Genomic DNA, 57,671 nt, shown 5'->3' with positions numbered 1-57,671 from the left:
CACATTACTAACAATTTTATTGCCCAAATTGGCCCTGGCGTTGAATTTCACGGCAGCCATAAAATGGAAGTAGCTCGGTTAGGCTTTTTATATGAGTTTGAAGTGTCAGGTTTTACCATCTCGCCACAGCTTCATTACGACTATCATCGAAACCACAAAAGTGCAGTTGTTGCTGGGTTAGCAATTGGAGTGTCGTTTTAAACCACCTGCCCAGCTGCCCAACCGCTGCTCCAAGCCCACTGAAAGTTAAAGCCGCCGAGCCAACCGGTAACGTCAACCACTTCACCTATGAAGTAAAGGCCTTCGACGTTCTTGGCCATCATGGTTTTTGACGAAAGTTCGTTGGTATCTACGCCGCCAATGGTGACTTCCGCTGTTCGGTAGCCTTCAGTGCCGTTTGGCTTTATTTGCCAATTTTCGAGCGTGTCAGCAATAGCATCACATTCGCCGTGGGTGAGCTGTTTTACCGGAACATTGCGCCAGTTATGATATTCGATAAAGCTTTGCACCATCCGCTTAGGGAATACTTTATTTAAACACGTAGCAAGTAAGGCATCGGGGGTTTCAGCGCGCGCTGTTTGCAAAAGCGCCGTAGCGTCGTCATTGGGTAGCGTATTAATGCTTAAACTGTCACCTGACTCCCAATAACTTGAGATTTGCAGCATAGCAGGGCCGCTCAAACCACGGTGGGTAAAAAGCATCGCTTCTTTAAACGTGGTGTCGTTACAACTAGCATATACATCAACTGCGATACCGCTAAGCTCTGCCAGTGTGTCTTTGTCTTTATCGTGTAAGGTAAAGGGCACAAGTGCGGCGCGTGTGGGTAACACGTTCAGGCCGAATTGCTCGGCAATTTTGTAACCAAATGGCGTCGCCCCCAGCTTTGGCATACTTAAACCACCGGTCGCGATAACTAAAGACTCACAGCTATATTCGCCGTTCGAAGTAGTTAGTAAGTACCCTCCTTCAACCTTTTCTACGCTTGTAATTTCACAGCGAGTAGTAATGGTAACGGCTGATTTTTTACATTCGTTAAGCAATAAATCGACGATATCTTTGGCGCTGTCGTCACAAAACAATTGGCCCAAAGTTTTTTCATGGTAGGCAATACCATGCTCGGCAACCAAGCCAATAAAATCCCATTGGGTATAGCGACTTAGTGCCGACTTACAAAAGTGAGGGTTTTGCGATAAGAAATTGGCGGGTTCTGCGTACATATTGGTAAAATTGCAGCGCCCACCCCCTGACATAAGAATCTTGCGGCCTACTTTTTTGGCATGATCGAGCACTTCTACGCTGCGACCTCGCGCGCCTGCCTGTGCCGCGCAGAACAGCCCTGCTGCACCTGCTCCAATAACAATAACATCGCGCTTAATCACTCTGTATCCACCTTACATCAAGCCAAAAAACTCACGCGCATCGTAGCGCAGGTTAAGAGTTCGGGATTATACGTAATAAGCCATGCTGCACAACGCAAAGCCGAATCTTACTGCAAATTTAATCTAGTTCTTTAGTAGAAAATTATGGATTTTAATACTTTTTAACAATACTAAAGAAATTTTAATTCCTCTATAAATACGCCCCAGGATTGAGGTGCAACTCAATTTGAACGAATAAACAAACGAACAAAACATCGCAGCTACTTCACAAATTACAGAGGATTGTATCCATGGAAGAGTTCTTAGCGTCACTTGATATTAACCAATACCTGCCAGCCGCCCTGGCGTGGGCCACGAACATATTACTTGCTTTGGCAATTTTAATAGTTGGCCTGTGGGTAGCGAGCAAGGTGTATAGCGCTATTGTCGCTATTGCTAATAGCCACCCTCAACTGGATGACACCCTTTTTAAGTTCTTTGGTAGCGTAGCGCGCTATACCATTCTTGCTTTTGTTGGCATAGCGGTACTAAATCGCTTTGGCGTTCAAACCGCGTCTATTATTGCGCTGTTAGGTGCTGCCGGTCTTGCTATTGGTTTAGCACTTCAAGGCACACTTTCTAACCTAGCTGCGGGTGTAATGCTGCTTATCTTCCGCCCCTATAAAGTTAATGACTTTGTCGATGCCGCGGGCAAGTTCGGTAAAGTAACTGAAATCGACTTGTTCACCACTATTTTGCAAACCTTCGATAATAAGCAAATCATCATTCCAAATAGCCAAATTTGGGGTGAGCAAATTGTTAACCACTCTCACCATGAAATTCGCGGTGTAGATATGACTTTTGGTATTGCCTACAACGAAAACATTGATGCCGCTCGCGCTGTTATCGATAAAGTGTTGGCAGACCACCCGCACGTACTTAAAGACCCAGCGCCATTTGTTGAGGTATCTACCCTTAACGATAGCTCGGTAGACTTTATTGTGCGTCCATTCTGTCATGGTGAGCACTACTTCGACATTCTGTTCTCAGTGCCAGAACAGGTGAAGAAAGCGCTAGATGAAGCGAATATCGAGATTCCATTCCCGCACCGCAAAGTGATTGTGGTAAACGAGAACGCGTAGTCTTATAGTGCGCGGGTAAAAATAACGTCCTAGTAAGCAAAAGGGCAGCCGATAGGCTGCCCTTTTTATTTTATATTTTCAGTCAGTTATGAAACCATTTACGCTTTAGTTTTTTCTGGGAAACACTGCCAAAGGGTGCGTAGTAATTAACTGAACGAACGCACGAGTATGTGGCTTAATGGCGTTTTCATGGCTTACGCGTACTTTTAGCTCATCACCGCTGTCTAGCATAACTGCATAAAGCCGACTTTCGCCTTCGTAGCGTACCCATTCAACCGTACAGTTCGTTTCACTAAGTGTAGCATCTAAGCTTAAATCGTCAGGGCGTACCAACAAGTCTACGTTGCCGCTTGCACCTTGAAGCGGTGTGCCTGGCACATTACCAATATCAGTAACCACTGTTTTGTCTGTATTTGCTGCGCTGCTATCGAATGTGGCACTTAAGAAGCTCGCCTCGCCCATAAAACGCGCCACAAAACGGCTGGCAGGAGAAGAGTAACAGGCTTCAGGTGTGTCTAATTGCTCAAGCACACCTTTATTAAGTATACCCACTCTATCGCCAACACTTAGCGCCTCTTCTTGATCGTGCGTTACCCAAATAGCAGGCACACCTGCTCTTTTTAAGGCATCGCGAATTTCCCAGCGCAAGCTGTCTTTTAGCGCAGCATCAAGGTTTGAAAGGGGTTCGTCTAGCAATACAAAGGACGGCTCGTGAGCTAGCGTTCTTGCTAGCGCAACGCGCTGCTTTTGACCGCCAGAAAGACGTGCAGGTTTTGCATCGCGGAAGTTATCTAAGCCTAATAATTGAAGCCAATGATCGGCAAGCTTAGTGTCTTTTAAACGAAAGCAAACGTTCTGCTGAACGGTAAGATGAGGAAACAACGCAAAGTCTTGAAACACCATACCCACGTTACGCTTTTCAGGCGGAACATGTTTGTTTGCTGTACTTTCCCATTCACCTAGGCTCATAGCACCTTCTGAAATAGGAATAAGCCCAGCCAACGCTTGCAAAATGGTGGTTTTACCGCAGCCGGTTGGCCCCACCAGCATCAGGATTTCGTCTTGTCCAAGCTCAAGATTTAACTTGTCGACAACGCGGGTAGACCCATAATTCACAGACAAATTATTTACACTAAGCATTACGAACGATCATCCTCGGTAACGGTAAACTGGGCTTTTCTTTCGCCCGACAGCATGAGAATTAACCCCACACCTGATAATAAAACAAGTAAAAGCCCTGGCACGGCTGCGCGGCCAAAGTAACCTGCTTCGTAAACTCGCCACATATAGGTAGCTAAGGTTTCAAATCCTGTAGGTCCTAACATAAGCGTTGCAGGTAGTTCGCGCATGGCTTCTAAGAACACAAGCGCTGCACCCGCAATCATACCACGAAGGGTTAACGGCAGCGTAATTCGCATAAATGCCTCACGCGGGCTAGCGCCCAGCACGCGAGCAGCTTTTACCAGACCTGAATCAATATTCTCAGCCGTACTTCTTACACTTCCCACAGCAAGTGGGATAAAGCGCAGTACATAAGCCATCACAAGCAGACTTAACGTTTGATAGAGCGCGGGCAACTGCAGGCCAACATAAACAAGGGCTGTCCCCATTACGATACCCGGAACCCCAAAGCCAAAATAAGTAATGCGCTCCATAAAGCGTCCAGCTTTTCCGGCAATAGCGGCGTGAGCTACCGGAATGGCGAGTAATACAGCAACAATCGCTGCAATAAATGACGCATGAGCTGAGTTCCACGCATAGCTAAATTCAAAACCGCCGGCGCCTTCTCGCACTAACCACAGCGTAAAAATAGCAAGGGGAAGCACAATAGCCATAAATACCACCGGCATAGTAGCCAGCAACATTAGGTTTCGCTGCCAGCGAGCAGGAAACAACGATAAATGCTTACCTGGGCGCTCTTGAGCGCCACTAATACGACTTTCTATAAATAGAATAAGCCCAACAATAACCATTAGCTGAAGGCTCAGCATGGCGGCTTGACTAAGACCGAAGGCGTTATACTCAACAAAGATAACGCGGGTAAAGGTGTCGAAGCCCATTATTGCAGGCGTACCAAAATCGGATAACGCATAAAGTGCAGCAAGGAGTGCCCCTGCGGCAACGCTATTCACAACACGCGGTAAAACCACTCGCCATAAGCTTGCGCCTAAGGTTAACCCTAGCGTGCGCGCCGCGTTAACCAAGCTTGCATCTAAACTCAGTAAGCTTGAACGGGTTGTCATCATTACAAAGGGATAAGTATAAAGGCTCATGACCAGCGCAGAGCCCCAAAGGCCGCTTATAGGTGGAGTGCTAATTCCCAGTACGTTTTCAATTTCGCCACCTGTGCCAAATGAAAAGTACATCGCAAATGCGCCAATGTAGCTGGGTAGTGCCAATGGCGCAGCAAGCAAAATAAGCCAGAACCGCTTAAACGGCATTTGCACATAGGCGGTTAAAAAGGCAAGCGGTACACCTATAAACACCGAGCCAATGATAGTCAGTACAACAAGCGAAATTGTGTTGCCTAAAACGCGGAGGTTATGGGTATCGAAAAGCTGCGCACTATCTTGAGCTAAAGAAAACAAAACGCCGACGGGCAATAAAGCCATCAGCGCAATAAGTAGTGCCAGTGGATACGACTTTGGCCAGTTTGTCACAGTACGCCAACTTCCCTCATCAGGTTAAGTGTTGGGCGTAAATCAGCCAGTTTACGAAGGTCCATTTCTGGTGGCGAAAGCGTACTTAAATCCGCTAAGCCTTGTGGTGGTTCAACTCCTTGAACCAGAGGGATTTCGTAGGCTTCGCGAGCAAGATAAGACTGTACTTCGTGCGACAGCAGATATCGGATAAAGTTAACCGGCAAATCACCGTCGCTCAACGCAACAATACCTGATGCGTTCACTAAACAGCCCGCATCGCCTTTGCTGTAAGCAAGGGCCACATTCGCGTTCGGTTTACCCGATTTAAGGCGCAGGGTGTAGTAGTGATTCGCAAAGCCGATATCGACTTCACCACGTTCAACGCCCATCACTACACCAAGTTCACCTGCGTACTTTTTCGAGTGCTTATTAATGCCTTTAAGCCATGATTTAGTGGCTTTATCGCCCTCTAAAATGCGCATTGCAGTGACAAAAGACTGAAATGATGAGTAGGCTGGCGCCCAGCCAATTTTTAAATCGCTGTCGGCTAATGCCATCACGCTTTCAGGGATTTGCTCCGGTTTAACACGCTCAGTGTTATAAGGCAGTGTACGCACACGACCTGTTACCGGTGACCAGCTCGGATACTGAAAATCTTCACGCAGCTGCGCAGTAAGGTCGTCTGGCAACGGCTTAGCCGCGCCAGCATCAGTAACCATGCCAATCGAGCCCGTGTCTACGGCCCAGAAAAGGTCGGCGCGTTTAACGCCTGCCTTAGTCTCAGCTACGATGGTGTTGGCCAATGCCGCAGAGCCGCCGCGTCTTATTTTAAGATTAAGCTTTGGATTGCGCTTTTCGATGGCCTTAAGAACATTCTCGTACAAGCCGCCTTCACCACGACCTAAGTAAAGTGTGAGATCACCTTCTAATTTAGGCAGTGACTCAACTGACACACTGCCTGTTTGTGTCATAGCGTGAGCAAAACTAAACGGCAAACCAGATAATGCACCGGCCGCTGCTAAGCCTTGTAAGAATGTTCTACGTTGCATACACCTTCCTTAAAATACGTCTTTACGACTTTGTTCTACTTCAACCAAAAGTACGCGAGCGCGGTCAAGTTTGGTCTGCATAGACTCTACGACCTTACGAACTGAATCAACGCCAGTGTCTTTTGAGATAGCTTGTGGAAGCGTTACGTTAAAGTCTTTCTCCAAGTCTTCAACCAAAGCTGCGTTTTTCGCAATCAAGTCACCTTCCACACCTTCAAATCGTTGAAGGTAAGTATCGTGAACGAGTGTAGTTGCTACTTCGTGAAGCTGTTCCGCGTACTTAGCAACTACACGATCAAGACGTGTTTTAATATCGTCGATAACTTCAGGGCCTGTGGTAGGTTCTTTTTCGGTAGTTTGAACCTTGTTCACTAAGCCTTTCTTTTGATACTGGGACGCAAGTTTAACTGCGCCTAACGCCTGCCACAAGGCATGATTTAGCTTCTCTTGCTCTACGCGCACGTCTGCAACAGGCTTGCCTTCATCAATGGCGACTTTCACACCATAAATACCTTGCCAAATAGAGGCGTAAATAGGCACATACTGGGTTTCAATAGCAGAGTGAAAATCCACCTCTTCCCAATACTCAATCAGTGCATCGGTCTTAAGCGATTTATCTTTTGCTTCATACGCATCAACAACACTGCCAAACTTGCTTTCTAACCAATGTACCTCTTCCGTATATTCGCCGATGTGCGCGTGAAGATTGTTCACGTGATCGCCAATGGCACCGTTAGCAAGCGCCTGAGAAGATAGCATCGAGAAAGTGACCGCAGAAGCCAGTACCAAAGCACTCATTTTTTTCAGTGTTGTTGTCATAATTATTCCTAAAACGTTTGTCTTTTCACGCAAATGATACTTATTATCATTAAGCAAGTAAAGGTAACTGAACGAGCCCACATGCTAAGTAACGTAGTGTGTTAGCCCTTATTTTTTCTGCACTTTCGACAAAGAATACTACATGTTAGTTCATTAACCTTCACTGAACGTACTGATATTCAACGCTATTTACAGAGCGCCAGATCATACATAGGTTACATTTTAATGAAAATGGCAACCAAGTATACGCTTAACTAAAGAATACCAAGCTGCATAGATAGTTGCCCACTCAGAAGCTTGCCAGACCTTCTCGAAGGGCGAGTAATTAACTATGCGGACTGGTATGAACGAACCTTCACAAACATCTAAACGAAAAGAGCCCGCAACCTTAGTTGCGGGCTCTTGAGATTATTAACGCCGTAGTTTCGGTCTTACAGGCTATCTAGCATGGTTTGCGCATCGCTAACGTCGAAACGACCTGGGTCTTCAACGTTTAGCTTTTTCACTTCGCCATCTTCCACAAGCATGGAATAGCGTAACGAACGCAAGCCGCCGAAATTGCCCGTGCTCATGTCTAAGCCAATTTGCTTGGTAAAGAAACCATTGCCGTCTGCCAGCATTATGATCTCTTCAGCGTTGCTCGCTTTGCCCCATGCATCCATAACAAATGCATCGTTCACGCTTAAGCAAATAATACTATCAATACCTTTGGCTTTAAGCTTATCGGCAAGCGCTACATAGCCCGGTAAGTGGGCTTGAGAACAGGTCGGTGTAAATGCACCGGGTACCGCAAACAATACAACGCGTTTATCCGAAAACAGTTCGTTCGTTCCTGGGTTGGTTATTTCGCCGTTTTCTAAAAGGCTAAAATCTACTTCAGGCAAAGTGCCCCCAACTTGTATCATGCTACTCTCCTAGATTTTTTTGACACAAATACACATCAAATCTGTGCTTTTTGCTTTCAATAGCCATTGATGCTTTTATTCCTGCCAGCACGTCTGCACTGTTTGGGCGTTTCACCACTACCCGGTGCGTGGCTAGCTCTAGTGCTGGCGGTAACAGCGCATCTGCATCTGGGTCATGACCAAGCAGTTGCTGAAACAGCCGCATTTCCTTTTTCACCAAGGCTGACTTCTTTTTGTGTGGGAACATGGGGTCTAAGTAAATAGCGTTCACATTCTCACCAGTGAAGTATTGCATTACCTCAGCACTATTTCCATGTTGAAGCGACATTTTAGCTGCAAGTTCCGGAAAACTAAGCGCTAATCTGCGAATACCATCTTCAAGCAAGGCGGCAACCACGGGCGATCGCTCTATCATAGTGACCTTGCAGCCAACGCTTACCAATACAAAGGCATCACGACCTAGCCCAGGCGTTGCATCCACTACGTGCCATGCTTCATTGCCTTTAAGACCAATGGCCTTAACAATGGGCTCTTTGCGCCCACCGCCGTGCTGCTTGCGATACAAACTAGCCGGCGAAGCAAAATCAACCTCTACCGGATTCACTTTTTTCTCACCTGCGTCGGCAAGCCCTAGCACGCCGTTTTGTACCTGCAAATACAAGCCCTCGCTAGGCTTTTCACTGCTGCTAACAACAGGAAAACCCCACTTTTTGCTGATTGCACTAATTAATGCAGCGTCATCCCTATTGGTGTCATCACAAATAATTAAAGGCACATGATTAAGCATGACCGTACTGCTCCTTATGCCCTATCCATCTATTAATGATGGCTTGAGCGTGAGAGGGGTATTTGTCCCAAAGGGTATAGGCAATTTCCTGAACCTTAGGGATAAGAGCGGCGTCGCGTACTAGGTCTGCTATTTTAAGCTCGGCCATTCCCGTTTGCTTAGTACCCATAAATTCACCCGGGCCACGAATTTCCAAATCGCGCTGGGCAATATAAAACCCGTCGTTAGATTCGCGCAATACGCCAAGGCGCTGAGTAGCGGTTTTCGATAGTGGGCTCTGGTACATAAGTACACACTGACTTTCTACCGCACCACGCCCTACTCGGCCTCTAAGCTGGTGAAGCTGCGCTAAACCCAATCGTTCAGCGTTTTCAATGATCATGATGCTGGCATTAGGCACATCTACGCCTACTTCAATAACGGTAGTCGCTACCAATAAATCCAGCTTTCCGTCTTTAAAGTCGGCCATAACCTGCGCTTTTTCTGCAGGCTTTAAACGCCCGTGTACCAAACCAACGTGTAAGTCTGGCAGCGCGGTACGAAGGGTAACCGCAGCGTCTTCTGCTGCCTGACACTCCAACACTTCCGACTCATCAATTAGCGTACACACCCAGTAAGCTTGGCGGCCGTTTTCTTTACAGGCCTGACGTACGCGCTCTATCACATCGGCGCGGCGTGTATCGGGTAATACCACGGTTTGCACCGGTGTTCTGCCTGGTGGCAACTCATCAATAACCGAGGTGTCTAAATCGGCATAGGCTGTCATGGCCAACGTTCTTGGAATAGGCGTCGCCGTCATAATTAGCTGATGAGGGTAGCGACCTTGCCGTTCGCCTTTATCGCGCAGGGCCAATCGTTGATGTACGCCAAAGCGGTGTTGTTCATCCACAATAACCAGCGCTAGCTGCTGGTAATTTACGCTTTCCTGGAAGATGGCGTGAGTACCCACCAACATTTGAATATCGCCAGCTTCTAAGCGGGCTAATACTTCATTGCGGGCTTTGCCTTTCAGCTTGCCGGCAAGCCAACCTACTTCAATACCTAAAGGTTCTAGCCAGCCACGAAAGTTATTGGCATGCTGTTCAGCCAACAGCTCAGTAGGTGCCATTAATGCTACCTGATGCCCTGCACCAATGGCTGATAGCGCGGCCAGTGCCGCAACTAAGGTTTTGCCCGACCCTACATCGCCTTGTACAAGGCGCATCATAGGCCGCGCATGCTGCATATCTTTTTGAATATCTTCCACTACCCGAGCCTGTGCCCCCGTTGGTGAGAATGGCAGTTGAGCGAGCATTTTATCGATAAGCGGCTGATTCACCTTAATAGGAATACCAGGCTGCGCGTCAGATAGCTTGCGTACTTTCAACACACTTAGGTGGTGTGACAATAACTCTTCCAAAATTAACCGATACTGAGCAGGGTGCAGCCCCTCTTCCATTTCGTGTACGTCTACATCGGGTGGTGGGCGATGCACCAAATGAAGCGCCTCATTAAGGCTAATTTGGTCATCGTAAATGCCGTCGGGCAGTAAGTCGGCCAGCGCGCCTTTATCTAGAAGTTTTAAGGCTTGATCAGTTAGATTACGAAGGGTTAACTGCTTAACACCGTCTGTGGTGGGGTAAACTGGCGTTAGTGATTCTTCTGATGGTGGCGCGTCTTCATCCACTAATTTAAATTCGGGGTGCATCATTTCAATGCCCCACTTTCCAGTACGTACTTCTCCGAAACAACGCACCGTGTTTCCTGGCGTCATAATAGACCGCTGCACTGCACCAAAGTGGAAAAAGCGTAAGGTTATGGTACCCGTACCGTCGCTAAGCTTAACCACTAGCATGCGCTTCTTTCCGTACTGAATGTCGGCGCTCATTACCTCGCCCTGCACGCTTACATGGGTAAACGGGCGGCACTCTGCCACGCTATAAATACGTGTTCTGTCTTCGTAGCGGTGAGGAAGATGAAACAGAATATCTTGAAGGGTAAACAAACCTATTTTGTTAAGCTTTTCTGCCACCTTTGCGCCTACGCCTTTAAGCGCAGTAATGGGTGTAGTGGCCAGTGCTTGCATCAAGCGATATCCTTCTTTTGGAACATTAACTATTTAACCTTTGAATTGGCACAAGCTGGTGTTATTCAACGTGTTATAGGAAAAGAAGTGTAAAGGATTGTTGAGGGGTTGGCGAGTACGCTTTAGGCCAGTTTTTTACGCTGGCCCCTATACAAGTAAGAGCAAAACTAAAAGTGCAACCAATAGGTTAGGCCCTAGTCGGCCTCTAGCGCGTTTGCTTCTGCTTTTGTGATCTGCATTTCTTTCCACCAGCTATCGTCGGCCTCCACTTCACCAATGGCGTTAATAGCAGGCAAAGGCAAACCTTTACGTTGGCAAAGTTTATACAAACGCGGGTAACCATTTTGAAAGGCCAATGCTTGGCACTCTTCTTCTGGTAACTGCTGGGTGTTATACATACCTGCAATAGTACGTTGGCGCTGGGCTTCGTAAAGTACTAGCGCTGCGGCTACCGATACGTTCAACGACTGCACCATGCCCATCATAGGAATAACAATGTCATGGTCGGCAACGGCTTTCGCCTCATCAGAGGCACCGTATTTCTCTTGACCAAACAGAATAGCCGTAGGCTTGGTGTAATCAATATCACGAAAATCGACAGCGGTATCAGATAAGTGGGTTACCAGCACCTGCATGCCTTGGCCTTTTAGTTCAGCCATCGCGTCGTTGATATTATCGTGATTGGTTTGACGCACCCATTGTTGGCTGCCCATAGCGGTGCCGCGACGGAACTGGTATTTCTTTTCCCACACGGTGTGAACGCGATGAATACCCACTGCATCACAGGTTCTCACTACTGCAGATACGTTATGCGGCTTGTGTACATTTTCAAGGCAAACCGTAAGATCAGTTTGCCTTCTTTCCAGCACTTGTCTTATGCGCTGGTAACGCTCAGGTGACATGGCTTACTCCGGCAGTTCCATTACACCATCAATTTCAATTTGTGCACCTTTAGGCAATGCCGACACCTGAACGGCTGCGCGTGCTGGGTAAGGCTTGGTGAAGTAACGACTCATAATTTCATTAACCGTTGCAAAGTGACCTAGGTCGATAAGGAAGATGTTCACCTTCACTAAGTCATTTGTAGTGCCGCCCGCAGCGTCACACACCGCTTTAATGTTCTCAAAAACTTGTATAGCTTGCGCTTCAAAGTCGTCAGAAACCATTTCCATAGTTTCAGCAACAAGAGGAATTTGCCCTGAAAGATAAACGGTAGTGCCTGCTTTAACCGCTTGGCTGTAAGTACCAATAGCAGCAGGTGCCTTATCGGTCTGAATAATAGACTTAGACATAGTAGTTCCTAAATAGTGTAGTAATTAGTGTCGTGATTGACTATGACGAGACACTCTTTGAACTTCCGGCATGGTACGTATTTTCTTCATTACGCGAGCCAAGTGCACACGGTTGTGCGTGGTAAGTTCAAGGTCAATAAAGTAGATATTACTCTCTTTCTCTTCAGTTTGCAGACCAATGATATTGGAATCGCACCCTGAAATGGTGTTCGTTAAAGTTGCCAGTGTGCCCTGATGGTTAAACAACTCTATACGCAGTGACGCTTTAAATTCGCCTTGCGGGTTGTCGTCCCACTGCATGGGCAATACGCGTTGAGGTTCTTCTCGCGTAAGCTTGCGAATATTGTTACACCCAATTTGGTGAATAGTCATACCGCGACCGGGGCTTAAAACCGCTACAATTTCATCGTCTGGAATAGGATGGCAACAACGAGAATAGTGAACAAGCAGGCCTTCTGTGCCGCGAATAGCCACATTACCTTTCTTGTCTGATAAGTCTGTTGTGCTTTCACCTAATAAACGACGCGCTACAATTGCGCTTAGCTCGTTACCAAGGCCGATATCTACTAGCAAATCGTCAAAATTAGCATGCTTAGTTTCGGCCACCACACGTTCGATATCTTCGTTTGGAATATCGTCTAGTTTAACGCTGCCTAACGCATGACGAAGTAGACGGTTACCCATGTTCACCGCTTCTTGAGAGTGCTGTTTACGCAGATACTGACGAATACGTGTTCGCGCTCGAGCGCTCACCACAAAGTTTAGCCAGTTCGCATTAGGCTTCGCTTTCGGCGAGGTAATAATTTCCACGGTTTGACCGTTTTCAAGCGGCTTGCTTAAGCTAAAGTTTCTGCGCTCTACGCGCACACCTACGCAGGTATTACCTACATCAGAGTGTACCGCGTAGGCAAAATCAACGGCGGTTGCGCCCATTGGCAACTCGATAATACGTCCGTCTGGTGTAAATACGTAAATTTCATCAGGGAACAGGTCGGTTTTTACCGATTCGATGAATTCAAAGGATGAGCTGGCCGATTGCTGAAGCTCAAGCAGGCTTTGCATCCACTTGCGCGCTCGAAGCTGTGCAGTGGTGCCATTATCGCCAGGCTCTTTGTAAAGCCAGTGCGCCGCCACTCCTTTGTCTGCCATTTGGTCCATTTCCTGGGTTCGAATTTGAATTTCCACAGGAATGCCGTGCGGGCCAATTAATGACGTATGCAACGACTGATAGCCGTTGGTTCGAGGGATAGCGATATAATCTTTAAAACGGTTTTCAATAGGCTTGTACAGCCCATGCATAGCACCGAGGGCGCGATAACAGTTATCTACCGATTGAACAACGATGCGAAACGCATAAATATCCATTACCTCATTGAACATCAGTTCTTTGTTTTTCATTTTGCGGTAAATGGAATACAAGTGTTTTTCGCGACCCAGTACATTCGACTCAATTTGATAGGCGTCTAAACGAGTGTTCAGCTCTTCGCGAATGTTTTCGATAATTTCTTTACGATTACCGCGGGCCTGGCGCACAGCAGACTTTAGTGCGCGATGACGCATAGGATACATGGCCTGAAAACCTAAATCTTCAAGCTCATTTTTAATGTCGTGAATACCCAAGCGGTGGGCGATTGGCGCGTAGATTTCTAGCGTTTCTAACGCAATGCGGCGGCGCTTGTCTGGTCGTAATGACCCGAGCGTGCGCATGTTGTGCGTGCGATCAGCAAGCTTGATAAGAATAACCCTGATGTCTTGCACCATGGCCATCATCATTTTACGGAAGTTCTCCGCCTGCGCTTCCTGTTTAGTGCTAAACGCGAGTTTATCTAGCTTACTAACACCTTCTACCAGTTCAGCAACGGTATCGCCAAAAGCTTCGGCTAAGTCTTCTTTGCTGTAATGGGTATCTTCAATAACGTCGTGAAGGAGTGCCGCCATGATCGTTTCGTGATCAAGGTGCATGTCAGCCAAAATACCGGCAACTGCAACTGGGTGAGTAATGTACGGATCGCCGCTTGAACGCATTTGTCCGTCATGCGCTTCTTGCGCAAGCACAAAAGATTCTTGTACCAACTGAACGCGGTCGGCTGGTAAGTACTCTAAAACTTTCTGCTTTAAACCTTCAAACAAATACACAGTGAAGCGTGACCCTTATCTAACGTTACAACCCTAAGAATACGTTTAATTGTGCAAGAAGCCAATACGCCAAAAGTAAAGCGCCAGTGCTTTTTTCAAAGCACTGGCGCTAAAATACCGATAAAACCGTTAAAAAGAGGTTTTATTGATCAGATAGGATGTTTGCTACTGATGCAAATTCAGCATGTTCTTGCTGCTCTTGAGCTTGAAGTTCTGCTTGTTCAAGCGTAGCAGCCGTTACCAAACCTTCTTCAATTTCACGAAGTGCTGTAACAGTTGGCTTATCGTTTTGAACGTCAACCATAGGATCTTTGCCTTCAGTGGCAATTTGACGTGCACGGCGTGCAGCAACAAGCACTAGGTCAAAGCGGTTACCAATTTTATCTACGGCATCTTCTACAGTTACGCGAGCCATGTATTTCTCCGAAAATTAGGTTGAGCAAGTTATTCAAAAAACGGCCGCGTAGTATACACAGATACGTAGCGCGATCCTAGCGTTTTGTTTGAATTTGAAGCAGTCAGATCGCAGAGCGATCTTGTAATTAATGGGGTATTATCCCTAGCTTATGCAATACATACAAAAAGATCGTAGCGCGTGTAGCTCTTAAAAGTGACTCTCGGAACATAAAAGTTCATAGTGCCAGACTAGGGTAATACTAAAAACTACCAAACTATCTTATCACTTTAGATGAAGCAATAATTTAAAAGAATAACTACTTTTAAATACGCTCATTGTTAATGATGACTCATTGGACAATGGTCGCAGCGATGTAATTAAAAGTAATATTAAATCTTGCAAAACATGTTTTAAACGGCGATCGCTTAACTTACTATCTTGAGTAAGCGGAGCATAACACCTTAATATCGATTACATATCAAGGTACTTAGTTTCCTCATGAGCTTGGGTGGTAATATAACTCAAGAGCTTAGCCTAGTATTGCAATTGTGTAGCAGAGGGAGTTGTGGGTTAAAATGGAGCACGGAGTAGATAACGGAATCAATTTTTCTAAGAAAATTAAGCATGTTATCTTGGGCAACTGGCATCTATCACTTAAATACCAAACTCTTAATGACGGTGATATCTCTAGAGAGCTAGAGCCCCTTCTTTTTAATATTCTCTTATATCTTACTCTAAACAACGACCGAGTTATCTCAAGGCAAGAACTTGCTGACGAAGTGTGGAAGCAAAACTATGTAGACGACAACGCGATAAACCGAGCGATGTCAGAGCTAAGAAAAGCGCTGAAATCAGAAAACCAACGTGCGCAAATCATTAAAACCCATTATCGCGTTGGCTACAGCCTCACTGTCGAACCAGAAATTGTGTATATAGATGCATCAAAGCCAAAAGAAACGCAAACTCCTCTGGTCATTACCAAAGCAAAAGAAAGTATCGACATAGATAAAAATGCTAATTCTGTGATATCAAAAAAGTTAAGGCTCTTCCCCGCCTTCCTTCTGATCCTCACATCCGCCCTCGCAGTAGCGTATTACTTTTTTTCAAGCAGTGGGCTTAAAACGCCCGAACAGAGCTCTGTTATAGTTAAAGAAACGCTTCTATCATGGAAAAAAGGTGTTTCAGTGGCACCTTTAATGTCCAAAAGCAGACGCTTTCTTGCCTTCTCGTTCTCGGGTTCTGACGAAACTTCATTTAATTTATTCATTAAGAATACTGAAACACTCGAAGATATGGTTCTTTCTGAAGGAGGCGCACAAATATATCCAATTGCTTGGTCAGAAAACGATAGCCTTTTTTATCAAATAATAGATATAAAAGCGGAACACCCCTGCCAAGTATGGAAAGTCGATTTAACAGAAAACGGTTTAAACAGTAAGCATGAAAAATTGTTCGACTGTTATGGTATTAATTTACTTCACGCTGATACGGCTGATGATGGCAATACCCTGATATACACTAAATTCAACTATCGTAATATTCCCCACCTATCATCGATCGTACATAGAGATTTGAAAAAAAACTCTGAGTTCCAAATATCTTCGCCTCAGGTGTCAGAGTTTGGAGACTATTTTGTTAAGGTTTCGCATTCTGGCCAAAAAGTAGCAATCATACGTAAACGAGCCAAAGGAGTGAAAATACTTATCGCAAACAAGGATGGAAGCAGCCCTCAGGAAGTGGTCTCACTAGATTATATACTTGATGCAATAAGCTGGTCAGAAGATGACTCTCGGCTTTTCTGGGTTCATCGTGATAATTCATCAATCGCGTCATTATCAATAAACTCGTTGGAATTGTCTTACCAAACAATAAAGACAGAATCGATAGAGGGTGGAAAAATTGGTATAGACCTAGTAGATGAAACCACCATGATTGTAGCAACCGATTATGCCGACTCAAATCTTTATAGTTTGAGTACTAGCAAACACCAATTAAGAGACTTTTCAAGTACCAACCGTTTAGAAATAACAGCATCATCACTACATAACAAAGAGGCTACGTTTTATTTAGTTGGCTGGGGCAAACAGACGCTATGGAAGGAGGAAAGCGGAGCTAGGCAAGTGCTATTAGATTCGATGCCAGATAAAAAAATCAGCTATATGGCCGTTTCTGCAGATGACGTTAAATTTGCTTTGGCGAATAAAGACTCAATTTACATTTACAATACCGAGTCACTTGAGCTGGAAGAGGAAATTAGTCCACCAGGCCTGCTCAGCGATTTGTCTTGGCCGTTCAACAACAAACTTCTCGTCACATATGAAGTTAATGACAAATCAAATGCTTGGTTATATGACCTTGATTCAAAAAGCTATACTTTGATAGCAAAAGACGTTCTCGGTGCCGCAAGAATCGTTAATGACAATACTTTGGTTTACTTGAATTACGACCATAATCTCGTAAAGCAAAACCTTAAGACTGGAGAAATAGATATTGTTGTAGAACTATCTGCGGCAGCTAAGCTTCGTTGGACAGTTGATGAGCAATTTGTTTATTACACTGATGACGCTAAAACGGTATACCAAGTAGCTCTGGATGAGCAGAACAGGGAAGTGAAAAAAATTGCTCACACACACGAAAAGGAAATATGGCGTTTAATAGCAAATGATGATAAAACGAAGCCGAATTTATTCCTCACGTTGATAGAACGGAAGAATAACATGTTGCTAAAGCTCAATATCGAGAAAAAAAGTACCCTTGATTGATACTTTTCCCTCTGATTGTAGCTACATTACCCATTTCACGTTTAGGATAAGTAGAGTTATCGAGTTTTTAATTTACACGATGACTAATATTAAAATTCTCCTTTTCATACTGGTCTACGAAACCTACTACTTTTTAATTCACCGCATGGATTAACCCCTCTATACCAACACTATACTACCTCTTCTTGACTCATAATAATTTCATAAGATTTTAAAAAAACTTTAAATTACAAATAGATAAACCCTCAAGAAAGCATATTTCACTTAAGGATAAATATGTAAGTTTTTCATAAGAGAATTTAATAAATTTTCAGTTTAACTTTGGAAGTGCTATCGGGCAGCAGTAAGAAACCCCGTTTGAGCCACTTACTCATTCACACTTGAACTTACAAGGATTAACATTATGAAAAAACTATCATTAAAGAATATAGCACTCGCACTCAGCCTGACTTTTTCATCTGCCAGCGTATTAGCAAGCGACACTAGCAATGCAACAACGTCTATATGGGAAGTTTCAAATGGAAAAGATGTGGTATATGTCGGTGGCACAATACACATTTTGCCAATATCAGAATTCCCTCTACCCAAAGCTTTCAGTACGACCTATGAGAAAAGCGATACGTTAGTATTCGAGGTAGAACTGCCAGACCCGGCTGATTTAGCTACGCAACAGAAAATCATGGCCGCAGTTGCCTATAAAAACGGGCAATCTCTTAAGGATGAACTTTCCGAAGAAACCTATAGCGCCCTCAATACTTATGTAAGCGCATTTGGCGCCACCGCAGATCAATTGGCGAGTTTTAAACCTGGAATGGTCGCATCAATGCTCGTTACTATGGAAGCTCAACGCAATCAACTAGCGGGCGATGGTGTTGATGCCTATTTTACCCAGCTAGCAAAGCGCGACGATAAATCAAGAGAGTACTTAGAGACATTAGACTTTCAAATCCAAATGATGGCAAACATGGGTGAAGGCGAAGAAGATCGCTTTATTGCAGAAACGCTAACTACGCTCCCCGAACTTAAGAAGTTACTTACACAAACCATAGAGGCGTGGCGAACTGGCGATACTGAACAAATAAACGAATATGTTATTGAGAAGTTTAAACGTGAGTCACCAGCGTCTTTTGACGAAGTATTCACACAGCGAAACGTAAACTGGGTACCTCAAATTGAGGCCATGTTCGGCGACGAAGATCAAGAATTTGTACTAGTTGGTGCTGGTCACCTTGTGGGCGATGGTAATGTCCTGAAGTTACTAGAAAAAAAGGATACAAGATTCAACAACTATAGTGCCACAACAATGCCACTTTATCTGACGCCAAGCCATTACAACAATTTGGCTTGGCCTTTAATTTTGCTAGCGAGCAGCGAGTATGGCTGCTCACCGCGCATAGTCTCCATTAAAGACACCTCATTCAGTGTGGCAATTACTTTCACTCGAATCAGCTAAAGAGAGTAAAGTAGCTATCCATGATCTGTTAAAATTTATTCAAATATACCCAAGTTCGTATTTGCTAATTTGACACAACTAAGCTTTTGAGTCATGTCTAACTTCAAGCGCTACCGAGCAGTTCATCCAATAGCACTTGATGGCGCATTTGTTGTTTTCCCGTGCGAAGTCGCTGTGCTATCACGATGGCTTCCAAATCGTTTAACGCAGTCGCAAAGTCGTCGTTGATAATTACGCTATCGAATTCATTGAAATGAGACATTTCAGCTACGGCTTGCGCCATACGCCCTGCAATGACTTCTTCACTATCTTGACCGCGATTATTTAAACGCTGCTCTAGCACGTCGAGTGAAGGCGGAAGAATGAAAATACCGCATGTGTCTGGCATAAGCTTTTTAACTTGGCGCGCGCCTTGCCAATCGATATCTAAAAATACGTCAATGCCACGGTGCAAAGTTTGTTCAATCGTCACGCGGGATGTGCCGTAATAATTGCCAAATACTTCTGCGTATTCAAAAAACACACCCTGTTCAATCAGCGCTTCAAACTGCTCTCGGCTCACAAAATGGTAGTGCACGCCGTCGACTTCACCCGGACGAGGTTGACGTGTTGTATGAGATACAGACACCTGCATTGGCGTAGCTGTATTGCTTTCATACTTTTCCATTAGCGCCTTTATAAGGCTTGATTTTCCTGCTCCAGAAGGAGCTGCAAGAATGAATAAGTTGCCGAGTAGTGAAGCCATAGGGTATTAAAATTCTTTCAAAATGTGGTGATTTCAAGTGGCAATGATAGCATATTAAGCGGTTGTGCCGTACCTTTCATTGCATAGTGAAAACTTGGTTCATTCTATCAAGCTTATGCCGATGGGTTGCCACAGCAAAAATTAATGGGGTCAGAGTACTTTTTCTGGCCCTAAATGTACTCTGACCCCAAAACTAGGAAATAAAGCATGACTCAGCAACTTCTGCCGTGCGTAGAGATAAACCCATCCACTACGCCTGATGCCTGCGTTATCTGGCTTCACGGTCTTGGCGATTCAGGCCATGGTTTTGCGCCTATTGTGCCCGAGCTAAAACTGCCCGAATCAATGGCGGTTAAATTTCTCTTTCCTCACGCTCCAGAACGCCCTGTGACTATCAATGGCGGCATGAGAATGCGCGCTTGGTACGATATCAAATCGTTAGATTTTGAAAGCCGTGCGGACTTAGAAGGTGTAAAAGAGTCGGCTGCTCAGGTAGAAGCGCTTATCGAAGCACAAATTGAAAGTGGCATTCCTAGTGAACGTATTGTACTTGCAGGATTTTCTCAGGGCGGTGTTATTGCTCTGCACTTAGCACCTAGATATGCCAATAAATTTGCAGGTGTTATCGCTCTATCTACCTACATGTGCGAGCCATCACTTCTTGGAAGCGAAGCAAAAGACACAAACCGCGAAACGCCAATTATGATGGCGCATGGCGAGCAAGACGAAGTGGTGCCGGTATTTATGGGCAATGCTGCGTTTAAAACGCTGAGCGGAAGTGGCTTTAATGCCACGTGGCAGACTTACACAATGCAGCACAATGTTTGTATGCAAGAGCTTAACGACATTAGTGCGTGGCTTCAAAAAGTTCTAGGGTAATGCCTTAAGAGCCTGTTGGTTCTTGCTGCAAATTACGTTCATATAATAAAGATCAAAAGGCCCTAGTATTTGAACAAAAGAGAAAGCTGGTGAAGCAACAAAAGCCAGCTTTATTCTTAGCGTAAGTGGCTACACGTCTATCGATTGCAAAGTTGCGCCTTCCGTCTCTTCTTTATTTCGCGTTTATTCCAATAACTATTCGACGACTCTGTTGCGCCCCGCATTTTTAGCTTTGTAAAGGTTGTCATCGGCCTGCTTCAAACAAGCGTGCAAGTTTGTATCAGTAAGCGCAGTGGCTACACCAAAGCTTGCGGTTATCGAGTGATTAACATCACCCTCTACAAACGGATTAGCTTCAATCACCTTCCTCATTTTTTCCGCTAATTTTACCGCTTGGCTCAACGTTGCATGAGGGAATAGAACCAAAAACTCTTCACCACCGGTTCTTGCCACCACGTCAGTAGTTCTTACTGCTTCTTTCATTAGGCGAGTGATGTGTATAAGCACTTCGTCACCAATATCGTGGCCATAGGTATCGTTGATTGTTTTGAAATGGTCAATATCTACCACCACCGCACTTAAAGGGAAATGAGCACCGGGATCTTGCATTGCGCGTTCAAAAAAAACAGCTTCAAGGAATCGCCGGTTAGGAAGTTTTGTAAGCGGATCGGTATTAGCCTGACGCATGCGCTCTAGATTTTCACGCAGCATTTCTTTTCTGCTTTGATGCCAGAAATTTTCACCTATAAAAGCGACGCAAATGAAACAGAACGTAGCGATTAGGAAGCGGGAAACATGTTCTGCTGGGTACTCAGCCACTATTTTTTCTTGATTGTAGAGCATAAAAATAGCGATACCCATGGTCACTGCTACGTAAACCATGGCGGGCTTGAAACGCACAACAACTATCTGAATAAAAAGCAGGGGAAAAATAAAATAAAGCCCAGTGTTATTGAGCCCGCCGGTATAAACCAAGCCGTTTATGGTAAATGCTACCACTAAGCCTGCTAGATAATAGAAGACATCAACGCGAGGGAACATATGGGATAACGCCACATTGGCGTACACAAAAGCAGCTGACCCCGCCAGCGTTCCAACGAGCAATGGGTTGTTTGTGCCCATGTTGATCCACGCCATAAACGCCATAATGGTGCCACCAACATAAGATATGAAATATAGCGTTAAGCGCCTTCGTTTTGCTTCCGCTTCATCTTGCTGAGCACTTCTAAGTAATTGACGCAACGACGAACTGTCCATAAAAAGACTTATCTCCGCATTTAAAACTAATTGACCATTATTCCTTTCAGCATAGACTGAATGTCTAATAATAACCAAGGAGAAAACTGCGCCTAATTTCAAACATTAATACAGAAAATGCGTATACTACGGGGTATATCGTATGACGTTTTGTGATACATCGTTTTAGTTTCTTTTTATATAGTTTGGAATAGCCATGAGTCACCTCAACACTACCCGCACCGTTCGAATTGCTACTAGAAAAAGTGCTTTAGCGCTTTGGCAAGCAGAGTATGTGAAGGCAAAATTGTTGGAGCATTATCCGTCAATGACCGTTGAGCTTGTGCCTATGAGTACGCAGGGCGACAAAATTTTAGATACACCTCTGGCGAAAATTGGTGGTAAAGGACTTTTCATAAAAGAGCTTGAAATTGCCATGCTTGAAGGCCGTGCCGATATAGCCGTGCACTCTATGAAAGACGTACCGGTCGAATTTCCTGAAGGTTTTGGCCTTCACGCTATTTGTGAGCGAGAAAACCCGTTCGACGCCTTTGTTTCAAATAACCACGACAGTTTAGATGCCCTACCCCAAGGCGCAGTAGTAGGTACGTCTAGCCTTCGCAGACAGTGCCAAATTCGCAAGTATCGCCCTGACCTTATCATCAAGGACCTGCGCGGAAACGTGAATACTCGTCTAGCCAAGCTAGACGCAGGTGAGTACGACGCTATTATCTTAGCTTCTGCTGGCCTTATTCGCCTTGAAATGGAATCTCGTATTCGCATGCCGTTACCTGCTGATATTTCACTACCCGCCGTTGGACAAGGCGCCGTAGGTATTGAGTGCCGTAACGACGATGAAGAGCTAATTAAGTTGCTACAGGCGCTGAACCATACAGACACTAATACACGCGTTACTGCGGAACGCGCCATGAACGAGAGATTGGAAGGCGGCTGCCAAGTACCTATTGGTAGCTTTGCCACGCTTGATGGCGATGTGCTGACACTAACCGGTATGGTTGGTAAGCCAGATGGTTCAGAACTGCTCTTTGCTTCTGCTACAGCGTCGCGAGAAAAAGCCGCAGATATTGGTGTTGAAGTTGCGGAATCCCTTCTTGAGCAAGGTGCCGGTGAAATCTTAAAGGCGCTTTATAACTAAGTTATAGTTTGTCGAATGCGTGCAGGTTTACGCAGTAAAATAAAAGGATGAAAATTCGATAGTATGTTGCTGTTTACACGCCCACTGCCAAAGTTAAAAGCAAGCGCTTCTGCCTTTGAAAAAGCCGGAATTGACGCGGTAGGCGTTGCCACGTCTAACATCATTGATATTTCGTCTGAAAGAAAAGCTGCTGCAGAATTTTTAGCGTCAAATGCAGTAAACGCAATTGTTGTTACCAGCGTATATGCTGTAGACACCGTTATTGAAGGCTTACGCGAAACGGCTAACGACTTACCATTGATCATAGCTGTGGGCGATGCCACTGCACGAAAATTACAAGCGGGACTTCAGGCGTTTTCATCGACGCAGGTTGCTATTCCCGAAGCCCATACATCCGAAGGTATACTGGCAATGCACCAACTTAATGAGGCAAACTGTCAGCATGTCGTTATCATTAAGGGTGAAGGTGGGCGCGACGCCATAGCCACTGGATTAGACGAAAAAGGTATTTTAGTGAATAGCTTTTGCGTTTATAAGAGAGAGCAACTTACAAGCCCAATTTACACAAAACGGTGGAAAATGGGCGAAGTTAGCGGCATTATCGCTACAAGCGAAGCAATGGCACTGCAACTAATTGCGCAATTTGGCCAAGCACTTAAATCTATTAAATGGTTAACAGTGAGCGATCGAATTGCCAAAACCCTCACTAGCCAAGGCATTAAAGAGGTAGCGGTTTGTCAGCGAGCCACCGATCAGGCACTCATCGCCTGGGTAAAGGATAACTGGGAGTATTGAATGGCCAACAACAATGAAAGTAGCCCACAAAAAGAGGAACTCGTGAAAGTGGAAGCTGAAAAAGACGTTATCGAATCTTCTGCCACGCACAGTGAATCAACATCGTCGGGTGCTGCTAAAAAGAAATCGTCGGGAAATGGTCTACTGTGGTTTGTTGTAATCATCCTTTTCCTTATTGTGCTTGGTATGGCTGGCGCAGGTTACTGGTATTACATGCAGCAACAGTCGGCAAGCAAGGACTCTAAATCTGCACTTCAAACGACGACCTCTCAGCTAAACACTATTGAGCGTGAGCGCGCTGGTCTTGTTGCCTCTATCGACAAAGTAGCTCGCACCAACCAAACGTTAGAAAGCACGGTAGCCGAGTTAAAAGCGCAAAACGAAAAGCTGACGCTGCAAGCTGAATCGACCCTTGAACAACTAAATAATATGGAAGGTCGCCGCCCGGCAGACTGGCTCATTGCTGAAGCTGATTACTTAGTTCGCATGGCAGGCAGAAAGCTTTGGCTGGAGAATGACGTGCGCACAGCAATTTTGCTGTTGGTTAATGCAGATAAGCGATTAAAATCGCTGGCCGACCCGTCGGTACTACCTGTTCGTGCAACACTCGCTGAAGACATTCAAGCACTTCAACAGCTTAACCCTGTATCACAAAGTTCCGTAGCCCTTGCGCTTACAGGCATGATAGCGCAAATAGATAAGCTACCACTTGATACCTTTGAAAAACCACAAGACGCTAATGCAGAAAACACGACCTTATCGGAGTCTACTGACGACTGGCAAGAGAACCTTGCAAAGGTGTGGCGTTCACTGGTGAACGATTTTCTTACCGTAAAAACCATTGAAGGCCCGGTTGAACCGGTGCTTTCACTAGAAGCCCAGTTCCTAGCAAAAGAGCAGCTTCGTCTGCAGCTTATGCACGCGCAAACCGCCGCGCTTCAGGGCGATGCAGGGCTTTACAGCCAGTCGCTTCAATACGCTCAAACGTTAATTATTGAAAAGTTCGACACAGAAAAAAGCCAAGTAACGGGCTTTGTAGATGCACTACAAAACCTCATTGCTACTGATGTATCGCGCCCAATACCTACAGAGCTAGCGTCACAAAAACCGCTAGAGCGTCTATTGGATAGCCGCGTTAAACAGGTGTTCGGACAAGGAGCAAGTGCACTATGAAATGGTTAGCTATTGCCCTTGCGGTATTAGCCGCATTCGTTGTTGCACTAATTGTTGGCCCGATGTTGTTAGGCGATAAGGGCTACGTACTCATATCACTGGGTAACACCGCTGTTGAAATGACGGTGATTAGCTTTTGTATTTTAGTGATAGGTGCCGTCATTGCCTGGTACGTACTATCTCGACTTGTATTGTGGGCGTTAAGCCTGATCACAGGTTCACATAAATGGTTTGGCACCTTAGGTGAGCGTAAACGTAAGCGTGCGTTTTACGACGGCTTACACGCAATGGCTGCAGGTGATTTTGATACGGCTCAAAAGGCGCTAAGCAAAACCACCAACGGCGATTTCGAAGGCGTTAACTATTTGGCGTCAGCGCAAATTGCTTTTGCCAATAACGATTTAGCCAAAGCCCGTTATTTCCTTGTTCAGGCAACTGACTTTCCAAAAGCGAAAGTAGCCGCAACGGTCATGCACGCGCGTATTGATATGGCTGAAGAAAAATACGATGCGGCACTAGAGAAACTTAACGAACTTGACGAGCAAGAGCGTGAAAACAAGCAAGTTGTGCAGTTAAAAGCGCAAATTCTTGCCAAGCTAGGTAAATGGCAAGTGCTTCAAGAGAATTTGTCAGGCTGGCGTAAAGCATTGCCCAAAGCAGACTACACTGCGTGGAGCCAGCGCATCGCCAAAGGTAAGTTTGCCGAAATTGCCAGTAAACAAGGCGCTGTCGAGCTTAAATCGTATTGGGAGACCCTACCTCGTAAGCTTCGCCACAACGATGCTTACCGCGCGGCGTACATTCAACAGTTGCTTGACCAAGGTATGCATGCCGACGCACAGAATTTGCTAGTTGAATGGCAAAAACGTGGCCCGAACAGCGCCCTGTTTCCGCTGTTCACGCAGCTTAATATTCCTGATGCATCGCCATCACTACGACTGCTTGAAAGCTGGATAAAGCAAGACGAAGAAAACGTGTCGCTATACTCCACGCTAGGTCAAGTTGCATTTAACTCAGGCGATGATGTGTTGGCGGAAAAAGCGCTGCTTAAAGCCACTAAAATGAAGTCGCGCAAAGAGGACTTATTACTGCTATCTGCAATTAGCGAACGCAAGCACGACACAGCCACTGCGCTTCAGCTTTACAAGGAAGGTCAGCAGCTAGCCAGCTAGATGAATATTCATTTAGCTTTCTGGTAGTACTTGTATTACCCGTAAAATTGAAGATATAGTAAAAAGGAATTCTCAATTCGGGTTGTTTCAACAACAACCCGAATTGACTTAATCAACTTGTCGGAGTGCTTCACTGGTAACCCAGTAAGCTGAGACCGCGAAAGTGGGATCCGTAGAACCTGATCAGGCTAATACCTGCGAAGGGAACAAGAAAATACAATGTGCACAAATGTTAAACCGTGGTTTAGCGTTGTGAAGCGAAGTTGTTTTGCTGTTGATGATACAGACACACCCATTCCGGTGCTGCTCGTCACTCAAGGTAAACTGTTCAAGTTTATCCCCAAGTCAACATCAACGGTGTAAAGGGCTGTAATCACCAGAACCTTTACCAACAATCTCGCTAAAGTAACGGGGTTATCCCCTTCTACACTTACACTTTGTATTCTCCTTCACTCCTGACAAGCATTTTTAGAACCTAACTTTACAAGGTAAAATGCTATGTCGAACAGACGCGAACAGCGCCAACAAGCACAACAATTCATTAATGAACTTGCGGGCGAAGCTTACCCAAATTCAACACGCCACTACGAGTGTGGCAGCCGTGACGATATTCGTGTGGCCATGCGCCTTATTCACCAACACGACAGTTTAGTGGGTGGAACAGAAGACAACCCTATTTTAGAACCAAATCCGCCCATTCCTGTGTACGACACTTCAGGCCCCTACGGCGACCCACAAGAAAACATAGATGTGCACAAAGGCCTAGCTCCGCTTCGCCAAAAGTGGATTGAAGAGCGTAGCGATACCCTTGAATTAGAGGGCGTTTCGTCAAGCTTTGCAAAAGAGCGAGAAAACGACATATTTACCGAAGATTTCCGCTTTATTCGCAGCCGCAAACCACTAAAAGCAAAAGCAGGCAAAAACGTTACCCAGCTTCACTACGCAAGACAGGGCATTATTACCCCTGAAATGGAATACATTGCCATTCGCGAGAATATGGGTCGCCAAGCCATTAAAGATGCAGAACTGACGCAGCAGCACAAAGGCGAACACTTTGGTGCGAATTTACCCGATACCATCACGCCTGAATTTGTACGCCAGGAAGTGGCCGCAGGCCGCGCCATTATTCCATGCAACATCAATCACCCCGAGTTGGAACCAATGATTATAGGGCGTAACTTTCTAGTAAAGATTAACGCAAACATTGGTAATTCAGCAGTCACCTCGTCTATTGAAGAAGAGGTAGAAAAGCTGGTGTGGTCAACGCGCTGGGGCGCCGATACCATCATGGATTTATCTACCGGCAGAAATATTCACGAAACCCGAGAGTGGCTGCTGCGAAACAGTCCTGTTCCTCTTGGCACCGTCCCCATCTATCAAGCGCTAGAAAAAGTAAACGGTGTAGCCGAAGATTTAACGTGGGAGATGTTTAAAGACACCCTAATTGAGCAAGCCGAACAAGGCGTAGACTACTTCACCATTCACGCTGGCGTGCTGCTTGAGTACGTACACCTTACCGCAAAGCGGGTAACCGGCATTGTATCGCGCGGCGGTTCGATAATGGCAAAGTGGTGCTTAAGCCATCACCAGCAAAGCTTTCTGTATGAGCACTTTCACGATATTTGCGAAATTTGCGCTAAGTACGATGTGGCGCTGTCGCTAGGTGATGGCCTGCGCCCTGGTAGCGTAGCTGACGCTAACGACGACGCGCAATTCTCTGAATTACGTACCCTTGGTGAGCTGACGAAAATTGCATGGGAGTACGATGTTCAGGTAATGATTGAAGGCCCGGGGCATGTACCCATGCATATGATTAAAGCGAACATGGAAGAGCAGCTTAAGCACTGCCACGAAGCACCGTTTTATACCCTTGGCCCCCTCACCACCGATATCGCTCCTGGCTATGATCACTTCACTTCAGGTATAGGTGCCGCCATGATTGGTTGGTATGGCTGCGCAATGCTGTGCTATGTAACACCTAAAGAGCATTTGGGCCTACCTAACAAAGGAGACGTTAAACAGGGGCTAATCACCTACAAAATTGCAGCCCACGCTGCCGACTTGGCAAAAGGCCACCCTGGTGCACAAATTCGCGACAACGCCATGTCGAAAGCTCGCTTTGAATTCAGATGGGAAGACCAGTTCAATTTAGCTCTCGACCCACATACCGCGCGCGCTTATCACGATGAAACCTTGCCGCAGGCGTCTGGCAAAGTTGCGCATTTCTGCTCTATGTGCGGCCCTAAATTTTGCAGCATGAAAATTTCTCAGGAAGTGCGCGATGTGGCTAAACAAGCAGAGCAGCAAGAGTTTGAGAAAGAAAAAGGTATGAAAGACATGGCCCAGGCATTCAATCAGTCTGGCGCGGAACTTTATCACGCTGCAGATAGCAAGGTAGAGCTGCCATGATGGCGAAAGCGTCCATAAGCCCTGCATCCAACAACCTCACCACTGCACTTCCTGTAGTGTGGTGTGTGGGAGGCGTTGACTGTAGCGGTGGTGCGGGCGTTACCCGCGACGCCATTACATTGGCCGATCTGAACATCCATGCTTGTGTGCTCACTACACAGCTTACTGTGCAGTCCAACTCAATCATGCTTAGTAAGGAAAGCATGTGCGCGTCGGCATTAAATCATCAGTGGCAAGTGCTGTTTGAAGATACCCCGCCACGCGCTATTAAAATTGGCGCCATTGCTAATGATGAGCAAGCGCTGTTGTTGTGTGCTCGTATTCAAAAAACATCTAACCCTCGCCCCTTCGTTGTATGGGACCCTGTACTGACTACCTCGTCAGGTGGCGTGCTGAGTGAGTTAAGCGAAAGCGTAGTTGACGAACTGTTGAATACGGTAGATGTCGTTACGCCAAATATCGATGAGCTTGCGTGGCTCACTCATTTGCCAGTTGTTGATGAAGCGAGCTTGCTAACTGCAATCAATCGGCTAAGGGGTAAAGGCGCAAAGAGCGTGTACGTGAAAGGCGGTCACGCCCACTGGCAAAAAAACGTGAGCGATATTTTTGTTTGTGCCTCTCACACTCTTAGTTTAAGCCAGCCGAAATACGCTAACGGCAACCTTCGCGGCACAGGCTGTATGTTAGCCAGCGCATTAGCGGCATTCATTGTGCACGACTACTGCATTGAAGACGCACTTACGCTTGCTAATGCTTACGTCAGCGAAGTTCGCAACCATACACTACCAAAGCAATGCGCAGCGGCTAACGCAAACGCCATAAGTAACGAATTAACCACCTACTTTGCACAAACCAACGGCTTTCCCGCAAAACCAGAGAGCTTTCCGCTGGTGACCTTTCACCAACGTGGCGCCACTGCTAATGAAAAAGAGCGGGATAAGGATTCCCTTCTTAAAGCCTCGTCTTGTAAAGAAGCCCACTTTCCTGCACTTACTCATACTCATTTAGGCATCTACCCTGTAGTGGATAGCGTGCAATGGATAGCCCGCCTCTGGCCAACGGGCGTAAAAATAATGCAGCTACGGGTTAAACAAGGCTCCCAAGAAGACATTCGTCAGCAAATAAAAGAGGCAATAGAATTGGTGAAACACACCGACTGCCAATTATTCATTAATGACTATTGGGAGCTGGCCATAGAACTCGGGGCTTACGGTGTGCACTTGGGGCAAGAGGATATCGACACCGCAGACCTAAACGTCATCCGTAGTGCGGGTTTACGGCTTGGAATATCAACGCACGGCTTCGCTGAAATTCAACGTGTTCGGGCTTTAAACCCGTCTTACATTGCCCTTGGTCATATCTTCCCCACCAATACCAAAGACATGCCTTCGAAGCCCCAAGGTGTAGCACGTTTAGAAAAGTATGTGCAGCTTTGCGATGGCATTCCCACCGTTGCTATTGGTGGTATTAACTTATCGCGTATAGGCGATGTAGCTAAAACCGGCGTTAACGGCATTGCTGTGGTAAGTGCAATCACTCAGGCAGCACACCCGCTAAAAGCCTACAAAGCATTGGTTCAGGAGGCTGGGTTTGCTTAGTCATTCAGCTACTCATTCACTTAGTCACTCACTGGGCCAACAGTTAGCGCATCAGGATATACGTCGCTACAGCAGACAACTTTTACTCGATTGCATTGATCACGACGGACAGCTTAATTTGGCGGGTGCACACGCTGTTATCGTTGGTTTAGGTGGATTAGGCAGCTTAACCGCCCGCTATTTAGCAGGCGCAGGCGTGGGCAACATTACACTTATAGATGGTGACACCGTCGACATTAGTAATTTGCAGCGCCAGATAAGCTACAACGAAATGCACCTAGGAGAGCTAAAAGCCAAGTCGCTTTACAATGAACTGCGTAAAGTGAACTCGCATTTAAACATACAGTTTAAAAGCTTATTTGCTGATAGTAACAACTTACCAACGTTAATTGCATCAGCCACCTGCGTGCTGGATTGCACCGACAACGTGACGGTACGAAGACAGATAAACCTAGCGTCGTTTCGCGCCTCTATACCACTTTTTATTGCCGCAGCCAGTGGGCTTACCTGGCAAGCGCTGAATTTGCCCCAAAACTCAGCCACCTGCGGTTGCTACGAGTGTTTAGTGAATAATGTTGCCATACGCGAAGATTGCGTTAGCAAAGGTGTACTAGGCCCAGTAGTAGGCATGGCAGCATGCCACCAAGCTACCCAAGCCTTGTTATTTCTGGCAAGAGGCTTCGATGCCGATATTAAATGGGGCCATTACGTAAACGCGCATGCAGGCCAAGGTACGCTTCAAAGTTTCAAGCTTCCCCCCTCTTCTTCTTGTGAGGTATGCCAATGACCCAAATTAACATTAACGTGAACAATCAACCAATGAGCGTGATTTCTCCTATATCACTTAGTGAATTAATTGCCCTTAAACAATTGAAAGACGAAGGCACTGCCGTTGCCAAAAATGCCGCCATTATCAGCAAGCAAGAATGGCCGACGACGTATTTAAGTAACAACGATACCGTGGATATATTTACCCTAGTGGCAGGAGGCTAAAATGCTAACACTCGCAAATCACACCTTCCCTTCCCGCCTGTTAACTGGCACTGGCAAATTTAGTAACCCAGACACCATGAAAAACGCGGTACAGGCAGCCAAGAGCAGCATGGTGACCTTGGCAATGAAGCGTGTCGCCAGCCATAGTTCACAAGATGAAACGCTTTCGGCATTAAAAGCATTGGGCGTTACTCTTTTGCCGAACACGTCGGGAGCGAAGAACGCGAAAGAAGCCATATTCGCCGCTGAACTTGCGTACGAAGCATTAGGTAGCCCTTGGGTGAAGCTGGAAATTCATCCAGACCAACGCTACTTGTTGCCCGACCCCATCGAAACCCTGCTTGCCGCAGAAGCACTGGTAAAAAAAGGGTTTCACGTTTTGCCTTACTGCGGAGCAGACCCCGTTTTATGTAAACGCTTAGAAGAGGTAGGCTGCGCTGCCGTTATGCCATTGGGCGCGCCTATTGGCAGTAATCAGGGATTACAAACCAAACCCTTTTTGCAAATTATTGTTGAGCAAGTGTCGATACCCGTCATTGTAGATGCAGGCATTGGTAAGCCAAGCGAAGCTATGGCGGCCATGGAGCTGGGAGTAGACGCGGTACTGGTAAATACGGCCATCGCAACGGCTAAGGACCCAGTTGCTATGGCAGCAGCTTTCGCAAGCGCCGTAAAAACGGGGCGAAAAGCCTTTGAAGCTGGACTTGGTGCTACCAGCAGTTTTGCCCAAGCCTCTAGCCCGCTTACCGCCTTTTTGGAGCCGGCGGTATGAAGGTAGCGCAGGCATTAATGCAGCAAGACTTGTCGCATGTGGCTATGTCGATAAACAGCAAAACAGCGGGCGACGTAGAACGAGCGTTAGGTAAAGATACACTTTCTTTAGACGACTTCATGGCGCTGATCTCTCCCGCTGGCGCTAAGTACTTAGAAGCCATGGCCTATCGCGCTAAAGCAATTACTCGCCATCGCTTTGGCAATACCATGCAGCTGTTTGTACCTTTGTATTTATCAAACTTGTGTGCCAACGAATGTACCTATTGCGGCTTTACCATGAGCAATAAAATAAAGCGCAAAACCCTGTCTATAAGCGAAGTGTTAACCGAAATTGAAGCCATCAAAGATTTAGGCTTTTCACAGGTGTTACTGGTTACTGGCGAACATGAAACCAAAGTGGGGATGGAATATTTTGAGCAAACACTAAGCGCCATTCGCGAAAAGGTGAGCTACCTTATGATGGAGGTACAGCCTTTAAAGCGCGAGCAATATGAAACCTTGAAGCACCTGGGCTTAGACGCGGTGTTAGTGTATCAAGAAACCTACTCACCGCAGCATTACGCTAATTACCACACTCGAGGTAAAAAACAGGACTTCCTATGGCGCTTAGAAGCCAGCGATCGCATAGGGAAAGCCGGCATTGATAAAATTGGCATTGGCGCACTACTGGGTTTAGGCGACTGGCGGGTTGATAGCGCCATGACCGCCCTTCACGGCAAGTTAATACAGCAACACTACTGGCAAAGCCGTGTATCTATTGCTTTTCCGCGCCTTCGTAGCTGTGAAGGTAACAGCACTGGCGGCAACGCCCTCACCAACAGTAAACTCCCTAACGAGCGAGATCTGCTGCAGCTAATATGCGCCCACCGCATTTTTAACCCACAAGCTGAACTCTCGCTGTCTACCCGAGAGTCGGCAGTATTTCGGGATGGCGTAATGCCGCTTGGCATAACGTCTATGAGTGCAGCGTCGCAAACACAGCCTGGCGGTTACAGCGCCCCATCGAAGGCACTAAATCAATTCGATATTGACGACAACCGATCTGTATCAGACGTCGTGAGCGCACTTTCAATGAAAGGACTGGAACCCGTATGGAAAGACTGGATGCCGTTTACAGAACGTGTTTAAGCGCAAGAATACCTGTATTTTTCATTTGAAAACTCGCGCTAAAATAGTGCACTTTTAATGGATTAATCGATTAGTTTTTGTAAGGGAAAATAAGAGAAAATTTGTTTTGCTTTCGTGCAAAACCCTCCGTACAATCCGCCCAAATTTTAGCCAGACACTTTACCTATGCGTCTGGCTTTTTTGTCTCATTTATCTCATATTAGATTTATCAAAACTAAAGGGCAGTGCGTTGGATACCGTTGAATTTATTCAAATTCGTAGATTTATAGTGAAGCTAGGCAAAATGCTGCACAAGTACGGTACCCCTGCGTTCCGACTTGAAGCTTACCTAGGTGAAGTCGCTAAGTATTTAGGCGTACACGCTTCATTTATTTCAACGCCAACTTCACTGACTTTTGTTATCTGGAGTGACCGCCACGAAGACGAATATAACCACGCTGCGCGTTTGCTTCCAGGCGAACTAGACATGAACGCGTTGTCGCTTACCGATGAACTGGCCAGCGAACTGCTGACGGGCAAATTAACTTTAAGTGAAGCTGACAAGCGCTTAAATGAAATAGATGCAATGGGCAGCCCTTATGGCAAATGGGTTACTGGCGTTGCCTTTGCTATGGCCACTGGCGCGTTTGCTATGCTAATGGGTGCAAGCTGGAGTGAAATTGGCTGGTCGGGTGCCTTGGGTATAGTGGCTTATCTTTGGACCTTATGGGCACAGCAGTCTAAACGCGTAAACTTGATGCTAGAGCCTGTCACCGCGTTCGTTGGCGGCATTCTTGCCTGTGCTATTGGTCAATACGTTGACCCTGGCATTAACATTCCGCTGGTTGTGCTTTCATCGGTCATTGTATTTGTACCCGGACTAGCGCTGACAATGGGCCTTGCCGAACTTTCATCGCGAAACATGGTGTCGGGCACGGCTCGTACTATGGACGCCATCATGCAGCTGTTTAAGCTGTATTTCGGTGCTTTTTTGGGTGTGTCAGTGGGCTTTAGTGCATTTGGTGAAAACGTGTATACCCCTGCAGAATCGCTGCCTTACTGGGCTACTTGGCTAGCGGTATTCTTGCTGTGTATTGCCCTAGTTGCAATATTCAGAACGCGTATTAAACACATTCCATGGGCATTGGCAGCAGCATTTATTGCCTACAGTGCTACCGCATGGAGCTCTGATTACATGAGCCCTGGGCTGGGCGCGTTCGTGGGTGCATTTGCATTAGGCATTTTTGCGAATGCGTTCACCCGCATTGCTAACCAGCCCGCGACCATTGTGGCTATGCACGGACTTATAGTGCTGGTGCCGGGGTCTAAGACCTATATTGGCTTGAACTCGTTTATGACAGGCCAAGACTTTGTGAAGGCCGACCATTTGGGGCAGGAAGTATTTCTTATCTTTATGTCGCTAGTGGCGGGATTAATCTTTGCTAACGTGGTGGTGCCCACTAAAAAGGCGCTATAACGTAATGACTGCAACCTTTTGGGGCTTTCGCTAACACACTGTTGTTGTAGTTAGGCTGCGCAAAATCAATAGCGCAGCCTAACAAGCAGGCAAGACGCGCTATTTAAGCAACTTGATCAACGCTCGTCCTAAACGGGCGTTGAGCGCGCCCGCAGCAATCGCTTCAGCAGAATTTTCCATAAACTTCGCCGACAAGCTACCTCCAATTTGATTTGCAACTTCGTCGGTAGCTAAGTCAAACACGCCTTGCGCCGCAATGTTTTGCGCCAACACTTTAAGCAACTTCCAGTTCCCTGCTGTACTTGGCCTTAGTCCATACACGCGGGCCATTCGACGAATGGTACGAAAGCTAATCCATACCACAGCAAAAGTTTGAATAAGATTATTGGGGCTTATAAAAGCAAGGCTTCCGGCGGTCACCGACTCTTTATTCAGCACCTTGTGCGCCTTTTCCTGAACAGGTTTTAGTACCGTGTCTTCGTACAGGCCTAATCGTTCTGGGCCTGACATATCGTCTTGAAGCTGCTGCTTATAATGGTCGAAACAGTGCGCCGCGTAAGACCCTCGCGAAAAGCGTTTGCCGTGCTGGCTTAGCACGCGATCAATTTTCTGTGGCGATGCTTCTGTTCCCGCTGATGGATTTTGTTTCGCTGAAGGCTCTTTCTGCGCTGAAGGCTCTGTCCCATTACTAGCCAGCAAATCTCGGATAACGCTTGCATCTTCCATCGCCGTATTTACTTGCTTGTAGCCTCGCCACTCTTTAAAACTCAAAAAGCTAAAGCAGCTAACAAACCCAACTAATAGCGCGCCCAGTACGCCCGTACCGATGGGGTGCTCGGAAACGTTTGCCGCAAGGGTGGTATAAGCTTCAAATACGAAAAACCCAATTAATGAAACCACGCCAAACCCTAATGTTGCCGCACCTAACGACAGGCCACCTTTTTTTGTATCCACTTCCCATACATCCTCGTTAACTTGTTGCGGAAGTTTGGTTTCAGGCTGCGCTATGTCTAAGGTTTGTGTTTTAACTTTGGTTTTGTACTGCGGTTTTGTTACCGCATCCCTTTCATGGTCATTATTAGGTTTACCATAACCAGTCACCGCATTATGCTGCTCTTCCTCACCGACACCGCCGTAAATTGCATCGCTTCTAAGCGTAGACTGGCTTGTTTCTTCTGGGCTTTCGTCAAATGTATAAGGTTTATCGCTCATTCTTACTCTCCTTTGCCCAGTAAAAACTGAAGCAATCTATCTACGCCCTTACCCGCTAAAATACGCGCCTTAAAATCGCTAGGTACACTCACATCAGGTACTGGAAAGTGGCTACCCTCTTCCATCTCTTTCAAAGTGCTGGGAATAGGTTCGAACGTAGACTCTACATAGCGGCCATCAGTGTGTTTGTAACGAATAGCATCGTCGTTACTACCTTCGTCGGTTACTTGCATGCTAGACACTAAAAAATGCTCGAATTGTATGGGTTTACCGTCAAACCGTGCTCTCGCTCCTTCGGTAATTTGGGTAAGTAAATTAAGTAAGTTAGCGCGCTGACTTACAGGCACTAAATCAGACTTAGTGGCCACAAACGCCACTCTGCCTATTTGTTCTTTTTTCAGCACATTGCGTGAAAACCACGTGCTTTGCCCGTACACAAAGGTGTCGGCCAAATGACTCAGAGTTTCTTTTAACTGATACAAATGCTGTCTGCTGTGGTTAAGCCCTTCAAACAAATCGACAAGAATTATCTGCTTGTCAGTTTCTTTGAAAATGGACTGCTTCAGCGGCGTTAACCACCCACTTTGGAATTTAGCAAAGTGCTTGTCGAATATTTTAAACCAAGGATGTGATACATCGCTGGTGATGCTAGACGGAAGCGGCGTAAAACCAAAGGCCTGCCAATCGAAGTCGCTCGATTCCAGTAAAAAACTGCCCGGTTGAAGGAGAGATATGCCGTTGGCCTTCGCTTCTACTAAATAATCGCGATAGGCATTAACCAGCAGCTGAATACGCTGTTCGGTTGGCTCTTGCTCAAAATCAAACTGATTAACAAACGCTTTCCACTGGTTGGCAAAATACTGCTGCGGCCCACTGCTAAGCTGAGCCCACGCAGAGTCTGACCAATGAGCATAGGTTTTACTTAGCATGGGAATGTCGGTCACCCATTCTCCAGGGTAATCGATAAACTCAAACACCACATCGCTATGAGGCAGTACATGACGCTTCAATGAGGCGGTTTCTTTTAAACGCACCACCAGCTTAAAACCGAATGCTTCTTCGGTGGCTTTAGGCCATTGGCCGTTTTCAAGATCAGCAATGTTCTGTATATGCGGGAACGGTTTGTAGCCTTCAATGGGCTCTATGCGCATATCAAGCACTTGGGATGGCGGCAAATAACGTAGCAAAGGCAAACACGCATAGCCCTCTTCACTACGGCTTTTCAGCATAGTGATAAGGCTGGTGAACAGCATAGATTTACCGCTTCGACTTAGCCCAGTAATGGTGAATCTGTGAGTTTCTTTGTTAAACACACTGCTAAGTTTGTCGCCAGTTAGCGACGCCATTGCCCGAGTCTTGTCAAAAAGCGTAGCGATATTTTTTTGCATTATTTTGTTTGTATTCTGCCTTTGCAGTTCCTATTCCCTTAAACCTAAACCTTTAAAAATAATATCCAGAGGGTGCGGCCTATACATTATTGCCCTCTCGTTATTATAGATATGCCTAAAGGATTAATGTGGTTATTAAGGGGGAAAAGCAAGGGCAGTGCCAGCTAAACACGCCGCTTCGTAAATAAGTAACGTTAGTGACAGCTAATAAACTAATGCTCGCGAGTCTTATTGAATAGCTTTTTCTTTATGCGATTTTTACTGGAATGCCAGTGATTCTTAGGTTTGCGCGGCGCGTTTTCAATAACGTGTTCAAAATCGATATCCGACTTTTTGGTGGGCGGAACGTGAGCACAAAAGAATGTATCAATATGTGACTGGGCCAGCTTCTTTAAGCTTTCGCGGTATTGGTTTGGGTGACATAACGGATATGGCGGTACTAATTCACCTTTCACCTGTACCAATACATCGGCAATGTAAGCCTGCTGCGTGGGAACGTGCTTAAGCGTTAAATCGTGGTCGGTATGACCCGGCGTGTACATAACCTGCCAGTCAGGAAAACCGGGCAGTAACTGATTGTCGGCAAGCGTCATATCTGGCGCTAGTATTGGGTTGTACCAAATGGGCATTCTTGACTTGCCAATACGATTGGCCACCCACCAGGTTAGCAACAAATCTATGCCGTGAGCAGTACGCCCAGCAAACCCAGCATACCAATTAATCGCTTTGGGATGAGATGCCACCTGCGCACCAGTACGTTCACGTAGTTTAATGGCGCCTCCGGCGTGATCTGGGTGCATGTGTGTAACCACAATCAGCTTTAAGTCACTTAACGGACGACCTAAGGTTTGCGTAATGTATCGACACACGTTGTCTACATCGGCGCGGCTACAGCCATCAAGCAATAGCAACCCCTTGCTGTCTTCAACAAGATAAATATGCTGTATGTAGCCTGCAAGTGTGTGAATATTCATTACTGCTTCCTTTTCACCAAAACACGCGCCAACCGCGGTATCTGACATACCTCATGTACGCTAGCACTAAACCCCGCTAATCGCTGGCAAAATGTGGGCTGCGTGATAATGCCTATAGCGCTGAATCCTATCAGAACCTATCTGGTTAGACCAGATTCAGCGAACAAGTGTAGCATTAAATTGCGTAACCACATTAGCCCGGGCTCGCCTTCCTGCTGGCTATGCCAGTAAAGGTGTGTTTCCAACGCGGGAAGCTGGTACGGCAGTTTGGTGCTAATCAGGTTATCATCGCTTACCGCATCAGCCACAGAGCCTGGCAAAGTTAACAAAGCGTTAGTGCTAGCCACCACATCTGCCGCGGCGCGATAGTTTTGGCAACGCCATAATGAAGGACGGCTTATACCTAGTTGCTGCAGTGCAATTTCTTCTACCGACGCCCCTTTTGCCCGGTTCGACACCGTTATATGGCGTGCCGCCACATACTTCTTCTTATCTATATTTTGTGCCAACGGGTTTTGCTTATTCATAAGCACCTTGTAGGTGTCGCGGCGCAATAGTGAGTGAGAGATGGGCGCAGCAACAGCGCGACCAATATCAATAACAAGGTGGAGGTTTCGATTTGTTAAGTCTGCCAGCATTGCATCTCGATGTAAGCGAGTGCTTACTATTTCGACATTAGGTGCTTGTTTTTCAAGGGTTGAAAGCAGGACAGGTAAAACGCCTAATTCAAGAGACTCTTGCATGGCAATAACAAAGCGCTGATGGCTATGTACCGGGTCGAAGTCGGCAAACTCTCCCAATGCTTTTCGAATATCGCTTAAGGCTTTTAGAATAGCGGGCGCTAACCGTTCGCAGGCCGCAGTAGGCAACATGCTTTGTTTTTCTTTAACAAAAAGTGGGTCGCCCAAAATATCCCTAAACCTGCGCATGGCATGGCTAACGGCCGATGGCGTAATGTGAAGCGCTTCAGCTACGCGGGTCATATTCCTATGCTGCCAAAGCGCTTCAAAAACCTTTAGCAGATTTAGATCCAACTTCTCGAATTGTCTATTTTCGAACATTGCCACCACCATGAATGAGATTCACACCATCTAAGGATTATATTTCATTTCATTCACTTAACAACTTTCTCTACTATGCGTTTAACGGACAGTTATCGCACGCTTTAGAGACAGCCCCTACATTTTAACTTGCGGCGACCCAAGTGCGAGATGCGAAGCAAATACTCTCTATATTTAATTAGTACAATTTCAACGAATGTAAAAAGGTGCCCTATGGATTTTTCACATAACGACAAAACCAAAGCCTTACTAGAGAAGCTCGATAATTTTATAGCCGAGCATATAGCGCCAATTGAAGATGAAGTTTACGACTTTCACCACAAAGAGAATAATCACGGCGACTGGAAAAGCTGGAAGCTGCACCCTGGAACTGAAGCGCTTAAAGCTAAAGCGCGCGAAGCAGGGTTAGCCAATCTGTTTTTGCCCGATGCCGAGCTAGGCCAGGGCCTTACCACACTTGAATATGCGCCTATGGCAGAGCGCATGGGAAAATACCTCTTTGCACCAGAGATTTTTAACTGTAATGCGCCTGATACCGGCAATATGGAAGTGCTGTATCACTTCGGCAACGACGCCCAAAAAGAGAAATGGCTTAAACCATTGCTTGCAGGTGAAATACGCTCAGTGTTTGGTATGACAGAGCCTGATGTTGCTTCGTCTGACGCCACCAATATGGCCGCCACCATTATTGAAGATGGCGATGACGTAGTGATTAACGGTAAAAAGTGGTGGTCGACAGGGTTAGGCCATCCTAACGCTGCTATAACCATATTCATGGGCTTATCTAACCCCGATAACGACAAGCACAGTCGCCACAGTATGGTCGTAGTGCCACTTGATACACCTGGAATTACCATTAAGCGCATGCTAGATGCCTACGGCGATTACGATGCGCCTTACGGCCACGGGGAGATGCATTTCGATAATGTGCGCGTGAGCAAAGACAACCTAATTATGGGTTTAGGCAAAGGCTTTGCTATTGCACAAGGGCGCTTGGGCCCAGGCCGTATTCACCACTGCATGCGCGCTATCGGCATGGCAGAGAAAGCGCTAGAGCTTGCTCTTAAACGCGGTCACGAACGGGTTGCGTTTGGTAAACCAATCATACGCTTAGGTGGCAACTTAGAACGCGTAGCCGATGCTCGCATGGCTATTGAGCAAGCGCGTTTGCTTACGCTCCACGCCGCTTGGAAAATTGACAACTTAGGCGTAAAGCACGCTATGACCGAAATATCAGCCATTAAAGTGGTGGTGCCGAATATGCTACAAAGCGTGGTAGATATGGCACTACAAATTCACGGTGGTGCGGGTATGTGTAGCGACTTCCCACTAGCGCGATTTGCCGCTGGTGCAAGAGCCCTTCGGTTAGCTGATGGCCCTGACGAAGTGCATAAAGGCATGGTGTCACGACTAGAGCTTAAAAAATATCAGTAGCAAAAACTAACACAAAAAATGCGGCTTAATGCCGCATTTTTTGGTTCGAATGCCCTAAAAATTAGTTGTCTTCTTTGCGCTGCTCAATGCGCTGATGTAGCGCGTCTAGCTTGCTGAAGCTGTCGAACAGTTCCGGGTGTGTGGCAATAAGCGCTGCAACATGCTCGAAGGCTTCTTCGCGCGTGTCGTTAGTAAGAAAACGAATATCGTCATCGCTCGGTAAGCGATTGAGGTCAATTCCTACGCCTGTAGAAGAGGTTTGAATCTGCATTACGCGAAAGTCTTTCACATAGCGGGGTTCGCAGCTTTTACGGGCAATTTGGCTACCAATAGGCTTTAGATATTTACAAATAACATCGAACTTCGCGATTTCATTAATGCTGTTATACAGTTCCAAGAATTCGAAGCGCTGTTTATCGAATGCTCTTTTTAATTGCGGTGTAGTCTTTTGGCCGAATACTTCAATGTTTTCAACGCGTTCTTTGTCGTTTTGCGCGGCTACCTGAAAGCTTACCGCAAGTACTAGCGAAAGCGCAGCTGTTTTAATGGCATGAAATCCAATTTTACGTGGGTTTATCACAATTAACATCCTCGTTGTTTTACTTGTACGTTTTTCAACCTAGCACTTGAATAAATTCCAGTCAAAAAAATACCGCTTCCTATAACAAGAAGCGGTATTCAATTTTGTTTATAAACTAATTAGTTAGCTTTTTATCTGGCTAAAAATGGCTTAGTAAGTATAGCGTGCCTGCACGTACCACATACCACCATTGAAACCAAACGGACTAGCTTCTGAGTAAAGCTGACCTGAGCTTCCCGCACTTGGGTTTTCTTCTGGATATTCGTCGAACAGGTTGTTCACACCAATAACAAGATCGAGGTTTTCGCTATAAGAGTATTTAGCTTCAACGTCTATCAAGATAGCCGCATCAATACCGTCTACACCGTTACCTGTGTCGTCCCAACCACCGTAGTAGTTAGCACGAACTAGGGTGCGAAGTGCGCCTTGCGTGTGCGTCCACGAAATATTACCGCGTAGGTTTGGCAGTAAGTCTTCAATTGCAGCAACACGGCCCTCGCCTATTGGGTTAAGCGTGCCTACATCGTCTACTTCGGTTTCGTTGTAGTTTGCCGCTAGGGTAATACGTGAATTACCTTCCCATAAATCGAAGCTGTAGTTACCTACAATGTCGATACCGCGTGTAGTGGTGTCGAAGCTGTTCGAGAAGAAACGGAACTGCGATAGGTCATCAAGACCGATAAAGTCTGAACGGTCGATAATACCCGACGCATCAAGTTCGGTAAGCGCTTCAGATACGGTTGCGTAATCTGTACCGCCACCGGCAAAGTTAAGCGCATCTAGGAAATTTACGTTAGCACCAAGTGCTACACGGTTTTCCATTTCAATGTTGTAGAAGTCGATGGTCCAGCTCATGTCTGCCACATCAATTGATGCACCGAATGAGAAGTTGACCGCTTCTTCTGGCCCTAGGTCTGGACGACCGTTACCTTGGCTTTCAATGAAGTCAGCCGCTAATTGACCTGCCGCCGATGACAATGGCAGTGTACCTTGGTCAATCAACACGCCGTTCACGTTTTGCGTGGTAACGTTAGTAATGCTTGCTTGACCCGCTGTTGGCGCGTGGAAACCGGTTGAGTATGCACCGCGTAAACGGAAGTCGTCAGTGACGTGGAAAATACCCGCTAGTTTAAAGTCGGTAGTATCACCAAACTCACTGAAGTCTTCACGACGTAGCGCTGCTTGTAGGGTAAGCTGCTCTGTTACGTCGGCTTCCAAGTCAATGTAAACCGCGTTACTGTCTTGCGACGAGCTGGTATCACGAGGGAAACCACCAAAACCGTTAGAGCTAGACGAGAAGCCTTGGCTTGCTAGCGGACCAAGCGCATAAGACGCTTCATCACCAGCAAATAGATCGAACTCTTCTTTGCGGTATTCAGCACCAAACGCAACGTTCAAGTCAGACGCTAAACCTACATCAACACCGTATACAAAGTTAAGGTTAACTAGGGTTTCAGTTTGCTCTTGACCACCAGGTACGAAGTCGCGAGGAGTTGCTGGGCCTAATGACGCATTAATGGTGTTCTTAATAAAGAAGTCTGTGCGGTTCGAACCACGCTGCGCGCTGAAGTCGTAGCCTAAGCCGTTACCAACATCTAAGTCACCACGTACACCTACAGTGAACGCCATGTCTTCGTTATCACCACCAAAGCGCGGTACAAAGCCCGTTGGGATGGTTTCAATGAACGAGAAACAATTATCGTCTGCCTGAACTTGCGCTAGGAAGGTTGGGTCGGGGAATACGTTGCCTTCACCGCCAATTGGAATACCGTCAATACAGCTTCCGCCTACGCCTACACCGTCAAGGTCGCCAACAAGTACTGAGTGCACGCCGTCTGGGTCGGCTAAACCTGTTAGTGGGTTAACCAATGGGCCTGCGTATACACCGCCGCGCTGGCTACCTTCAGTTACTGGGTTACGGTAGAAGAAACCACCGGTTACAGTACGCTTGCCGTAGTTACCAAATAAATAGAGCTCTGCTTTTTCGTTTAGCTCATACGCTGAGTTAATAAAAACTTTATAATCGTCTTCTACGTCTGGCTGGCCCCAATATTGTGGCACTTCGTTGGTATAGGTATTGATAGTAGAAAAGTCAGACTGGCTTAAGTAACCCGCATCAACCATTCCTTGCACATCGTTTCGTACTACCGAGCGCACCGTACCTTCAACGTCACGAATTTCACCTGTAATGTTTATAAAACCATCTGCACCTAGCGAGAAACCGGCGTTAGCTGAAATAGTGTAGTTGTCGCCATCGCCTTCATAGGTAGAGCCATAGTTTGCGCGGAACTCGAAACCTTCATCGTTATCGCGAAGCAAGAAGTTAAGTACACCTGCGATAGCGTCTGACCCGTATTGTGATGATGCACCGTCACGCAGTACTTCTACTTGCTTCAGAGCGAGTGATGGAATTGCCGAAATATCCACCCCCTGCGCACCGTCAGAAATACCACCACCTAGGAAAGAGATAATAGAGCCGCGGTGACGACGCTTACCGTTAACCAATACCAGCACATTATCTGGCGATAGACCGCGCATATTAGCTGGGCGTACAATGGTAGCCGCATCACTAATTGGCTGTGTGTTTACGTCGAACGACGGTACATTGGTACGCAGCATGTCTTGCACGTCGCTTGACGAGTTTTGGCGGAATTCCTCACCCGTAATTACATCTACCGGCACTGGCGAGTCAGCTGCAGAGCGGTTGCTCATGCGTGTACCCGTTACAATGATATTTTCAAAATCTTCTGCTTTCTCTTCAGCTTCTTGCGCAAAAGTAGGTGCTGACATTGCCGCAAAAAACGGTAATGAACTAGCAATAATGGCCGAGGTTATTCCATTAAGTTTTTTCCCCTTGGGGAAGTTACCTTGCTCCACTGTGTTTCTCCTTCAAGACTTGTTGTTTTTTTATATGGTTTAAATGTTTTTATTATTGGCGTAGGAAACGAGTGCGTATTAGCGGCGGCTAAAAGAATGTGAGACACCCAAACTAATAAGCATCTTAAAATTAGAATAAATTAACTAAAAAACACACCTTAATGAGATAATTATCACTCATTAGATAAGATTAATATTAGCCTTTAGGATAATGCTGTTTAGGTCATTTTTTAGAAAGCGTGGATTGGCGCTGCTTTTAGATGCAAGCAGCGCTAATTACGAAAGGATTAATGATGCTTAAGGTTTTCAAAAACCACGTTACCGTTTACCACGGTCATAACTACGTTAGCCTTCAAAATATCGGCAGGTTCAGCGGTCATAAAGTTAGTGTCGAAAACAGAAAAATCGGCGTATTTGCCAACTTCAATAGACCCCAAGCTATCTTCTTGAAACGACGCATAGGCAGGCCATAGGGTAAACATGCGAAGTGCATCTTCCCTTGATAACGATAGTTCCGGGTGCCAACCTTTATCTTGCGTACCGTTCAGTCTGCTGCGGGTAATAGCAGCATAAAATTCAATGCGCGGATCGCCCACTTCAACCGGGGCATCTGAGCCACCCACCAAAACAACGCCTTTATCCACCAGCGGTTTCCAAGGGTAGGCATACTCCAAACGGCTGTACCCCAAACGACTTGGCGCAAAATTTAAGTCGCCTATGGCATGACTTGGCTGCATCGACGCCACTATATTCATTTGAGCAAGTCTGTCTTGCTGCTTGGGCGGAATTATTTGTGCGTGCTCTAGGCGCCAGCGCAGATCATCGGTTTTCCACTTAGCCTTGGGCAACGCCTCCCATGCCTCTTCGTACCAATTCAGCGTGGAATATAACGCACGGTCGCCAATAACGTGGGTCATCACCTGGAACCCCTGCTTTAAGGCCAGCTCCAGTACCGGCATAAGTTCATCTTTTGTGGTGCGGTTCATAAAGCCGCTGTGATCAGCGTCGCTATAGGGTGCAAGTAGCGCGGCGCCACGGGAACCTAAAGTACCGTCGATAAACACTTTTATTCCATTTAAATGAAACAGCCCACCTGCAAGTTTTTCAGCGCCATTTTGAAAAAGTTTATCTGACTCGCTAATAGGTATAGCAATATAAACCCGGTGCAGCATCTCGTCATTATTGGCCAATTGCTTAAGCTGCTGAACCTCTCGCCACTTCATACCGGCGTCGTGGGTTGCCGTCCATCCTTGCGATACATTGACCTGCATGCCGCGTTTTAAATTGTCTTGTATATATTGGTCGGATTCGGGCGGTAAGATATCTCGAAAAAAATCCATCGCCGTGGCGAGTACATAACCGGTAGGAGTGCCATCGTCGTAACGCTCAAACTTTCCGCCTTCTGGGTCGGGCGTGTTTTTAGTAACACCAGCAAGGGCCAACGCTTTTGAATTCACCACCGCCGATACTCCATCGGCGCGAGGCATAAACAGGGGTTTGTTCTGAGTGAATGGATCTAGGTCGGCAGCCGTTAAAAAGCGTTGCTCATCTTGCCACTCACGCTCTATCCATCCACGGCCTAATACCCACTCACCGTCTGGCACGTTTTGGGCAAAGCTTTTAATTTCAGCTACCGTTTGCTTTAGCGTAGGAATGCCAAACAAACTTAGCGTGCGCGTGCGCTTACCTATACCTTCAAGGTGCTGATGGCTGTCGGTAAAACCTGGAAAAAGCGTGCTGCCTTTCAAATCAATACGTTTTTCTGCACCGCAGTGCCAGGCTGCGGCATCGACCTCTTTACCAACAAACGTAATGCGCCCATTTTTAACAGCAACCACCTCGGCCTGCCAGTTGTTATCGTCTGCGGTGTATATAACACCGTTATAAAACACTACATCTGAGCTGTTACAGGGTTCCGAGGTTTGTGCCAAAACATCATGAGATACAAAGGCTACAGTGGCGATAAAGCCCTTTAATATTAAGCGCGATAACGCGGTTGAAAACATTGAGTTCACCTACTTTATTATTACTCGCTTTCATTGGTAAAAAGCGAGAAGCGGCCAGTTAAATGAACCCTTGTTTGTTGAAACATACGTTTTTAAAAGTCCATTTTTTATGCAGATTAGATACACTAGCAACTGCCCTAATTTTAATCAAGGCAGTGGCTTGGTGTAAGAGGCGCGGTTTTCTCGCCCTGCACATCGATAATATAAACAGACTGTTTATCGGGCTGAGCAAGTACCGGCGTGTGCATGCTTATGCATAAAAAGGAGCAAATGAAAGTAGCAAGACAGGTTGCTGAAAGCAAAGGCAAAAGGTAGCGCCCCTACAGGTTAGCTACCTTTACCCTAATAAAGCGCGTTAATTAAAAGCTATACGACGCACTTAGCTGGGCGTTAATGCCCGCGCCGTAATAACCCACGGTGTGTAGGCTGTTAATGTACTTCTTATCGAAGATATTGTTGATATTCATGCGAACGGTTAGGTCTTCAGTAAACGCACGCGACGCGTACACATTACCCAAGAAATACGCCCCCTGTTCAACGTTGTAATCAACATTGCTTATTTCAGACTGCCAACGGCCACCAAAACCTACTTCTACCTCGGGCGCTTGCGGTACTGTATACGCTAACTGGAAGGTTACTACGTCGCGCGGTGCCCACAGGTTAGCATCGTTACCTTGCTCGTCTTCTACGTCGATAGCGGTATAAGACGCGTTAACACGCAGAGCATCGGTTACTTGGCCGGCCACTTCAATTTCAAAACCATCAGACTCTACCGATACGCCTTTGTAGTAAAACTGAAGCGTGTCTGGGTTAGTTCCAGCGTAGGCGGCTAGGTTGTCTTGCTCTGCAGTAAAGTACGAGAACGTGGTTAATAAACGGTCATCGAACCATTGGGCTTTCACGCCCGCCTCAAAGTTTTGACCTTTTGTTGGGTCAAGGTATTGGCCGTTTACGTCATACTGTTCTTGTGGCTGATACACGTCAGAGTAGCTCACGTAAGCATTAACATCTTCTGTCACCGCGTAAGTCGCACCAACATAAGGGCTGGCTTCGCTTTCTGAGTTATCGATAACCGCGCCTGCGTTTTGGCCAGTACGCTCGAAGTCGATCGCGTTAAAACCAGCAATGATGTGCATTGCGTCAGTTACGCTGAATCGAGCAGAGCCGAAGTAACGCGTTAGTGTTTGCTCAATATTTGAGTACTCAGACACACCTAACCACTCTGGCTCAGCAATCGCATCCAAGCCGTATGGGAATGCTGGTGTTGGGCCGTATGCAGGAGTAGTAGCGTAGTCAAACGCATGAACAAAAGACACGTCGTCGCTAGTAGCGTGACTTACACCAAAATTAACTTCATGGCTGCGACCAAACAGCTCGAAATCACCGAATACACGGCCTTCTAACAGGTGAGAGTCAATTTCAGAATCGTAACGACCTGGCCAGCCAAATAAGCCAAGGCCAGTCTCTTTATCAATGGTACCGTAAGCATAAAACAGCTTACTTTCATCTTCGTAACCACGGAAGTTATAGCTAAGTAGCAATTGCCAATCGTTATCGAACTCATAGTCTAGTTCAATAAAGGCGTTAGTGGTTTCAGTATCCCACTTGGTCCATTCTTGCGTAGTGGTGTCATTAATATCCCACTCAGCTTGCGTACCGTCGGTATAGTTGAATACTAGCCCGCCCCACGTGTTGCCGTCGGTATTGGCATCTTGGTATGACAAACCGAAGGTTATCGTAGCGTTATCAGTTAGCTGTCCATCAATAACGCCGTATACAAAGCCGCGATCGTTTTCTAAACCATCTAGGTGAGACTCTTTATCTTCAAAGCTACCTACTACACGCGCCGCCCAGCTGCCGTCTTCTGTAAGCAGCATAGAGTAATCGCCTTGAACGCGCTTGAAGTTGTAAGAGCCAATGCTTGCACCCACTTCGCCGCCTTCTTCGTTAGTAGGACGCTTGCGCACATAGTTGATGGTGCCTGACGCGTTACCTACACCAGTAAGCAGGCCGTTCGCACCACGAATAACTTCAATTTCTTCGTAGCCATAAGCTTCAACCGATCCGGTAACAATACCCCAGTCGTTAGGCAGGCCTACACCATCAATCTGGGTGTTTTTAATTTCAAAACCACGTGCGGTATAGTTAGTACGGTTAGTTTCCCACTCTTCTACATTGATACCTGGTGCTAGCTTTAGTGCGTCGTTAATGTTGAACGCCCCGAACGACTGCATAAGGTCTTCAGAAAGAATACTGATAGACTGAGGCGTTTCACTGATTTCCATGGTTAAGCCAGTTGCACCGCGGCTAACACGGTTTTGGCGAACACCTACAATACGAATTTTTTCTACGTCTGCTTCTTTAACTTCTACTGTATCGCTTTGAGTTGTTTGCGCATTTACCGACAAAGCAAACGCGATAGGCGTTAGTGCAAATAAACTGCTTAGTTTCATGGTTTTCTCTGTTATTTGGTTATGAAGGGTTGGTATTTCGGGCAGAAGTATAAAACAGCTTAAACTTAATTTAAATGATAATTGTTATTATTTACTAAACAATCATTATGAGCACTGTTAGAAAGGAATATTTGAGTTTATTAGGTAAATGATTTAGAAATAGAAACTCAATGGACTGGCAACAAGTTAGCGGTTTTGACCCAAAATATAACGTACTACTCAACCAACGCTTCTGCTCTTGCGAAACAATATGACAGCATACCCTTCGAGTCTGTTCACAAAGACTGGTTAAAGGCAATACCTAAAGAAGGAATGGTGCTGGATGTAGGTGCTGGTTCCGGTCGCGATGCTCGTTATTTAGCTGCAAAAGGCTTAGGTGTAGTCGCAGTTGAACCCGCCTCTGGCATTCGAGAACTTGCGCAAGCCTATACGGTCTCTAGTCCTATACACTGGATATCCGATTCATTACCTGAACTAACTGAAGTTTTTCGCCTACAAACAAAATTTGACCTAATCCTTCTAAGTGCAGTTTGGATGCACATCGCGCCATCATCCAGAGAACGCGCCTTTAGAAAACTATCTTCGTTACTGAAACCCAACGGTAAGCTAGTTATATCTCTACGCCATGGCAGTTGCGCTGACGAACGCACTATGTACCCTGTTTCAGCAGATGAACTGGCTAAGTTTGCAAGTCAATTCGGACTTACCTATCGACTGCTTACCCCTGAGAATTCGGACGATGCGCTGGGTCGCACTGACGTTCAATGGCAAACGGTTTTACTTACACTTCCCGATAACGGTACAGGTGCATTTCCGTTAATTAGAAACATCGTAATAAACGACAGTAAATCCTCAACATACAAGGTTGCACTTTTACGGACACTACTCAGAATAGCCGAAGGACATCCGGGCGCGGTTATAGAACAAACGAACGAACACGTAATTCTGCCTGTTGGATTAGTAGCCCTTTATTGGTTGAAGCTTTATAAACCGCTAATAGATAAGTTCGAGATGCAACAAAACAGCAACTCTAGTAGAGGGTTGGGGTTTGTTAAAACTGACGGCTGGCAGCAGATTACAGCCTTTTCTAGTAATGATTTTTATATTGGCGCGCACTATTCAGATAGTGCAACGGTACAAGCAATTTACCGAACTCTAAAAGACATCGCTTCGACTGTAAAAAATATGCCCGCTAAGCACACCACGTTGCCTGGCACTGATAAAGGTGTTTTTCACGTAGAGCTTAATCAAACTCGAAAGCCTAAAAACGATTTGTTACTAGACTTCGAGTTTTTGTCATCGTTAGGAAAGTTCTATGTACCCGTGCATATTTGGGACTCATTGACTCAGTTTAGCGTATGGATAGAGCCGACATTGATTAACGAGTGGTCATCTTTAATGGCAGGTTATGGTTTAAACAAACAAAGGCCGCTTACTAAAGTCGATTATCTTAATGCACTTCGGTGGGAGGACCCAGAACGTTCCACTTCTAAAATTCGAAACCGAGTAAATGAGTTGCTCACCAATGAAGGCGTTGCATGCTGCTGGTCTGGAAAGCGACTAGAACTTTCTGGCTATGCTATCGATCATGCATTTCCTTTTGCGCGATGGCCCAATAACGACCTTTGGAATTTGCTACCGACCCAATCGGGCATAAACGCTAAAAAATCCGATAAATTACCCACAGGTTTGAAGCTTTCTAGTTCTCGTGAACTAATCGTTTCTTGGTGGAAACAAGGCTGGCAAAGCAATCAAACAGAGTTTTTTAGTCAAGCCAATTTAGCCCTACCTAACCTTAGGCCAAATAACACCAACTTTGATGACGTGTTTGAAGCGTTCGCTCTGCAACGTGACCGTATTAAAGCGCTGCAGCAGTTGGAGGATTGGCGATAACATTGGAAGATAGTTTATTGAAGCTTACTTCTAAACCAGCGTCTAAAATTACTGTTTAGCGTTGCGATATTTCTCCCGTACAATCGCTGAATATCGCTCATGGAAAGCTCTTCACAGCCATTTTCGCTTTCTAACAGCAAAAGTCGGCTCATAAAATCTTGGTTGTCGCTCATTAGAAAAGCAACGAAAGCCCAACTAGAAGCATAGAATTGATGCGGATCTTTGCGCCAACTGCTCTCCGTCCCTTCAAAGAGTGTCGTCAATGCTAGCGGCTGATTACTTTTGAAATGATTAACCCATGCGCTGTTAGTCAAACTTCCCGGGGTTTCTGAATATTCCGCCATTCCTTCATTCAACCATTTCGCCACTTGGCCATACCAGTATCGATTAATGGTATGCATTACCTCATGCGTTATAGTTCGGAGTGTTTCCTTATTGTCCCGAATTAAAATGGCAGATTCATTTCTGCCCGAAGAGTAAAAGCCTGTGCTTGTGGATTTAGAAAGATTAAAACGCTTACTGTATTTTTCATACTCACCTTTATCACTGAAACTCCTTATGTTAGCTACAACAGGAACCATTGATTCTGTAGGTGTAACTGGCGCAAAAGCATCTAATGCTTCTTGTACTCTTCCTCGTACCGCGCGCTGAACGTCAAACGGTAAATTATGCGAGTGAAAGTTAAACGAAATAGCCTCTGGGTTAATTATTTTGGCTACTTGTACTGAAGTATTACTGTTCAGCTTCCTAGGAGAGTCACTTATATGCTTAACGCCTTTCCCATCTGTCCATGTATACATGATCTTTCTCTCGGGTGGTTTTATCTTGTCTAAACATTTATGAGTGTGTGGAGCTGCATGCTCATCAGACCCTGTATTGCTTAGCTTAGATTTGACTTCAGAATATGTTTCAATTTCTAAGTCCCTCTGTGCTTGAGAAACATCTGTTGAAGAATGTGGCGTACGACGTAATAGACTTTTATGATCGCTATTGTCATAAAGTTTGGCTTCTACAAACTCAAAGGCAATGTTAAGAAACTGAGGTAGTTCAAAGTTGTCTCTCGCGAAATACAAAACCCCTAAACTATTAATAGTTAGCACACTCGTGACTATAACAAACTTTGAGCCAATTCCATTTTTGCTTGCCATGCTATCCCTTCAACACCTTTACATAACTTGATTTACTATCACAGTACAACGCCTCGCAAGAATCAAAAATTTACCAATCTAAATAGGTGTGAATTTCTATACATAGTTATTAATCGAAAACACTGATAATTCCGAAACAACCTTAAACTGCCTAACAGACGCTATGTTTATGTCAAAGTAACCACGAAGCCTCTTAAGTACAATTTACTAAGCTGACTTAGCAACATTGTGAGGCTAGATAAATTCTCAAGGATGAAAATGAAGAAGACGATCGCCTTAGCTCTATTTATGCTTGCCGCTACAAATTCAGTTGCCAACTCTAAATTTACACCTTCCAAATACCAATGCTCCGGTATAGAAAAGCGTATAGACACAATTAACTCCAGGATGCGTGCTGGTTACAGTATGAGGGAAGGCGAACAATTGAAGGAACAACTGCGAAGCCTTAAAAAGCAGCGATATGAATGCAAAAAGAAGGGGTTTTCAGTTGACTAAGAGTATTACCGACTTTGAACTTGAACCTATGACCTTTGCCTCCGGAGCCTGATTTTAGGGTATTTCTCGGTAAACAGCCATGAACAAGGATGCATCAAAAAATGACAATAAGGCATTGATTTTTTAGCAAATAAATACATTCATAGTTTGTTCACACTTGTTCATGTAAACTCACCCAAAATCACTCACTTTGCTACATATTTGCTACATATTTTGCTTATGGCTATCAAGAAAAAGATAACGAACAGCAGCATTAATGCACTTCAACCTGAAGATAAAAGGCTAAACGACACCGATATTTCAGGTTTTCATGCGCGTATCTCTCCAAAAGGTAGGGTGACTTACTTTTTATATTATCGCCACAATGGAAGACAACAGAATGTTAAGTTGGGTACACACCCAGAAATTACACCCGCACAAGCGCGAGATGCCGCAAAGATGGCTAGCGCTTCAATTGTGCAAGGTGTTGACCCGCACGAAAACAAAAAAGAGTTAAAAGCACAAGAAAAGCTAGCGAGGCTCACCACACTTCAAGCATTTATCGAGCTGGAGTTTGAAAAATGGTACACCGCGCAATATCCACGAACGGGCGAGCGTGAGCTAAAAAACTTAAGGGTCAACTTCCCTACTCTGCTGCCAATGCAATTGCGTGATATTAATGCTTCTTTGCTAGAAAAATTACGTACCGAAATGCTTAACCAAAAGAAAAGCAACGCGACCATTAATAGGCGATTTACCACTTTAAAATCTGTATTGAGCAGAGCTGTTGAATGGGAAGTTATACCTAGCCATGATTTAAAAAGTTAAAGCCATTAATTGAAGACAATAGCCGTATTCGTTACTTGAGTTTTGACGAAGAAGAACGCCTAAGAAAAGCATTAACAACAAGAGACCTTAGAATAAAGCGTGAACGGGAAAGCGGCAACAAACATAGAGCCGAACGGGGCTATCCACTTCTACCTAACTTAAGTGCACGAACATTTGCGGACTACCTAGAGCCGTTGGTGATATTGGCAATGAATACCGGAATGAGAAGGGGTGATCTATTTTCGCTTAGATGGCAAAACGTGAACTTAGAGCGAGACTTTCTAACGATTGAAGCGGCAAATGCTAAAAGCGGAAAAGCTCGGCACATTCCACTTAACCAGAAAGCTAAGTCAGCACTAACAAACTGGAGAAACGACTGTGAAAGCCTACTATGGGTTTTTGAGGGTAAGCCAGACCACCCCCTTAAAGATATAAAGAAAGCTTGGTCTACAGTCTTAGAGGAAGCGAAAATAAGAGATTTTCGTTTCCATGACCTACGCCATCATTTTGCAAGCAAGCTTGTAATGGCTGGTGTAGATTTAAATACAACTCGTGAGTTGCTTGGTCATAGTTCTTTAGATATGACGCTCAGGTACTCTCATTTAGCACCTGAGCATAAGGCTAAAGCTGTGAACTTATTATAATAGATCATGTCTATACTAATGGATGGAGTAAAAACTTAATGAGCTTTGAGACTTGACTGTATTCTCAATACTAATCTATATTAAATTTGAGATTGCGGGGACCAAATGATCTTTACTTCCCTTTAGAAGTACATATAATGTGCAACCTCTTAGATTTGAAAGCTCTAAAATTTATAGTGCTACAGTCTTAATTTGACCTCTGGCATTGGGAGAAATCGGATGATATTGATTAATCATAAGCAAAAATTTCAAGAAGAGCTTTGGGATTAATTATTCCCAAGAAAATGAAAAAGAAGGGTTAGCCCTTCTTTTTTTTGCTTCACTTTTTAATAGAAACTGAAAAATGGAAGATTCAGATACATCACTAACTAATCTAGTGTCGGCTTTAATAGAGCATCCAACAGCAATTGTCGGTATGTTTGCACTACTAATTGCGGCTTTGGGGATAATAGCTCAGCGGAGGACTTCTAAAGAAAAAAACTCGCTAGATTTTCAAGCAAACTATTTAGAAAACCAAAAAGTTCAAGATGCTTGGGGACACTTGAGAGCCTTCAAAGATAACAAAGACCCTGATAAACATAATAAATTAGCAACTGAAAAAGGAACCGATGAAAGAAAGGCTGCTATTTTACTCCTTAATGAGTGGGAAAGGGCTGCTAACGCGATTCATCATGGTCTATTTGATTCAAACTTTCTGTATCAAGCACATAGCTCTACAGTCATAGGTTTGTATAAAGATCTTTTACCTTTCATTGAGATAATACAATCAACTAACCCTAGATACTTTGTAGGATTCACTAAACTAGCCGTCAGATGGCAACACAAGCGAGCACTGGAGTTTCGTAAGGGCATTGAATTAAAAGAATCACTGATGAACTTAAACCGGACTTTTTTTAATTTCAATCAGTATCTTGAAAGTCACTCAAATTGTTGCCCTAAGAGCTATAATTTTAACCGACAGCTGAAAGAGTTTGAGCATTCAAGAAATAACTTTAAAAGGAAGCACCGAAAGCTTTACTTTAGCTTTATCCAGCGAAGATGGATAAGTATAAAAGATCGTCTATTCAAGACCAATCCTTAGACAGAAAGTGTTCAAAGTAAGTCTGTATGATTGAAAAGCGCTATTATCGAATGCAGGAGCTTGAAAAAGCACTTGGTTTCAGCAGTTTTGATTACAAATATCTAATTGAAAACTTTAATATACCGCTGCACACATTCATTTATTCTCGCTACTTCATCTTATCCGAACGACAGCAACGTTCATTCAAAAAAACTATAAAAGGAGTTGCGTACTATAGCGGAACTGTAGAGCTCCCTCCTCACACAAGAAAGAACCTTTTGAGGGATGGCATCGCTTCATTGAGCTTAGCTTATCTAGATGATGTTTCTTACATTAATACGATGGAATCATGCTCGAAGGAATTACTTAAGGAGCTATTCGGAGACAATTTTGAAGTTAACCGCGCCTCATCGTTCAACGAGTTAAATCTTTCGCAGTGTGATGCATTTCTTATAGGCGAGGAAAATAGAGAGTTACTTCATGCTAAAGATACACCGATACCTGAAGGTTTAGATATCAGATTTAATGACCTAGTTCTAAAAAGAGAACTGGTAGACTGGTGCAAGCTACAACTAGGTTTAGATACAGAAACGAACCAAAGTCGTGAGCATCTAATGAAAGAGCAAATTAAGCTAGTATGCAGAGACAACCCTCATTTAGGCGCAACAAAGCTTTACAAGTTAATACGCGAAAACTTCGAAAATGATATTGATGCTACAGACCCACTCAGTATTTTAATAAGCATTGATAGAAATGAGATTATTTGGGGTAAGCCCGGAGTTAGGGAACACACCATGTCCTTAAAGACATTTCAAAATACTGTTTCTGAAATAAAAAAATCAAAATAATTTTTCCCTAGTAAGTTCCCGGGAAAGCCGGGAAAGATAGTTTTCATCTCAAGCAATAAATTAGTTGAGATAAAACTATGAATAATGAAATCAAAAGTAGAGCTCTTACAGAAAAAGAAGCCTCTCAATACATCTGCATGAGTCGTTCTTTCTTGCGTCAGGCAAGAATGGACGGTAATCGCGAAAATCGTACACCTGCCCCACCCTTTATCAAAATTGGTCGAGCCGTTCGTTATCTTCGAGAAGACCTTGATGCTTGGCTAGAAAGCTTCGTGCGACGCACCCACCTTTATCAAGATGAAGGTGTAGCGTAATGAAAAAACTATCAATACACCAAATCGAATTGCTCACCTTCTTCTATAACGGCGGAATTGTTGAGTTTTGTACTAGTGTGAGCCCCAAGTTAGGGGATTATCACTTCCCTACAGAAAAGCCGATAAAGTTTTCCAAGACGGTATTCTTTTCGTTAGTTCGTATCGGGTTATTAAAAGAAAACAAAGAGGAAATGGCGTTTGGCATTCGTTGGAGCAATTTCTCGATTTCTGAAAAGGGAATAAAGCTGCACAACGAACTGGAGGGTCGCAATGAAAGCGATTAAAGAAACTCCAATCGCGCGTTCACTTGATGAGTTAGATAAGATTAACGGTGAATTTTACCGTTCCCTATCAAAAGAAGATCGGCTGTTTGTAAAAGAAAGAATGTCTCATTTTAATGAATCTATTCAGCGAATACTTATCAACCAGTATCAAACCTTTGATAAGCCGTATAACGCTAACAGCTATTTGCGTAAAACAGTTGAGACGTTGAATGCGCTTATTCCAGAAAAAATCATTCCCTATTTTGATGCTAGCGAGTCTGAACTAAGAGAACTCTCAGAAGAAAATGCAAAACGCTGCAAACGTCTTGAGCTCTATACTAATTCACATGCAAACCGTAACGTAACGGGTGAAAAACCCGTTAACGGGAATATAGCGCTTTACAATGAATGTGCGCAGTTCGTTAACGGGTATGGTATTAATCCTCCGGAGCTAAACAAACCCGTTAACGTTAACGGGGCAATCAAAAGAATGCAGGACAAATACTGGTGGCATCGGAAATTACGGAAGGTGCTACGCCGTACAGAAGAAAAAGTGCAAATTCATCTAGGACAGGTAAACAGTAGAAAAGGAAAGTACTGTAGTGATAACACTGTAAAACATCGCTTAATTCAAAAAGAACTGCAGAGGCAAATGCTCGAAAATCTCGTTATCGTTAACGAAAATAATGAGTCGTTTTCGCTTGCTGAATTGTCAGATAAAAATGTATCTAACCCTGTTAATCGTAAAAATGAACTTATGACACGCATGGCTGGTTACGAAGATATTGCTAAAGAGCTAAACCACAAAGCCTTGTTTGTAACAATTACTTGCCCTTCCCGCTTTCATAACACGTACGCTAAGTCCGGAGACCGAAATCCAAAATGGGATGGTTCAACGCCTTATGAAGCACAGCAGTATTTAAATGATATGTGGGCTCTTATTCGCGCTGATTTGAACCGTAAGGATATTAAGCTATACGGCTTCCGCATTGCTGAACCACAACACGATGGCACACCACATTGGCACATGCTTATTTTCCTAGAACAATACCAAGCAAACGAGTTTAAAGCCATTATCGAACACTACGCATTAAGAGAGGACGGCGATGAAGCAGGTGCTAAGGAAAACCGTTGTGATTTTAAAGATATTGATTACTCAAGAGGCAGCGCGACAGGCTACATAGCTAAGTACGTAAGCAAAAACGTTAACGGCGCAAACCTAGATAGTGATATTGACGGAGGCAATGCTATCGAAGCAGCGCAGCGCGTTGAAGCTTGGGCTAGCTGTTGGGGAATACGTCAGTTTCAACAATTAGGTGCAGGGGCTGTTACTGTGTGGCGCGAACTAAGAAGACTTAAAGCGCTTTGCAACGAAACTGAACTCTTCTCTGATATTTTCGAAGCAGCGGATAAAGGCAAGTGGGCAGACTTTGTAAAACTTATGGGTGGAGTATTCTGTAAGCGCAACGAACAGGCCATTCGGCCTCTTTATAAAGAAAAACTCGATACAGAAACAGGTGAACTTAAGCAAAGTTACTTTGACGGTGTTGTTTCGATCTCGCTTCGAGGAATAAAGCTAGGCGAAAAAGAGGTTATTACTAGAATTCACGAATGGCGATTAGAAAATCGTGGTATTAGAGCCGCATAGCGGCTCAAAAGCTTTTACTTGGAGTTCTGTAAATAAGTGTACTAAATCTTAAATTCGTAGTTGAAAAATCGCACTACTCCCCCCATGATAATCTTGTTGTGTTTCTCGCGCTCAATTATCAGTAAAACTGGTTGCGCGAATGGCGAAACATTGGCGAGTTAAAGCTCGGGTGACTTTGCGCCTTGGCTTTCGGGTCTTCATCGCTGCGCTTATATCATGCTGTAATGGTCATGCGGTTGGATTCG

General features: G+C 45.3%; 49 protein-coding genes and 1 riboswitch (1 of these 50 running past the window's edge). Of the genes, 26 read left to right on the top strand and 23 right to left on the bottom strand.

Features of this window, described 5'->3' with window-relative positions:
• Window positions 1-201 carry the end of a hypothetical protein gene (locus KUL49_RS15450; protein ID WP_131137866.1) on the top strand. It extends 279 nt beyond the left edge of the window, so only the last 201 of its 480 coding nucleotides appear in the window; the start codon falls outside the window, past its left edge; the stop codon is at window positions 199-201.
• Here the strand turns inward: KUL49_RS15450 and KUL49_RS15445 are convergent.
• Window positions 198-1,379 (bottom strand): NAD(P)/FAD-dependent oxidoreductase, encoded by a 1,182-nt coding sequence (locus KUL49_RS15445; RefSeq protein ID WP_131137865.1) that lies wholly within the window; start codon window positions 1,377-1,379, stop codon window positions 198-200. The genes KUL49_RS15450 and KUL49_RS15445 overlap by 4 nt on opposite strands.
• Window positions 1,380-1,669: 290 nt before the next feature.
• Here KUL49_RS15445 and KUL49_RS15440 point away from each other — a divergent pair, with 290 nt between their 5' ends.
• A complete protein-coding gene (locus KUL49_RS15440) occupies window positions 1,670-2,500 on the top strand; it encodes a mechanosensitive ion channel family protein (protein ID WP_131137864.1) in 831 nt (276 codons plus the stop codon).
• 105 nt (window positions 2,501-2,605) lie between these two features.
• On the opposite strand, the gene KUL49_RS15435 is transcribed toward KUL49_RS15440, so the two are convergent.
• From KUL49_RS15435 to rpoZ, 11 genes are all read right to left on the bottom strand, one after another.
• Window positions 2,606-3,640: an ABC transporter ATP-binding protein gene (locus KUL49_RS15435; protein WP_131137863.1), complete on the bottom strand. Its 1,035-nt coding sequence runs from the start codon at window positions 3,638-3,640 to the stop codon at window positions 2,606-2,608.
• A complete protein-coding gene (locus KUL49_RS15430) occupies window positions 3,640-5,160 on the bottom strand; it encodes an iron ABC transporter permease (RefSeq protein ID WP_131137862.1) in 1,521 nt (506 codons plus the stop codon). Before KUL49_RS15430 ends, KUL49_RS15435 begins: the two co-directional genes overlap by 1 nt.
• Window positions 5,157-6,191 carry an extracellular solute-binding protein gene (locus tag KUL49_RS15425; RefSeq protein ID WP_131137861.1) on the bottom strand — a complete coding sequence of 345 codons (1,035 nt, stop codon included), beginning with the start codon at window positions 6,189-6,191 and terminating at the stop codon, window positions 5,157-5,159. Before KUL49_RS15425 ends, KUL49_RS15430 begins: the two co-directional genes overlap by 4 nt.
• Window positions 6,192-6,200: 9 nt before the next feature.
• A complete protein-coding gene (locus tag KUL49_RS15420) occupies window positions 6,201-7,010 on the bottom strand; it encodes a hypothetical protein (RefSeq protein WP_131137860.1) in 810 nt (269 codons plus the stop codon).
• A gap of 431 nt (window positions 7,011-7,441) precedes the next feature.
• A complete protein-coding gene (locus KUL49_RS15415; protein ID WP_014947810.1) occupies window positions 7,442-7,915 on the bottom strand; it encodes a peroxiredoxin in 474 nt (157 codons plus the stop codon).
• Between the two features lies 1 nt (window position 7,916).
• The gene (locus tag KUL49_RS15410; RefSeq protein ID WP_131137859.1) at window positions 7,917-8,702 is read right to left on the bottom strand and encodes a class I SAM-dependent methyltransferase; all 786 of its coding nucleotides are present in this window, start codon (window positions 8,700-8,702) and stop codon (window positions 7,917-7,919) included.
• Window positions 8,695-10,767 carry an ATP-dependent DNA helicase RecG gene (gene recG, locus KUL49_RS15405; protein ID WP_131137887.1) on the bottom strand — a complete coding sequence of 691 codons (2,073 nt, stop codon included), beginning with the start codon at window positions 10,765-10,767 and terminating at the stop codon, window positions 8,695-8,697. The genes KUL49_RS15410 and recG overlap by 8 nt, the downstream gene beginning before the upstream one ends.
• A 194-nt stretch (window positions 10,768-10,961) precedes the next feature.
• Window positions 10,962-11,669 (bottom strand): tRNA (guanosine(18)-2'-O)-methyltransferase TrmH, encoded by a 708-nt coding sequence (gene trmH / locus KUL49_RS15400; protein WP_131137858.1) that lies wholly within the window; start codon window positions 11,667-11,669, stop codon window positions 10,962-10,964.
• Window positions 11,670-11,672: 3 nt separating this feature from the next.
• Window positions 11,673-12,059: a RidA family protein gene (locus tag KUL49_RS15395; protein WP_014947807.1), complete on the bottom strand. Its 387-nt coding sequence runs from the start codon at window positions 12,057-12,059 to the stop codon at window positions 11,673-11,675.
• Between the two features lie 24 nt (window positions 12,060-12,083).
• Window positions 12,084-14,195: a bifunctional GTP diphosphokinase/guanosine-3',5'-bis pyrophosphate 3'-pyrophosphohydrolase gene (spoT, locus tag KUL49_RS15390; RefSeq protein ID WP_039226917.1), complete on the bottom strand. Its 2,112-nt coding sequence runs from the start codon at window positions 14,193-14,195 to the stop codon at window positions 12,084-12,086.
• Between the two features lie 142 nt (window positions 14,196-14,337).
• Window positions 14,338-14,610 (bottom strand): DNA-directed RNA polymerase subunit omega, encoded by a 273-nt coding sequence (rpoZ, locus tag KUL49_RS15385; protein WP_014947805.1) that lies wholly within the window; start codon window positions 14,608-14,610, stop codon window positions 14,338-14,340.
• A gap of 557 nt (window positions 14,611-15,167) precedes the next feature.
• Between rpoZ and KUL49_RS15380 the strand changes: the two genes are divergently transcribed.
• Together KUL49_RS15380 and KUL49_RS15375 are read left to right on the top strand one after the other, a co-directional pair.
• Window positions 15,168-17,354, top strand: coding sequence for a winged helix-turn-helix domain-containing protein (locus KUL49_RS15380; RefSeq protein ID WP_131137857.1), 2,187 nt, complete (start codon window positions 15,168-15,170; stop codon window positions 17,352-17,354).
• A 403-nt stretch (window positions 17,355-17,757) separates the two neighbouring features.
• Entirely contained in the window at window positions 17,758-18,807 is a 1,050-nt protein-coding gene (locus KUL49_RS15375) for a TraB/GumN family protein (RefSeq protein ID WP_242633851.1), read from the top strand.
• 103 nt (window positions 18,808-18,910) lie between these two features.
• Here KUL49_RS15375 and gmk read toward each other — a convergent pair whose 3' ends face one another.
• A complete protein-coding gene (gene gmk, locus KUL49_RS15370) occupies window positions 18,911-19,552 on the bottom strand; it encodes a guanylate kinase (RefSeq protein WP_131137856.1) in 642 nt (213 codons plus the stop codon).
• 207 nt (window positions 19,553-19,759) lie between these two features.
• On the opposite strand from gmk, the gene KUL49_RS15365 reads away from it, so the two are divergent.
• Entirely contained in the window at window positions 19,760-20,431 is a 672-nt protein-coding gene (locus KUL49_RS15365; protein WP_131137855.1) for an alpha/beta hydrolase, read from the top strand.
• 195 nt (window positions 20,432-20,626) lie between these two features.
• Here KUL49_RS15365 and KUL49_RS15360 read toward each other — a convergent pair whose 3' ends face one another.
• Window positions 20,627-21,688: a GGDEF domain-containing protein gene (locus KUL49_RS15360; RefSeq protein ID WP_014947802.1), complete on the bottom strand. Its 1,062-nt coding sequence runs from the start codon at window positions 21,686-21,688 to the stop codon at window positions 20,627-20,629.
• 196 nt (window positions 21,689-21,884) lie between these two features.
• Between KUL49_RS15360 and hemC the strand changes: the two genes are divergently transcribed.
• From hemC to KUL49_RS15305, 11 genes are all read left to right on the top strand, one after another.
• On the top strand, window positions 21,885-22,823 hold the full coding sequence (gene hemC / locus KUL49_RS15355) for a hydroxymethylbilane synthase (RefSeq protein WP_014947801.1): 939 nt from the start codon (window positions 21,885-21,887) through the stop codon (window positions 22,821-22,823).
• Window positions 22,824-22,886: 63 nt separating this feature from the next.
• Entirely contained in the window at window positions 22,887-23,618 is a 732-nt protein-coding gene (locus KUL49_RS15350; RefSeq protein WP_131137854.1) for a uroporphyrinogen-III synthase, read from the top strand.
• Window positions 23,619-24,791: a uroporphyrinogen-III C-methyltransferase gene (locus tag KUL49_RS15345; protein ID WP_131137853.1), complete on the top strand. Its 1,173-nt coding sequence runs from the start codon at window positions 23,619-23,621 to the stop codon at window positions 24,789-24,791.
• Complete coding sequence (locus tag KUL49_RS15340) at window positions 24,788-25,963, top strand: heme biosynthesis HemY N-terminal domain-containing protein (protein ID WP_131137852.1); 1,176 nt, start codon at window positions 24,788-24,790, stop codon at window positions 25,961-25,963. Before KUL49_RS15345 ends, KUL49_RS15340 begins: the two co-directional genes overlap by 4 nt.
• A gap of 111 nt (window positions 25,964-26,074) precedes the next feature.
• Window positions 26,075-26,186, top strand: a riboswitch (TPP riboswitch).
• A gap of 275 nt (window positions 26,187-26,461) precedes the next feature.
• Window positions 26,462-28,372 carry a phosphomethylpyrimidine synthase ThiC gene (thiC, locus tag KUL49_RS15335; protein WP_131137851.1) on the top strand — a complete coding sequence of 637 codons (1,911 nt, stop codon included), beginning with the start codon at window positions 26,462-26,464 and terminating at the stop codon, window positions 28,370-28,372.
• Window positions 28,369-29,970 carry a thiamine phosphate synthase gene (thiE, locus tag KUL49_RS15330; RefSeq protein ID WP_131137850.1) on the top strand — a complete coding sequence of 534 codons (1,602 nt, stop codon included), beginning with the start codon at window positions 28,369-28,371 and terminating at the stop codon, window positions 29,968-29,970. Before thiC ends, thiE begins: the two co-directional genes overlap by 4 nt.
• Window positions 29,963-30,757: a HesA/MoeB/ThiF family protein gene (locus tag KUL49_RS15325; protein WP_131137849.1), complete on the top strand. Its 795-nt coding sequence runs from the start codon at window positions 29,963-29,965 to the stop codon at window positions 30,755-30,757. The genes thiE and KUL49_RS15325 overlap by 8 nt, the downstream gene beginning before the upstream one ends.
• Window positions 30,754-30,963 (top strand): sulfur carrier protein ThiS, encoded by a 210-nt coding sequence (gene thiS / locus KUL49_RS15320; RefSeq protein ID WP_131137848.1) that lies wholly within the window; start codon window positions 30,754-30,756, stop codon window positions 30,961-30,963. Before KUL49_RS15325 ends, thiS begins: the two co-directional genes overlap by 4 nt.
• 1 nt (window position 30,964) lies before the next feature.
• Window positions 30,965-31,735: a thiazole synthase gene (locus tag KUL49_RS15315; protein WP_131137847.1), complete on the top strand. Its 771-nt coding sequence runs from the start codon at window positions 30,965-30,967 to the stop codon at window positions 31,733-31,735.
• Complete coding sequence (gene thiH, locus KUL49_RS15310) at window positions 31,732-32,865, top strand: 2-iminoacetate synthase ThiH (protein ID WP_101563236.1); 1,134 nt, start codon at window positions 31,732-31,734, stop codon at window positions 32,863-32,865. The genes KUL49_RS15315 and thiH overlap by 4 nt, the downstream gene beginning before the upstream one ends.
• A gap of 229 nt (window positions 32,866-33,094) precedes the next feature.
• Window positions 33,095-34,321 (top strand): threonine/serine exporter ThrE family protein, encoded by a 1,227-nt coding sequence (locus KUL49_RS15305; RefSeq protein ID WP_131137846.1) that lies wholly within the window; start codon window positions 33,095-33,097, stop codon window positions 34,319-34,321.
• Window positions 34,322-34,420: 99 nt separating this feature from the next.
• Here the strand turns inward: KUL49_RS15305 and KUL49_RS15300 are convergent, their stop codons facing one another.
• The 4 genes from KUL49_RS15300 to KUL49_RS15285 all read right to left on the bottom strand — a co-directional run bounded on the left by KUL49_RS15300 (window position 34,421) and on the right by KUL49_RS15285 (window position 38,956).
• Window positions 34,421-35,533 (bottom strand): YcjF family protein, encoded by a 1,113-nt coding sequence (locus KUL49_RS15300; protein ID WP_131137845.1) that lies wholly within the window; start codon window positions 35,531-35,533, stop codon window positions 34,421-34,423.
• A 2-nt stretch (window positions 35,534-35,535) separates the two neighbouring features.
• On the bottom strand, window positions 35,536-36,921 hold the full coding sequence (locus tag KUL49_RS15295; protein WP_131137844.1) for a YcjX family protein: 1,386 nt from the start codon (window positions 36,919-36,921) through the stop codon (window positions 35,536-35,538).
• Window positions 36,922-37,133: 212 nt separating this feature from the next.
• Window positions 37,134-37,895 carry an MBL fold metallo-hydrolase gene (locus tag KUL49_RS15290; protein ID WP_131137843.1) on the bottom strand — a complete coding sequence of 254 codons (762 nt, stop codon included), beginning with the start codon at window positions 37,893-37,895 and terminating at the stop codon, window positions 37,134-37,136.
• Between the two features lie 137 nt (window positions 37,896-38,032).
• Window positions 38,033-38,956 carry a LysR family transcriptional regulator gene (locus KUL49_RS15285; protein ID WP_131137842.1) on the bottom strand — a complete coding sequence of 308 codons (924 nt, stop codon included), beginning with the start codon at window positions 38,954-38,956 and terminating at the stop codon, window positions 38,033-38,035.
• A gap of 213 nt (window positions 38,957-39,169) precedes the next feature.
• Here KUL49_RS15285 and KUL49_RS15280 point away from each other — a divergent pair, with 213 nt between their 5' ends.
• On the top strand, window positions 39,170-40,390 hold the full coding sequence (locus KUL49_RS15280) for an acyl-CoA dehydrogenase family protein (protein WP_075177658.1): 1,221 nt from the start codon (window positions 39,170-39,172) through the stop codon (window positions 40,388-40,390).
• Between the two features lie 61 nt (window positions 40,391-40,451).
• Here KUL49_RS15280 and KUL49_RS15275 read toward each other — a convergent pair whose 3' ends face one another.
• The 4 genes from KUL49_RS15275 to KUL49_RS15260 form a co-directional block, all read right to left on the bottom strand.
• Window positions 40,452-40,979 (bottom strand): hypothetical protein, encoded by a 528-nt coding sequence (locus KUL49_RS15275; RefSeq protein ID WP_131137841.1) that lies wholly within the window; start codon window positions 40,977-40,979, stop codon window positions 40,452-40,454.
• 141 nt (window positions 40,980-41,120) lie between these two features.
• Complete coding sequence (locus KUL49_RS15270) at window positions 41,121-43,847, bottom strand: TonB-dependent siderophore receptor (protein ID WP_242633850.1); 2,727 nt, start codon at window positions 43,845-43,847, stop codon at window positions 41,121-41,123.
• A 287-nt stretch (window positions 43,848-44,134) separates the two neighbouring features.
• Entirely contained in the window at window positions 44,135-45,853 is a 1,719-nt protein-coding gene (locus KUL49_RS15265; RefSeq protein WP_131137840.1) for an amidohydrolase, read from the bottom strand.
• 359 nt (window positions 45,854-46,212) lie between these two features.
• On the bottom strand, window positions 46,213-48,306 hold the full coding sequence (locus KUL49_RS15260) for a TonB-dependent siderophore receptor (RefSeq protein ID WP_131137839.1): 2,094 nt from the start codon (window positions 48,304-48,306) through the stop codon (window positions 46,213-46,215).
• 195 nt (window positions 48,307-48,501) lie between these two features.
• Between KUL49_RS15260 and KUL49_RS15255 the strand changes: the two genes are divergently transcribed.
• Window positions 48,502-50,199 carry a class I SAM-dependent methyltransferase gene (locus KUL49_RS15255; protein ID WP_131137838.1) on the top strand — a complete coding sequence of 566 codons (1,698 nt, stop codon included), beginning with the start codon at window positions 48,502-48,504 and terminating at the stop codon, window positions 50,197-50,199.
• 14 nt (window positions 50,200-50,213) lie between these two features.
• Here KUL49_RS15255 and KUL49_RS15250 read toward each other — a convergent pair whose 3' ends face one another.
• The gene (locus KUL49_RS15250) at window positions 50,214-51,347 is read right to left on the bottom strand and encodes a DUF4124 domain-containing protein (protein WP_131137837.1); all 1,134 of its coding nucleotides are present in this window, start codon (window positions 51,345-51,347) and stop codon (window positions 50,214-50,216) included.
• A gap of 258 nt (window positions 51,348-51,605) precedes the next feature.
• Here KUL49_RS15250 and KUL49_RS15245 point away from each other — a divergent pair, with 258 nt between their 5' ends.
• The 8 genes from KUL49_RS15245 to KUL49_RS15215 all read left to right on the top strand — a co-directional run bounded on the left by KUL49_RS15245 (window position 51,606) and on the right by KUL49_RS15215 (window position 57,426).
• A complete protein-coding gene (locus KUL49_RS15245) occupies window positions 51,606-51,842 on the top strand; it encodes a hypothetical protein (RefSeq protein WP_141306342.1) in 237 nt (78 codons plus the stop codon).
• Window positions 51,843-52,061: 219 nt separating this feature from the next.
• Window positions 52,062-52,649 carry an Arm DNA-binding domain-containing protein gene (locus KUL49_RS21260; protein ID WP_242633849.1) on the top strand — a complete coding sequence of 196 codons (588 nt, stop codon included), beginning with the start codon at window positions 52,062-52,064 and terminating at the stop codon, window positions 52,647-52,649.
• A 35-nt stretch (window positions 52,650-52,684) separates the two neighbouring features.
• A complete protein-coding gene (locus KUL49_RS21255; RefSeq protein WP_242633848.1) occupies window positions 52,685-53,293 on the top strand; it encodes a site-specific integrase in 609 nt (202 codons plus the stop codon).
• A gap of 343 nt (window positions 53,294-53,636) precedes the next feature.
• Window positions 53,637-54,374 carry a DUF4760 domain-containing protein gene (locus KUL49_RS15235; protein ID WP_131137836.1) on the top strand — a complete coding sequence of 246 codons (738 nt, stop codon included), beginning with the start codon at window positions 53,637-53,639 and terminating at the stop codon, window positions 54,372-54,374.
• 26 nt (window positions 54,375-54,400) lie between these two features.
• Complete coding sequence (locus tag KUL49_RS15230) at window positions 54,401-55,201, top strand: hypothetical protein (RefSeq protein WP_131137835.1); 801 nt, start codon at window positions 54,401-54,403, stop codon at window positions 55,199-55,201.
• Window positions 55,202-55,278: 77 nt separating this feature from the next.
• Window positions 55,279-55,515: an AlpA family transcriptional regulator gene (locus KUL49_RS15225; protein ID WP_131137834.1), complete on the top strand. Its 237-nt coding sequence runs from the start codon at window positions 55,279-55,281 to the stop codon at window positions 55,513-55,515.
• Entirely contained in the window at window positions 55,515-55,799 is a 285-nt protein-coding gene (locus KUL49_RS15220; protein ID WP_131137833.1) for a hypothetical protein, read from the top strand. The genes KUL49_RS15225 and KUL49_RS15220 overlap by 1 nt, the downstream gene beginning before the upstream one ends.
• Window positions 55,786-57,426, top strand: a complete 1,641-nt coding sequence (locus tag KUL49_RS15215; RefSeq protein WP_131137832.1) for a replication endonuclease — start codon at window positions 55,786-55,788, stop codon at window positions 57,424-57,426. The genes KUL49_RS15220 and KUL49_RS15215 overlap by 14 nt, the downstream gene beginning before the upstream one ends.
• The last annotated feature ends 245 nt before the right edge of the window (window positions 57,427-57,671 follow it).

The sequence above is a fragment of the Alteromonas sp. KUL17 genome, assembly GCF_006538305.1.
In the GTDB taxonomy this organism is placed as follows: domain Bacteria; phylum Pseudomonadota; class Gammaproteobacteria; order Enterobacterales; family Alteromonadaceae; genus Alteromonas; species Alteromonas macleodii.
This window is presented reverse-complemented; position numbering and strand designations above follow the sequence as displayed.

Excerpts from the sequence above, each read along its gene's own strand:
- gmk (WP_131137856.1), bottom strand. The coding sequence starts at position 19,552 with ATGGCTTCACTACTCGGCAACTTATTCATTCTTGCAGCTCCTTCTGGA.
- KUL49_RS15235 (WP_131137836.1), top strand. The coding sequence starts at position 53,637 with ATGGAAGATTCAGATACATCACTAACTAATCTAGTGTCGGCTTTAATA.
- KUL49_RS15275 (WP_131137841.1), bottom strand. The coding sequence starts at position 40,979 with ATGTTAATTGTGATAAACCCACGTAAAATTGGATTTCATGCCATTAAA.
- thiH (WP_101563236.1), top strand. The coding sequence starts at position 31,732 with ATGAAGGTAGCGCAGGCATTAATGCAGCAAGACTTGTCGCATGTGGCT.
- thiE (WP_131137850.1), top strand. The coding sequence starts at position 28,369 with ATGATGGCGAAAGCGTCCATAAGCCCTGCATCCAACAACCTCACCACT.
- KUL49_RS21260 (WP_242633849.1), top strand. The coding sequence starts at position 52,062 with ATGGCTATCAAGAAAAAGATAACGAACAGCAGCATTAATGCACTTCAA.
- KUL49_RS15245 (WP_141306342.1), top strand. The coding sequence starts at position 51,606 with ATGAAGAAGACGATCGCCTTAGCTCTATTTATGCTTGCCGCTACAAAT.
- thiC (WP_131137851.1), top strand. The coding sequence starts at position 26,462 with ATGTCGAACAGACGCGAACAGCGCCAACAAGCACAACAATTCATTAAT.
- KUL49_RS15315 (WP_131137847.1), top strand. The coding sequence starts at position 30,965 with ATGCTAACACTCGCAAATCACACCTTCCCTTCCCGCCTGTTAACTGGC.
- KUL49_RS15225 (WP_131137834.1), top strand. The coding sequence starts at position 55,279 with ATGAATAATGAAATCAAAAGTAGAGCTCTTACAGAAAAAGAAGCCTCT.
- KUL49_RS15290 (WP_131137843.1), bottom strand. The coding sequence starts at position 37,895 with ATGAATATTCACACACTTGCAGGCTACATACAGCATATTTATCTTGTT.
- trmH (WP_131137858.1), bottom strand. The coding sequence starts at position 11,669 with ATGTCACCTGAGCGTTACCAGCGCATAAGACAAGTGCTGGAAAGAAGG.
- KUL49_RS15260 (WP_131137839.1), bottom strand. The coding sequence starts at position 48,306 with ATGAAACTAAGCAGTTTATTTGCACTAACGCCTATCGCGTTTGCTTTG.
- KUL49_RS15250 (WP_131137837.1), bottom strand. The coding sequence starts at position 51,347 with ATGGCAAGCAAAAATGGAATTGGCTCAAAGTTTGTTATAGTCACGAGT.
- KUL49_RS15300 (WP_131137845.1), bottom strand. The coding sequence starts at position 35,533 with ATGAGCGATAAACCTTATACATTTGACGAAAGCCCAGAAGAAACAAGC.
- KUL49_RS15410 (WP_131137859.1), bottom strand. The coding sequence starts at position 8,702 with ATGCTTAATCATGTGCCTTTAATTATTTGTGATGACACCAATAGGGAT.
- rpoZ (WP_014947805.1), bottom strand. The coding sequence starts at position 14,610 with ATGGCTCGCGTAACTGTAGAAGATGCCGTAGATAAAATTGGTAACCGC.
- KUL49_RS15425 (WP_131137861.1), bottom strand. The coding sequence starts at position 6,191 with ATGCAACGTAGAACATTCTTACAAGGCTTAGCAGCGGCCGGTGCATTA.
- KUL49_RS15415 (WP_014947810.1), bottom strand. The coding sequence starts at position 7,915 with ATGATACAAGTTGGGGGCACTTTGCCTGAAGTAGATTTTAGCCTTTTA.
- KUL49_RS15380 (WP_131137857.1), top strand. The coding sequence starts at position 15,168 with ATGGAGCACGGAGTAGATAACGGAATCAATTTTTCTAAGAAAATTAAG.
- KUL49_RS15375 (WP_242633851.1), top strand. The coding sequence starts at position 17,758 with ATGAAAAAACTATCATTAAAGAATATAGCACTCGCACTCAGCCTGACT.
- recG (WP_131137887.1), bottom strand. The coding sequence starts at position 10,767 with ATGCAAGCACTGGCCACTACACCCATTACTGCGCTTAAAGGCGTAGGC.
- KUL49_RS15220 (WP_131137833.1), top strand. The coding sequence starts at position 55,515 with ATGAAAAAACTATCAATACACCAAATCGAATTGCTCACCTTCTTCTAT.
- KUL49_RS15365 (WP_131137855.1), top strand. The coding sequence starts at position 19,760 with ATGACTCAGCAACTTCTGCCGTGCGTAGAGATAAACCCATCCACTACG.
- KUL49_RS15265 (WP_131137840.1), bottom strand. The coding sequence starts at position 45,853 with ATGTTTTCAACCGCGTTATCGCGCTTAATATTAAAGGGCTTTATCGCC.
- KUL49_RS15340 (WP_131137852.1), top strand. The coding sequence starts at position 24,788 with ATGAAATGGTTAGCTATTGCCCTTGCGGTATTAGCCGCATTCGTTGTT.
- KUL49_RS15435 (WP_131137863.1), bottom strand. The coding sequence starts at position 3,640 with ATGCTTAGTGTAAATAATTTGTCTGTGAATTATGGGTCTACCCGCGTT.
- KUL49_RS15280 (WP_075177658.1), top strand. The coding sequence starts at position 39,170 with ATGGATTTTTCACATAACGACAAAACCAAAGCCTTACTAGAGAAGCTC.
- KUL49_RS15230 (WP_131137835.1), top strand. The coding sequence starts at position 54,401 with ATGATTGAAAAGCGCTATTATCGAATGCAGGAGCTTGAAAAAGCACTT.
- KUL49_RS15215 (WP_131137832.1), top strand. The coding sequence starts at position 55,786 with ATGAAAGCGATTAAAGAAACTCCAATCGCGCGTTCACTTGATGAGTTA.
- hemC (WP_014947801.1), top strand. The coding sequence starts at position 21,885 with ATGAGTCACCTCAACACTACCCGCACCGTTCGAATTGCTACTAGAAAA.
- KUL49_RS15395 (WP_014947807.1), bottom strand. The coding sequence starts at position 12,059 with ATGTCTAAGTCTATTATTCAGACCGATAAGGCACCTGCTGCTATTGGT.
- KUL49_RS15360 (WP_014947802.1), bottom strand. The coding sequence starts at position 21,688 with ATGGACAGTTCGTCGTTGCGTCAATTACTTAGAAGTGCTCAGCAAGAT.
- KUL49_RS15420 (WP_131137860.1), bottom strand. The coding sequence starts at position 7,010 with ATGACAACAACACTGAAAAAAATGAGTGCTTTGGTACTGGCTTCTGCG.
- KUL49_RS15440 (WP_131137864.1), top strand. The coding sequence starts at position 1,670 with ATGGAAGAGTTCTTAGCGTCACTTGATATTAACCAATACCTGCCAGCC.
- KUL49_RS15345 (WP_131137853.1), top strand. The coding sequence starts at position 23,619 with ATGGCCAACAACAATGAAAGTAGCCCACAAAAAGAGGAACTCGTGAAA.
- thiS (WP_131137848.1), top strand. The coding sequence starts at position 30,754 with ATGACCCAAATTAACATTAACGTGAACAATCAACCAATGAGCGTGATT.
- KUL49_RS15350 (WP_131137854.1), top strand. The coding sequence starts at position 22,887 with ATGTTGCTGTTTACACGCCCACTGCCAAAGTTAAAAGCAAGCGCTTCT.
- KUL49_RS15295 (WP_131137844.1), bottom strand. The coding sequence starts at position 36,921 with ATGCAAAAAAATATCGCTACGCTTTTTGACAAGACTCGGGCAATGGCG.
- KUL49_RS15285 (WP_131137842.1), bottom strand. The coding sequence starts at position 38,956 with ATGTTCGAAAATAGACAATTCGAGAAGTTGGATCTAAATCTGCTAAAG.